Consider the following 57,671-nt stretch of genomic DNA (forward strand, 5'->3'; position numbering starts at 1 on the left):
AAGGTTAAGGCTGTAGTGACCAGTAGCTTCAAGTCCCACTTTAATTTTATCTTTAGATACATTAGGGATGGCTTCTAATAAAGTATTGAATCCATTGAGAGTATTAGGGATGGTGAAAACATCCTTGATGACTTCACCGTCAGAATTAACGATAAAGCAGTCGTGCTTATCTTTGGCAACATCAATGCCAATATAAATCATAAAATCACATCCTTTTTAAAAAGTTGGCTGTGGTTCCACATGGTTCTATGTTATGTATCCTTGCCCTAGATCAAACGTCAAAGCGTTATCTAACTTATCAACAAAAAAACATAGATATGTGGTTGGAGCCTCAAAGAAACAGTCAAGCTGTAGGTGATGAAACCAATCCACAACACTATGTTAATTATATCGTATAAGAAAGGATAATGACCGTAACTTGACTACGAGTTCATTATACAAGGTGATTGATATGGATTTTAGACAACTGGAGGCATTTATAAATGTCGCCAAATATAAAAATTTTTCAAAAGCAGGTAAAGCCCTTTATCTTTCCCAACCCACCATCAGTTTGCACATTGCAAACCTAGAAAAGGAGCTTTCAGTCTCACTCTTTGATCGAACTTCAAAAGAGGTCAATCTCACACCTGTTGGCAAAGAATTTCTGACTTATGCTTTAGATATGATTAACACCAAAAATAAAGCCTTGCATCACTTGGTCAATGCGGAAAGTGCAATTCAAGGAAGCATTCAAATTTCCACTTCAACAACCCCCAGTATCGTCGTCCTACCTGCCGCTTTAAAAGCTTTTAGGCAAAGGCACCCTGATGTTCGATTCGTCATTGAGGAAAAAAGTTCCACATTAATCCTTGAAGATGTCTGTTCCCATACTTCTGATATTGGAATTGTAGGGATGAAAGTGGAAAATGACCGTTTTCATGCAACCCATCTCTATGATGATGAAATTGTTTTCATAAGCGCAAAAAACGCCCCACTTAAGGGCGTTGTAGACATACTCGAAGCGTCAAAATACAATATGATTGGACGTACTGAAAAATCAGGAACACGTTTGGATCTTGAACGCACAATGGTAGAGCAAGGTATGGATACTTCACTTCTTGACAACATACTTGAAGTGGACAACATGAATCTTATTTTTAAATTGGTTTCAGAAAACGTAGGCTTTTCCTATACCTCAAAAAGCATATATAACTGTTATAAGGACATCCTGCCAATTCAAACATTTGAAATCAAGGGGCTCAAACTCATTCGCGAGATTTATTTGCTCACAAGTAAAAAAAGAACCCAATCTCCTGCAGTGGATGATTTCGTCAATTTGTTGAAGGCAATGGAAATGCCTAACTGTTAGCCTTCCATAATCTTCATTAAAACTTTTCTTTTCCTTGGTCCTGCAAACTCGCACAAGAATATGGATTGAAACATTCCAAGTTCCAATCTGCCATCGTCAATGATAACTGTAAGTGAATTGCCAAAGAGAGCGGATTTCACATTTGCAGCGCTATTGCCTTCTATGTGTGTATATTTGCCTTCTTGAGGCACCAATTCATCCATCTCAACAAGGACATCATTTTTAACGCCAGCATCATAGTTTTTATTCAACGTTACAGCTGCCGTGGTATGTGGGACAGTGACAACTACAACGCCGTGCAATACACCACTTTGAGTCACAAAATCTTTAACCTGTTTTAGGACTTCAATCATTTCACTTTGTTTTGAAGTCTTAATTTCTATAGATTTAAACATAAGCCCACCTCCAATACTGTGATTACTTATCTCATATATACAGCATTGAGGGTGGGCTTAAACAATTTGTTTCGTGTTCTTATAACGGAATCTCTCCTGATTCTATCCTGCGAACAAGCGCTTCCACTTTATCTCGGATAAGATCTCGCGTATGACGATAGCCTTCAATCGGGCCACCAGAAGGATCATCCAGTCCCCAATCTTCCGTATGTTTATTAGGTACATAGGGACACACCACATTACAACCCATTGTAATCAATATATCCAGTTCTTCTGGAATATCACTTAACAGCTTGGGAAAATGCCCGCTCATATCAATGCCAGCCTCCTCCATTACTGCCACTGCTAAGGGCTTAACCTCAGGATAGGTTTCGGTTCCTGCTGAATAAGCCTCTAACACTTCCTGACCTATTGCTTTGGCCCAGCCTTCAGCCATTTGACTCCTACAAGAATTATGCACACACACAAATGCGACTTTCGCTTTCATAAAAACCTCCTATTTTAATCTATTCAAACCATCCTCGTGTTCTGTTTGCAACCTTTACAAGGGTTAGCATAACAGGAACTTCTACCAAAACCCCTACAACTGTTGCTAGGGCGGCCCCTGAATTTAGACCAAAAAGTGCTATCGCAACAGCAACTGCAAGTTCAAAGAAATTACTGGCACCAATTAAAGCCGCTGGCGCCGCAATCTCATGTTTTAATTTCCATGCTTTTGACCAAAAATCAACCAATTTGTTACACAAGTTACTGTTAACCCTTTTGGTTTTCGCGTTGCCCGCATGATACTTGAAAAATCCACCTTTAACATCATTGGGAAGATCATTAACCAAATGAGAATTGCAACGGGTATTGACACTCTCGCATACTCAAAAGTACTCAAAAATTCTGGAATTGCTGGCAGGTATTCTCCAATGAGCACACCAGCAACAATGCATAAAGCCACCCATAAAGTGAGATACCTTTCAAAGACACTCATTTCTTCTTTTACAGTTAAATCTTTTATTTTATCCATCGCTAGCTCCTTTAAAATTAAGTGATAATATTTTTAGGACACCCTCTTTATCCGTTGTAATATTCTGACATGTCAATGCTTCTTTTTGGTAAACTGAAAGTCGCCTCAGATCTTCTTGATAGACAGGTTCTTTCGTAAATTCACCCTCCAAATAAGCAATCAAGCCAGCATGTCTTTTTACAAAAGATTTTGAAATAGAATAATGTATCCACTGCGCCTCTTTATCAGAATCTAGGGCATGTATAGCCTTTAATTTAGATAAATGCCGCGACACATTAGACTGTGTCATCTCTAAAATCACTTCCAACTCACACACACACACAGATTGATGCATCATCACATGTAACAAACGCAACCGGTTTAAGTCGCCAAGTGTTTTAAACAAATCAACCATAAAGCCTCCTATATGAGTATATTCGAATTCACTCATATATAATACCTTTCTCTTTAATCTTGGTCAATACTTTCCCATAAACTTTTTATACTGATTTATAAACAATTTATAAAAGCTCTTGTTTACCAGCTTTGCTTCTTTTATACTTTGGGTGTTCATACGGAAATTATATTGAATTTAGGAGGCATAAAATGAGTTTTGAAAAAGTAAAAGCACTATTGGTGGATGAATTGGATTTGGATGAAAATGAAGTAACCCTAGAGAGTGGCCTTAAAGAGGATCTCGGTGCAGACTCTTTAGATATGGTCGATCTTATTATGTCAATTGAAGACACTTTTGAAATTAAAGTTGACGAAAGCGATGCATCAACCATTAAAACTGTAGGCGACATTGTCAAGTATATTGAAAATAAAGCATCATAATTATTCGAAAATCCAGGACTTCGGTCATGGATTTTCTTGCATCATAAGAGAAAATAAACTTTTTATAAACAGATGGAGGCACCCATGAAAACTCAACTGACAAATCTTTTGTCAATCGAATATCCCATCATTCAGGGCGGTATGGCCTGGATATCAGATGCAGAACTTGCTTCTGCGGTTTCAAATGCGGGTGGATTGGGGGTCATAGCGGGCGGCAATGCTGAAAAAGCTTTGATTAAAAATCAAATTGATCTCATGAAATCCAAAACAAATAAACCTTACGCCTTAAACATCATGCTCCTGAGTCCCCATGCAGAAGACCTCGTAGACCTGGCAATTGAAGAACGGGTTCCTGTGGTCATTACAGGCGCTGGTAGTCCCGGAAAGCACATGGAGAGATTTCTATCTGCAGGCATTAAAGTGATTCCCGTTGTACCGACAGTTGCACTTGCCAAACGTATGGTTCAACTGGGTGCATCTGCGATAATTGCAGAAGGCACAGAAGCTGGCGGGCATGTGGGTGAACTCACGACTATGACACTTGTGCCACAAGTCGCAGACGCTGTCTCAGTACCTGTTATTGCTGCAGGTGGTATTGCAGATGGTAGAGGTGCTGCAGCCGCTTTTTTACTCGGTGCAGAAGGCATACAAGTTGGTACCCGTTTTTTGGTGGCAAAGGAGTGCAACATACACCCTGCCTACAAGGAAATGATTTTAAAAGCCAAAGACACTTCAACTGTTGTAACTGGCAGGAGTACTGGTCATCCTGTCAGAATTCTCAAAAACAAACTCTACCGTCACTATATGGCGCTTGAAAAAAATGGCGCTTCCCCAGAGGAAATTGAGGCATTGGGGGCAGGCGCCCTGCGAAAAGCGGCTGTTTTGGGCGATATGGCCTGGGGATCGGTTATGGCAGGTCAAATTGCGGGTCTGGTACAAACTGAAGCCTCAGCGAAAGAAATTATCGAAGACATATTCACACACATGACCACTGTAATGAGGAGGAAACTATGAAAATAGGTTATATTTTTGCTGGACAAGGTTCTCAAAAACCTGGAATGGGTAAAGATTTTTACGATTCTTTCGATGCATCAAAATCCATTTACGATCGTGCAAATCTTGCTTTAGGTATAGACTTAAAGCGAATTTGTTTCGAAGGCACATTGGAAGCGCTTTCCATGACTGAAGTGACCCAGCCAGCTATACTTACAACTTCCATTGCCATGCTTAGAGCATTTGAATCTTTGACATCCGTTAACCCAGTTGCTGCTTCTGGTTTGTCCCTTGGCGAATACAGCGCTCATGTGGCATCAGGCTCTCTATCCTTTGAAGAAGCCGTTAAACTGGTTCGCAAAAGGGGCCTCTTTATGCAAGAAGCTGTTCCTGCAGGAATTGGTGGCCTTACTGCCATAACAGGATTAAACCCCATACATTATGAAGACTTAATCACAGAGGCATCTAAACACGGAAAAGTTGAAATCTCAAATATCAATTCTCCAAAGCAAATTGTTATTGGTGGTATGCATGCTGGCCTTAAACACGCAGGCGAAGTTGCACTTAAGTTAGGCGCAAAGCGCGTGACCCCACTTTCTGTAAGCGCCCCATTTCATACATCCATGTTAAAAAATGCCGAATTAAAATTGGAGACAGCGCTTAAAGACATTCACTTTGACGAAATGAAACTCCCTGTCGTTACAAATATCAATGGTCGACTTATCACATCCGAGCACTTGATTCCAGAATATCTTTCCAAGCAAGTTACTTCAACAGTTGAATGGGTTAAATGTATTGAATCCATGAAGGCTCTAGGGATTGATACCTTAATTGAATTTGGTCCCGGTTCTGCGCTTGGTGGATTTGTCGCAAAAATAGACCGATCCATTAAAGTGCTCTCCATTGACTCTATAGAATCACTCTATAAAGCAATTGAAATAATTGAAGATAATAAACCTATGGTAAAAGCCATATAGAATAGGAGCCATATATGAAAACCGCTATCGTTACAGGGGCAACACGGGGCATTGGAAAAGTCATTGCCCGCCACTTATCTGACGCAGGTTACAATCTTGTCCTTAATTACAGGACGCCCTCAGATTCACTCACTCAATTCGCTGAAACTTTAAAAACAAAAGTTCTTTTTGTTCAAGGCGATGTGAGTGACTACAACGCTGCTGAAGACCTTGTGAAAAAAGCAATTGATACATTTGGTCAAGTCGATCTTCTTGTGAACAATGCTGGCATCACCAAAGACAATCTCATCATTAGAATGTCCGAAGCTGAATTTGATTCAGTTATACAAACCAATCTCAAAGGCTCTTTTAACTGCTTAAGACACGTCGCACGTAATATGATGAAACAACGGTCAGGAAGAATCATCAACATTTCATCCGTTGTAGGACTAAAAGGCAATATTGGTCAAGCAAATTACGCAGCTTCTAAAGCAGGTGTAATTGGACTTACCAAAACCGCCGCTCGAGAGCTTGCACCTCGGGGTGTAACCGTAAACGCTATTGCACCTGGATTTATCAAAACTGATATGACAGACGCACTGAGTGAGAATGCAAAAAAAGCAGCTCTGTCACAGATTCCTCTCGGATCTTTTGGCTCAGCTGAAGATGTATCAAACTTAGTTTTATTTTTAGCATCGGATCAATCCGCCTATATTACTGGGCAGATTATTCAAGTTGATGGCGGAATGGCCATATAAAACAAACCAATGGAGGTTCAAAATATGACTAAACGAATTGTTGTAACTGGAATCGGGCTTGTTACACCTATTGGAACAGGTGTTAAACCCTTTTGGGAAAATATAAAATCAGGCACTTGTGGTATGTCCCTGATTGAGTCTTTTGACACCACGAATTATAAAGTTAAAGTTGCCGGCGAAATTAAAGATTTCGATCCCACACAATGGATCGGGAAAAAAGAAGCCAAACGAATGGATCGATTCACCCAATTTTCAATTGCCGCTTCTAGACTTGCTGTTGAGGATGCTTCTCTAGAAATTACCCAGGACAACGCAGACCGTATCGGCGTTTATATGGGATGTGGTATCGGTGGACTTGATACCATACAAGATTCCTCTCATAAAATGTTTTCAAAAGGCGCTGACAGAATTTCTCCATTTTTTATCCCAATGTCAATTTCCAATATGGCTGCTGGTAATGTCTCTATAGATTTGGGCATAAAAGGCTCCTGCTTAACGTATAATACAGCTTGTGCGTCTAGTGCAAGTGCCATTGGAGAGGCCCTTAAAGATTTAAGGTGTGGCATTCATGATGTCATGTTGGCCGGTGGTACTGAAGCCTCAATTACACCACTGGGAATTGGTGGGTTTCAGGCCATGACTGCACTTTGTGAGTCGTCCGATCCAATGCGTGCCTCAATTCCATTTGACAAAGATAGAAGTGGTTTCGTTATGGCGGAAGGTGCTGCAATGCTAGTGCTTGAGACTTTAGATCACGCTTTATCAAGAGGTGCTAAGATCTATGCTGAACTTTTGGGCTATGGTGCCACAAGTGATGCGCACCATATTACAACTCCAGCACCTGGTGGTGAAGGCGGTTCACGTGCTATGAAGGCAGCATTAAGAGATGCAGGCTTAACACCTGAGGATATTGGATACATTAACGCGCACGGTACCAGTACACCCTATAACGATATTTTTGAAACAGCCGCGATTAAATCAGCATTTGGTCCGTATGCTTACAAAGTTCCAGTTTCCTCAACAAAATCCATGACCGGACATCTTCTTGGCGCAGCCGGAGGCGTTGAGTCAGCGGTCTGTGCTTTGGCATTACAAAACGGGTTCATACCCGCAACAATCAACTTCAACGAAGCAGATCCTGAGTGTGATCTAGACTATGTTCCAAACCTTGGACGCGAAGCAAATATAAGTTACGCGCTCACAAACTCCCTAGGTTTCGGGGGGCACAATGCCACATTAATTTTCGGGAAATATCCCCTAGGAGATGCGCTATGATTGACAGCAACACCATCCAAAAAATCCTGCCACACAGATACCCTTTTGTTCTCGTAGACCGTATTACGGACATTGAGAACGAAACCACCATTGTAGGGATAAAAAATGTTACGATAAATGAACCTTTTTTCCAGGGCCACTTCCCTACAGAACATGTGATGCCAGGTGTCTTAATTATAGAAGCATTGGCCCAGACCGGCGCCATATTATTGCTCAAAAAAGAAGAAAATTCAGGGAAAATCGCGTATTTTGCAGGTGTTGACAAGTGTAAATTTAGACGAAAAGTTATCCCAGGAGATTCCCTTCAATTAAGAGTAGAACTTATCAAACACAGACATAATTTTGGTGTTGCCAAGGGGTATGCCAAGGTCAATGATGAGATTGTCTGTGAAGCAGAATTATCATTCTATATCAATTCTTAATCTTCCTTAATCTATTGGCCTCACATCTGTGAGTGCCCTTTTTTTATTTTTGTGATATACTCATTTGATAAAGACAAGTAGGAGAACTAAAATGGATACCATTAAAACCTATCAGAAAATCGTCATTAAAATCGGGTCTTCTTCTCTAACACATGACAGCGGATTAATTGATCTATGGAAAATGGAACAACTTGTTAAGCAAATTGCCAACCTTTACAACTCAGGTCGCGATATTATCATCGTGTCTTCAGGTGCAATTGCTGCAGGGATGGGAAAATTAAAATTTGCCAACAGACCGCTTGAAATCTCAGAAAAACAAGCTGCCGCTGCGATAGGTCAAAGCGTTCTAATGCACATGTACGACAAATTCTTTTCAGAATTTGGCCTTACTGTCGCTCAAATCTTACTTACAAAAGATGATATGGCTTCAGACAAGAGACGGTCACATTGTATCCATGCGTTGGATCGTCTTATTGAACATCGCATTATTCCCATCGTCAATGAGAATGATGTGGTTGCTGTTGATGAAATTAAAGTTGGAGACAACGACACGCTTTCAGCTGAAGTTTGCGTCATGGCTGATTTTGATTTGCTTGTTATTCTATCCGACATTGATGGTGTCTACACCAAAGACCCAAATCGTCATCCTGATGCCAGATTGATCCCTTCTATTGGCTCCCTTCAAGCGCTTAATGAGATTACTGCCAGTGATACCAGTTCAACAGTTGGGACTGGGGGGATGATTACAAAATTTAATGCCGCAAAAATTCTACACACCTTCAATAAGGACATGCTTATTGTAAATGCAAGTACAAAAAATATTCTAAACCAGTGTTTTGATGGCGTTGCAACAGGGACTGTTTTTAAATTTTCTAGTCATAAAGAGGGGTAAAGCTATGAATCAGTATATAGATATAAATGAATTGGGCCGCAATGCAAAATCTGCTTCAAGAAAATTAAGCATCCTTTCAGAAACTGAAAAAAACGCCTTATTAAGTGCTATACATAATGCACTCCTTGAAAACAAGCATAAAATACTTGAGGCCAATGAACGCGACCTAGATCGAGCCAAGTCAATTGGCTTAAGCGCCGCGCTTCTTGAGCGATTGGAACTTAATACACTTAAGTTTAACGACATGCTAAGTGGTTTAAAACAAGTTATTGAACTCAAAGATCCCATCGGTGCCTCTGATGGGTCTTGGATCAATACAGATGGCCTAGAAATCTCATCCAAACGCGTTCCCCTTGGTGTAATTGGTATTATTTATGAATCAAGACCAAATGTGACTATTGATGCCACGGCTCTGTGCCTTAAAACTGGTAATGCAGTCATTTTAAAAGGCGGATCAGATGCACTTGAAACCAATATGGCTATGATGAAAGCCATCCGATCGGCCATATCCTTTACAAATATACCTGAAGGATGTGTCCAACTTGTGGAATCAACAGATAGGGCACTGGTAAAAGATTTGCTGGAGGCTACAGAGTATATTGACTGCATTATTCCAAGAGGGGGCGCGGGTCTAATCCAATTTGTTGTCCACAACTCTAAGGTGCCCGTCATTGAAACAGGGGCTGGTAACTGTCACATCTATGTAGATGCAGAGTATTCCGTGGAATCTGCCATTGACATTATTGAAAACGCAAAAATTCAACGCCCAGGTGCCTGTAATGCAGTAGAAACGGTTCTGATACACAAGCAGATCGCACCTAAACTTGTCCCTGCCTTAGTTCAGCGGTTAAGAAATCAAAAGGTAACCTTGGCCCTCTGTAAAGAGGCGATGCCTCTTATTGACCCACCTCAATCTGGCGTTCATCTTGCCACTGAACGCGATTGGTGCACTGAATATTTAGACTATAAACTGGCTGTAAAATTGGTTGATTCAATGGATGCCGCTATATCTCATATTGACACTTATTCTACAGGACATTCAGAATCAATCCTTACGCATTCGTATGAGAATTCTCGTCGTTTCACGCATGAAGTGGATAGTGCTGCTGTATATGTAAATGCGTCCACGCGTTTTACAGATGGCTATGTGTTCGGATTTGGCGCTGAAATCGGAATAAGCACACAAAAATTGCACGCGCGTGGCCCAATGGGCTTACATGCACTCACAACTACAAAATTTATCATATTGGGCAAAAATCATACCCGTCAATAATCAAGAATGTGTTGCATTTATATACATGACATTTTATAATGAATATAGGAGCGTGATAATCATGAAGAACAACAACAAAAAAATCAAGAACATTATCAAGCAGGTCATGATTTTTAATGATTTTTATGAGGAAGTCATTCAAAGTAGTCTCATTAAAAATCAAAATCAAGCCGTCAGTAAATTGGAGTTCAGATTATTGCACACAGTTTATCGTCATAAGAAATTGATGATTTCTGAAATTGCAGATTTGCTAAACATTTCATTGCCAAACTGCAGCCGATATGTAAAAACTGCCATTGAAGATGGCTATATTAAAAAGCAAATCGACTCAGATGACAAACGCGTTTATTATGTGACATTAACAGATAAAGGGGTTAACATTGTAGAATCCACCTTGTCTGGGTTTACAGATGAAATGAGCCAGCAGTTTAACGGTTTGGATTTGACAAGCCTTGATAGACTGAATCAAAGTTTTTGTGACTTAAACTCTGCAATTCAAGACACCATTAAGCCGACACATTCAAAAAGACACTAAGCTGATCGTGACCCCTGTTCCTTTTGGAACAGGGTTTTTTTATTGACTTTTCTAGCGGAAAGTCTTAAAATAGACCTATCATATGAATAGATGTTCATGTGTTCAATCTTTAAAATAAAGGAGTACCTTATGGATTCTCATAACTTTTGCAACTGTACAGTCATTCATGAAGAAATTGTAACTGCTGTTAAAGAACACCTCTTACCTGATGATACAGCGAAAAGTACTGCTGCCTTGTTCAGAGTACTTGGTGACCCAACACGCGTTCGAATTCTTCAACTCCTATCTCTAAAAGAAATGTGCGTGTGTGATATTTCTGCCGCTTTAGACATGTCACAGTCCTCCATCTCTCACCAATTAAACACACTTAGAACAAACAGATTGGTTCGAAATCGTAAAGCTGGAAAAGTGGTTTATTACGCTCTGGATGATCAGCATGTCTTAAACATTTTAAATCAAGGCATTGACCATATTTCACATAAAGGAGACCCATCATGGTAAAAACACATTTAAAACTTGACGGTTTGGGGTGTGCAAACTGTGCTGCAAAAATTGAAAACAGATCAAAAGATATCGAAGGTGTTGAAAACCTTGTTTTGGATTTTGCCAGATCAAAAATCACCTTTACAAGTATGCCCAGTTCTTCAGAAACTGTTATAAAACAAATTGAAGATATCGTTCATGATTTAGAACCCGATGTAAGAGTGGAAAAAATCACTCTAAACACATCTAAAGTTAATGGCTATAGGCACAACAAGAAGGAACTTATACGTCTAGTAACTTCACTTGGATTATTAATCATGGCATTCATTGTGCCTTGGTCTATCCTGAAAATTCTTCTGTTTATGACAGCTTATTTATTGTCTGGATACAAGGTACTCGCCAAATCTTTGCGCAATATTAGAAACAGAGATATTTTTGACGAGAACTTTTTAATGGCTTTAGCAACATTTGGTGCCATTGCAATTGGGGAATATCCAGAAGCTGTAGCCGTCATGATTTTTTACGAAATTGGCGAATACTTCCAAGATTTAGCCATTAATCGATCAAAATCGACCATCAGCTCACTTCTAGATATTAGGCCAGATACTGCAACTGTAAAAAGAGATGGTATTTGGCAAACAGTATCTCCTGAAATGGTTTTGATTGGGGAAACAATTTTAGTTAAACCCGGTGAACGTATCCCTCTTGATGGCATTATTAGAAAAGGATCTGCCGACATAGACACTTCTGCACTTACAGGCGAATCCCTTCCTGTTCACGTGTCAAAAGATGCTAACGTTCTGAGCGGTTCCGTCGTAAAAAATGCCATACTTGAAATCCAAACAACTACCTTGTTTCGAGAATCAACTGTCGCTAAAATTCTAGATTTAGTTGAGAATGCAACGCAACACAAAGCACCTACTGAAAATTTTATCACAAAATTTGCCCGTTACTATACACCCATTGTCGTATTTTTAGCAATTGGACTTGCCCTTATCCCACCTTTTCTTTTACAGATAGGTACGTTCAGCACTTGGCTTTATCGTAGCCTTATATTTTTGGTGATTTCTTGCCCATGTGCACTTGTGGTTTCAGTCCCATTAGGCTTTTTTAGTGGCCTTGGAAATGCATCCAGTCATGGCATTCTTGTTAAAGGAAGCAATTATCTAGAGGCTTTAAATGGGGTGGACACTGTTGTTTTCGATAAAACAGGAACCCTTACTGAAGGGCGCTTTGAAGTGGCCTCTGTAATGCCTGCCCCAACCATCAGTAAAGAAACCCTACTTGAATATGCTGTTTCAGCAGAACAGGGGTCTAATCATCCCATTGCAAAATCCATCGTCGCATATGGTAAAGCCTATCTTAGTCACACAGATCATGTAAGTTATCATGAAATCAGTGGCAAGGGCGTTCTTTTAAATCTAAACAGTGAGACTGTCCTTGCGGGCAATCGCATCCTTCTTAAGGAACATGGTATTGATGTGCCACACATTGAATCCCCATATACGGTTGTATATGTTGCTAAAAACAAAACTTATCTCGGTGCAATTGATATCCGTGATGCCCTAAAACCAGATGCGGGTTACACCATTCAAGCGCTTAATAAACTCGGTAAAAAAACAATCCTATTGACCGGAGATCGAGATATAACTGCGCAAGCTGTCAGTTCAACACTTAATATCAATGAAACCCACAGCCAGTTGCTTCCAGAAGAAAAATATACGATTGTCCAAAATCTTATCAGCCAAGGCCATAAGGTTGCTTTTTTAGGTGATGGCATCAATGATGCCCCTGTATTAGCCGGAGCCACTGTTGGCATATCCATGGGGTCCATCGGTAGTGATGCTGCAATCGAGGCTTCTGATATCGTTTTCATGACAGACGAGCCTTCCAAAATTGTGCATGCGATGCAGATTGCCGCAAAAACCAAATTTATCGTCAAACAAAACATTGTATTTGCTTTGTCCACAAAAATAATTATTATGGGGTTGGGAATCGTTGGCCTTAGTTCTATGTGGATGGCAATTTTTGCAGATGTTGGCGTTGCATTACTCGCTGTATTAAACGCCGTTAGAATCTTGCACTACGTCCCAAAACTAGAACGTTAACAATCGTTTTAAAAAGAGCAATGCTTAGACATTGTTCTTTTTTTTATTAATATTTTAAACCATTGTCATAGGATTAATGTGAAAAAAAATATATATAAAAATCAGATAAAGACTAGTATTTCCAAATTTTTGTGCTATAATTGTACATGTGTAAAAAATAGTATTGGTATACTTTAAGGTTAATATTTTAAGTATATTCAAGGGCATATTTTTGATTCTTTTTTATGAGGAGGCGCCTAGTGAAAGGGTACAAAAAAATAAAGTTACATGGGTTCAACAACCTAACAAAAACATTGAGTTTTAATATTTATGACATTTGCTATACAAGATCGGCTGAGGATCGACAAAAATATATTGAATACATTGATGAGCAATATAATTCTGAAAGACTTACTAAAATTCTTGAGGATGTCACTCGGATGATTGGGGCTCATGTTTTAAATGTTGCCAAACAAGACTACGACCCACAAGGTGCCAGCGTAACAATTCTCATATCAGAAGAAGAAGTACCAGATGCAGCAGTGGATCCATCCTGCAACAAAGGACTCTTGGTCAACGTGCCACAGCATGTGGTCGGCCACTTAGATAAAAGTCATTTAACCGTTCACACGTATCCAGAATACCACCCTGATAATGGCATCAGCACATTTAGAGTGGATATTGACGTGTCAACTTGTGGTCAAATATCCCCCCTAAAAGCTCTGAATTATCTAATTGACAGTTTTGACTCAGACATCATCACTGCTGATTACAGGGTTAGAGGGTTTACAAGAGCTGCATCAGGACAAAAATTGTTTATCGACCACAATATCAATTCCATTCAAAACTATATTGCCAAACGCACACTTAATAAATATCAGTTGATTGATGTCAACGTTTATCAAGAAAATATTTTTCATACGAAAATGCTCTTAAAAGATTTCGATCTGGACAATTATCTTTTTGCTGTTTCTAAAGAAGATTTAACACCCAAAGAACAACGTGAAATTATATCAAAACTCAAAAAAGAAATGGGTGAAATATTTTACGGCAGAAATATGAGTCGAATTTAACAGACTGGAGGCAGAAATGCTCGATCAAAATAAAACACCGGTATTCACTGCCATGAAGGCATACCGGGAACGAAATGTTATTCCTTTTGACGTCCCTGGCCACAAACATGGCAGGGGGCTTTCTGAATATAAAGCTTACTTTGGCGATGCCATGCTTGAATTGGATGTAAATTCAATGAAGCCTCTTGATTTCCTAGGAAATCCCACCTCGGTTATTCAAGAAGCGGAGACTTTACTCGCCGAAGCTTTTGGTGCAGATCGAGGTTACTTCATAGTCAACGGGACCTCTTTTGCAGTTCAAACCATGATTATGGCAACCGTAACCACTGGAGATAAAATCATTTTACCTAGAAATGTCCATAAGTCTGCGATTAACGCTCTAATTCTCAGTGGCGCCCACCCTGTTTTTATGGAACCCGAATTGGATTCTGAAATGGGGGTTTCCCACAATATAACTTTGGATTCTCTTAAAAAAGCCTATACAGCACACCCAGATTCAAAAGCAGTTCTTATAATCAATCCAACGTATTATGGTGCCGTAAGCGACTTAAAAACCATTGTTGATTTTTGTCACACACACAATATGTTCGCTCTCGTTGACGAGGCCCACGGAACGCACTTTCATTTTAATGAAAAGTTTCCACTAAGCGGCATGCAAGCAGGCGCCGACATGTCCGCTGTCAGCCTTCATAAAACTGGCGGTTCATTGACTCAAAGCTCAGCACTTTTACTTAAAGAAACGCGTCTAGATGGAAACTACGTTCGTAAGGTTATTAATTTAATGCAAACCACATCTCCATCTTATCTTTTGATTGGGTCCTTGGATGTGGCACGCAAGCAACTTGCGCTACACGGCCATGATATGCTAAATCATATCCTCTCCGTTGCAGATTATGCTCGAAACGCCATCAATGCTATTCCTGGTTGCTATGCAATCGGAAAAGAATCCATTGGCAGACCTGGTATATTTCACTTTGACCCAACAAAACTTAGTGTAACAACGCGTAATATGGGGCTAAATGGTATGGAACTGTATGACCTCTTAAGGGATTCGTACAACATTCAAATGGAAACAGGTGATGTTTACAATTCACTTGCCATTTTAAGCCTTGGCGATGATTTTGACCACGTCGATGCACTAATCGCTGCTTTAAAAGATATTTCACAAAAACATCAAAATTCTCGTATAGATTATCCTAAAATTGATTTGCATTTTCCTGAAGTGGTATTAACCCCAAGAGAGGCTTTTTACGCAGAAAAGGAAACCATCCCACTTGATGAAACACTCGGCCGAATCAGCGCTGAGTCTTTAATGAGTTATCCACCAGGGATTCCTGTAATCAGTTATGGGGAACGTATAAACGCGTCCGTTATTGAACAGATTAAACTTTTTAAGACATCACACGGTATTTTAACCGGCATGGAAGACCCTAAAGCCAATACAATCAAAGTTGTTAAATAACAAAGGAGGTTCTCATGGAACTATGGTACACCGAAAAACACACAGATACAGTTGATTTTTCAATTAAAGTTAAAAAGCATTTTTATTCAGAACAAAGTCCTTTTCAACACATAGATTTTTTTGAATCCGAAGAATTCGGAACGTTTTTCACCTTAGATGGGCTTATGATGGTTAATGAAAAAGATGAGTTTGTCTATCATGATATGATTACACACGTTGCAATGGCAACAAATCCAGATATAAAAAGAGTCCTAGTAATCGGTGGTGGTGATGGTGGCACTGTTCGTGAACTCACAAGATACCCACACATTGAAGAAATCCACATGGTTGAAATTGATGAAATGGTGGTCCGTGCCTGTCAGTCCTATCTCCCAATTACGGCTTCAAAACTCGACGATCCAAGAGTCACCTTATTTTTTGAAGATGGGTTGAAGTTCATTCATGGCAAAGAAAACGTATATGATTTGATTCTCGTAGATTCAACAGATCCGATTGGGCCTGGCGAAGGTCTGTTTTCTGAAGCCTTTTACACCGATTGTTACACAGCACTTTCCGAAAACGGAATTTTAATCAATCAACATGAAAGTCCATATTACCCATCCTACGCACATGAAATGAAACGGTCTCATACTAAAATAAAAAAGATATTCCCAATTTCTAAGGTTTATCAATTCCATATGCCGACTTATCCATCTGGACATTGGCTGTTTGGCTTTGCATCCAAAAAACTAGACCCTGTGACAGACCACAAACCAGAAAAATGGGAATCATTTGGTCTTGATACACGCTATTACAACAGCGACCTTCACAAAGCCTGTTTTGCACTTCCAACTTTTGTGAAGCGTTTACTGGAGGAATAAAATGAACATGACTTCCAACATTCACACTTTTATTGGCTGTGATGCAAGTTTTAAAGAGGCAGATCTGGTTATTTTCGGAGCGCCTTTTGACGCGACAACTTCATTTAGACCTGGAACCCGATTTGCAGCAGATTATATTCGAATGGACTCCTACGGACTGGAAACTTATAGTCCTTATATGGATTTAGATTTAGACGATTATAAACTTACAGATATCGGCAACCTAGATCTCCCGTTTGGAAATGCAGAAAAAATGGTTCAAATGGTTGAAGAAACCGGTTCAAACATTCTCCAAGCGGGTAAGAAATCCTTTTTAATTGGTGGCGAGCACCTTGTTTCTTTAGGGCAAATAAAAGCCGCATTCAAGGCTTATCCCAACATGATACTGTTGCATTTTGATGCACATGCAGATTTAAGGTCAGATTACATGGGCGAATCCCTTTCTCATGCTTCTGTAATCAGGCGGGCATGGGATTTTCTTGGCGACTCGCGTATCTTTCAATTTTGTATCAGATCAGGTGAACGCAGTGAATTTGAATGGGCAAAAGCACACACGCATCTGGAAAAATTCAATTTTGACAGTCTTGAGTCGACCCTGTCCAAAATTGGAAACGCACTTCCAGTTTATGTTACCATTGATTTGGATGTGTTTGACCCTTCCATATTCCCGGGAACTGGAACTCCAGAGCCTGGTGGCATTTTTTTTAATGACATGATCAAAATTCTAAACCTCTTAAAGCCACTTAATATTGTGGCAGCAGATGTTGTCGAGCTCTCTCCCCACTATGATTCATCGGGCATTAGCACAGCTCTTGCCTGCAAAGTGATTCGGGAACTCATGCTAACAATGCTGGATTCATAGGGTAAATATAAAGCCCCTGTCTTCTCAACGTATCAAGTTGCATACGTTAGAAAACAGGGGTTTTTCATGCTTTTTCTATTGCATCAAAATCTACTTTTCGAACAATTTTAAAACCAACGATTGCCACAAAGTAAACTAGGGCTGCAAGACCAACAGATATCAATAAATTTAACCGCATAGGTAAAAAGAGTGTCAATCTGGAAAACAGAAGTTTGGCAAAAATCATCATAATACTATTCGCAAACAAAGTTAAGCCAACTTTTTGATAAAACAATTTTCCTGGTTTCGAGAGTTTAAATACATATGCGGTATTCAGAAGAGCTGCAACCCCATAAGCAAGTAAAGTCGAGTAAGCCGCGCCATCAATATTTACAGCTGGAATCCCAATTAAAACATAGGCTGTAACCACTTTAACAACCGCGCCTACAAAGAGATTTTGAACAGGTTTATTATACGCATTCATTCCTTGCAAAATACTTGTTGTTGCTAAATACAGGGATAAAAAAACAATAGACCCACCCAAAATTGTGAGTACGCTCGCTGCATCTGTTGCAACACTTTCCTTTGATGGATAGAAAAATAAGAGAATCTCTTTTGAAAATCCTGCAATTCCAATTCCTATTGGCAATCCTAAAACAATTGACAACAGTATGCCAAGTTCAATTTGTCGTTTCAACTTGTCACTTTTTTGTGTGAAGCTCGTTGTAATCATTGGCAATAAAATCACTTGTAGGGCTGAAAAGACAACTTGAGAAATGTTAATAATAGGGGCAGAATAAAAAGAGACATACGAGAAAAGAATTGCTGCCGTATCAACAAACCCCACATTTTGTAGTCGCCATACCACTAAAGTCCCATCGATCATGGCCAAAAGCGGCATTATGGATGCACCTAAAGCCAAAGGCACAACCAATTTGGCAATTTTAGCCCCAATTGCTTTCATTGGCAAGTGTTTAGGTGGCTTTTCTGGATATTGTTTTTTAAACTTATAAGACAGATACCCCCAACTGAGCAAACCTCCAAATGCAGTCCCTGAAGTCCCTGCAGCTGCAAGCAAACTGTCATTAAATGCCAGTCCAGCAAATAAGGCCACCACGCCTATACCAAGCGTGACACGCCCTATCTGTTCAATCAATTGTGAAATCGCATAAAACTGTAATTTTTGCTCACCTTGAAAAAAGCCCCTAAAGCTCGCGTTCATGGCCACAAAATACGCTGCAATTCCAAGCACAAAAAACGAATATGTACTTTCAGGATACCCTAAAGCCGATGAAACAATACCAGCAAACAAGAACATTAATAGTGCTGTTATAAGACCTAGGCCTGTCATCAACCGCCGCGTAACATAAAAAGTATTCAATTTTCCAGCTGTATCGTTTTCCGCAATTGCTTCGGCGGTGAGTTTGGCTGTTACAGCAGGGATTGCCCCTGATGTGACGATTATAAGCATGTTATACCATGGATAGGCTAAGGAATAATAAGAAATGGCCTCTTCTGTCATAAATATAGCCAGTGGCACACGATACAATGCGCCAATTAACTTTATAACAAGGCCAATTATACCAAGCATACCCAAATTTCTAATAAACTTGTTTTTCATAAATAATCCTTCACACAAGCTCTACGGCTTGCAAAGATACAACTTTTTTACCATCATAAACCGATTGTTTTCCAACTTCTTTGAAGCCAAAAGTTTCGTGAAATTTCAGTGAAACAGGATTTGGTGGATTGATGTCAATTTCTGCTGTGAGTCTTGGAAATCCATGTGATTTAGCATAATCAAACAAGTGGTCATAAAGCATACGCCCAATCCCTTCCCCATGTTTTTCAACCGAAACCACCACTCGATCCACATACAAAAAAGAATCATATTTTTCTAAGAACCAACGGTAATTCACACTGTCATAAGATTTTCCCTCTCTAACAACAATCGCAAAAGCTTCAACTTGTCCATCAACTTCCACCACTACAGTTTGCTCAGACTGATCAACGAGCATTTCTAATCTTTTATGATCAAGAGGCGAAAGAAAATGAACAGATTCTTCATTAAGCGCTAAGAGCCTGTTCATATCATTTTTTGTTGCAGGTCTAATTATTTTATCCATAATTTTATCTCCAATTTCTTTGATAAAATTATTATATCATATCGTAAATGTTTTACCACCAAACTTCATAAAGCCAATAACTAAAGCAAAGAAGGCGTTGGGCTTTTCATACATAGAAGCATGTCCACAGTCTTTAATGACCACAAGTTCTGAATTTTTAATGGCTTTTGACAGACTTTCCTGCCTGTCTATTGGTGTAATCAAGTCACCATCTGCACCAATTATCAAAGTTGGAACACTGATTTGATTTAACACTTCCCGTGCATCATGGGTTTCAGCACTGACAACCAACCTCATAAACCCGTCATACCAGGGTTTTTTAAAGAGATTTGAAAACATAACTTCTCGGGCATCCAACCATTCTTTATGCGCCTCATAAAATGCCCGCGAATAAATTGTCGGAATTGTTGCTTTAAAAAATTTCCCGCCATCACACGTTTCAGCAGCATGGACCCAATTGTCCCCAATTGCCTTAAGTTGTAGGTCTGTATAGTCTGTGGTATTGGCTAAAATCAACTGTTTTAAGCACTCAGAATTTTCGGCTGCAAATTGCATCGCAATCTCCCCACCATAAGAAATTCCCAGTAGTGTGAAGTTTTTAAGCGCCAAAAACGCAACGACATCTTTTACAGCTTCCACTTGAAGGGTTTGATCATAAGGCCCATCTAAATAGGTCGACTTTCCTTGATCATAAAAATCCATCAGTACTACTTTAGTATGTTCCTTCAATGTTTCAACAAAAGGTCCCCAGCTGCTGCTACTCATCATAATGCCATTTAAGATCAAGAGCGTTTCCGCGCCATCTCCATGAATTTCGTAATAAATTTTACCGCGAACCGTTTCAAGATACGCCATTCTAAAACTCCTTTATTATAGAAACGACTTGGTCAAACGAATCCACCATCGGATTATGACCCGAATTTTCAAGTATAATCAACTTAGAATTGTCTTTTAGTGCTTCATTAATGCCTTGAGCCATTGCCATAGGTACAACCACATCCTTGTCTCCCTGCACAATCGTCACTGGACATTTTACCTTATGGATGTCTCCACTTCCTTGAACGTAGCCATTATGTGTGTCTGACATATTAAATCGGGTTAATGCGTAATCAATGTCTACTAAGTTTCTTTGAAGCAACATTTCGTCAATATAACGGTTATAATCTTCTGGATCTGGTGTATTACCCGCGGTGTAGATTGCTGCATTCCATAAGTTTTTATAGAACTCAGAATCGCCACGTTTTATGGCATCCAGTACCGGCGCTACTTGAATTGGATCTGATTCAATCTCTTCTTTGGTCATGGCAAGCTCTGTCAAAATCGGTTGTCCTGATGCATCTTTTTTGAAAATTGGATAACCTGTAATCCCAACGCTCTCAAGAAGTACAACCCGTCTTGTTAATTCTGGATTATCCGCGGCAAATTGGAGGGCAATCCCGCCACCAGTTGACCAACCAACCAGTTCAAGATCTTTTAGTCTTAATTTATCAACAAAAATCTCAAGGTCTTCACTTAATGCCTCTAACCCGTCAAATCGTTCATGGTAAGATGAGTGCCCAAAACCTCTTAAATCAACTGCATAGATTTTAAATGTATCGTATAGCGCATCCATTAAAAAATCAAAATGTAAGGACGAAGACATGTTTCCATGAATCAGTAGCAAATTACGACTTCCGGTACCACCCTCTCGATAGGCAAGCACTTCGTCATTAATGTTAATTTTTTTAAATTCAAATTCTCTCACCGTTAACCTCCTTTTAAAAATACAAAAGTCGTGGGATAACCCCCACGACTTCGTTAATTCCACATTAATTGAGGATTGAGTCAATACTTTGAAGCGGCTTTTCTTCAACCCACTCACCAGCAGGATTGTCATGATTGATTTTGGAAAGATTCATTTCCTGTGTTCCAGCACGCAATCCGTTACCAAAGTCAATTTGACCACCAAATGGGTTGTTGATTGGGGATTCTTCAAGGGCATCCATGTAAGTATCCCATGTAATCACACCGTCTACACGTTTAAGACCTTCAACAAAGAAATGTGCTGCAATCCAACCTGTCATAGCGTAAACATTGGTTTCATAGCCCACTGTATACTCAGCAAATTCAGCAAGTGCATTGGCTCTTTCACCTTCAAAAGAAACCCAGCCATTTCCATAAACATCAAACTTACCATTAATTTCATTTACAACGCCTTCAGCAATTACTGGAGATACGTTTACGTAAGTTGTAATAACATCTTTATTAACACTTTGAGCGGCAAGCTCTTTTATAATTGTAGGAATTGTCGCTTGAATTGCAGCCCCAATTACAAAATCTACTTCAGCATCCTTGATTGTCGTTACTGCTGATGATACGTCTGTTGCCCCAGCAGCCACTTGCTGAATTACCAACTCAACATCAAGCTGCTCTGCCATTGTTTCTGCACCCCAGAGCATATCTTTTCCAGCATCATCGTTGGTGTAGATAACACCAATTTTACTTGCACCAAAGTCACCAACAGCACGGGCAACCATGATTTGTCCTTCAGTTCTATAAATCGGTTGAACCGGGAATATATTTCGTTCTCTACCCTCTGCCTTATCATTATACAACTGTCCAATACCAGTTGCAAAGTATACTGCAGGAATTCCATACTCTTTAAGGTCTTCTAATGTTGCTGCAACAACTGGTGTTCCAAAATGACCAACAATTGCAAATACTTTCTCATCTTCAACAAAGCTCGAAAGTGCTGCTTTACCTTTAACAGGATCAAACTCATCGTCTACATGTGTAAATACGATATCTCTACCTTGAATGCCACCTTCACCATTAATCTTTTTGAAGTAAGCTTCAATACCAGCATTGAATGGGACACCAACAGGTGCAAAAGCGCCTGATGTGGCTGCTGAATTGGCAACAATAATCTGTGTATCTGTAATACCTTGAGCCCATTCAAGAGCGTCTTGAGGGGCCTCTGTGCCTTCTGATTCTCCACCTGCTGTACTGTTATCTGCCGGTTCATTAGAACATGCTGCCATTGAAAAAACCATAACAAATACCATTAAAAGCGATAAAATTCGTTTCATAAATATCCTCCTCTTATTTTACTCCATAATAATCTATATTCAATCGATCCAACGTCGATTAAATACCTTTAGTGTGCCCCTAGATAGGCTTCAATTAGGTGTGGATCATTTTTTAATTTTGACGCTTCGCCATGCATTTTTACCTGTCCAAGTTCAAGTACATAGGCATAATCAGCAATTTTAAGGGTTTGCGCTGCATTTTGTTCAACGATAATAACCGTTGTCCCTTCTTGCTTAATCTCTTTAACAATGTCCATAATATCTTGTACAATGAGAGGTGCAAGGCCTAAAGAGGGTTCATCCAAAAGTAATATTTTAGGGCTTCCCATCAATGCTCTTGCAATGGCAAGCATTTGTTGTTCTCCCCCTGAAAGGGTGGATGCCGATTGATTCTTGCGTTCCTTAAGGACTGGAAAATACCCATAGACCCTATTAAAATTAGACTCAATTTGAGCTTTATCTTTAATGGTGAATGCCCCAATCTTTAAATTTTCTTCCACAGTAAAGTCCCTAAAAACTTGTCTGCCTTCTGGAGATTGTCCGATTCCCATTGCCGATATTTTTTCCGCTTCAGTTTTTGTAATATCTTGATCTCCAAGGACAATCGACCCACCTGATGACTCTACCAAACCAGAGATTGTTCTCAGTGTAGACGTTTTTCCAGCACCGTTTGCGCCCAGAATTGCTACAATTTCGCCTTCATTGACTTCCATATTAATGCCTTTTAATGCTTCAACTGCACCATACCTTACAACCAGATTCTCTATTTTAAGGAGTGTCTTATTCTTCCGCATTTTCAGTCACCTCAATTCCAAGATATGCCACCTGCACATCCTTGTTTTCCTTGATTTCTTTTGGTGTGCCTTTAGCAAGAAACTTACCAAATGAAATGGCACAGATGCGATCGCACACATCCATAACAAGTCTCATATCATGTTCCACCAACAAGATTGCACAATTAAGTTCTTTACTGATGCGGCGAATTCTTTTTGAAAGTTCCATGGTTTCTGTATCATTTAAGCCAGCTGCGGGTTCATCTAAAATAATCAATTTTGGATCCGATATCAGAGATCTGGCAAATTCAACTTTTTTTAAGATACCATATGGCTGTCCGCCAACCAGTTGGTCTGCCCGGTCTTCTATGCCCAGTGTTTCCAGAATCTCATAAGCCTTCTGCCGCATCCTGCGTTCTTCTTTAACGGCTCTAGGCAATCTAAACGCTTGATCAAAAATTGTCGCATTAAAATCTGTATGGGCACCGATTAAGACATTGTCAATTATACTTAACTCTCGAATCAACTCGACATTTTGAAAAGTTCTAACCAGACCCAGTTCAATAATTTCATGTACACCATGTTCCAATAAATTTTGAACTTTACCTTTTCGATCCTTAAAATAAATATTTCCAGAATCCGGTCTATAAAATTGTGTAATACAGTTAAAGGCTGTTGTTTTCCCAGCACCATTTGGCCCAATTAAACCAAAGACTTCATTTTCTTTGATTTCAAACGACAAATCGTCCACGGCTTTGAGGCCGCCAAAGGCGATGGATAAATTTTCAATTTTCAGAACGAGCCCATCCATATTGGGTTGATGATCTATATGCATTTCTAAGCTCCTTTTTTGAATAGTTTATTGAACAATCGCTTGATATCGTATCTCGCATATACCAATCCATGTGGATAAAATATAATGACCAGAATAATCAACACGCCATTCAAGACATAAGATAACTGATTGAAGTAAGGCAATTGCTTAAGAAATATATCCGGAACAGCAAAAACAATCAAGGCCCCAATTAGCGTTCCGTAGATGGATCGAAGGCCACCAATAATAATCATAGCCAGAAAATCCAATGACAATTTTAATGACCAAATGCTTGGATAAGAGTACTTGATAAAGTGGACATATAGGACACCTGCAACACTTGCATATACAGTTGCAAGTGCAAAGGCAATTAACCGGTGATTCAGCAAATTAACACCCATTGCTTGAGATGCTGCTTCACTACCTCTCATGGCGTTTAAGGCTCTTCCCAGTCTGCCGTTCACTAAGTTGTATGTCAAAATCATAATTAAAACAAGGACCACGACAATTAAGTAGTACATCCCTGTACGGTCCAGTTCAAAGGTCCCTAACAGGGTTGGATACTGTGCGTTTTTCCCACTAAATCCATTGGTAAAAAAATCAAATTCTTCAAATGTCTTTCTTAAAACTTCTGAAACCGCAAGCGTTGCAATTGCAAGATAGATTCCCTCAATTTTTAAAGAGACAAGTCCAACCAAAACACCAATTAGTGTTGGAATTAAAACAGCTAATAAAAAAGCCACTTCAAAAGGCAAGTTCATGTCCATGGTCACATAGGCTGAAACATACGCCGCAAGCCCCATAAAACCAGAAGTACCAAGTGAAATCAATCCCGAAAAACCCAGAAGAATATTTAATCCTAGTGCTGCAATCGCAAATATAAAGGCACCGCCTAGTGTTGTGATATAACTGACTTTAAAGATTCCAGTCTCTGCCAAAACAGGCACAAACAGCAACAAAACGCCAAGTAGAATGAAATGTGCATATGGATTTTTAATAATTTTTTTTATCGTATTCATTTTGTCACCTAAACTTTCTTAATGATTTTCTTTCCAATTAAGCCATGAGGCCTAAATACCAGGAATACCAAAATGAGAATGTATAGAATCTGGCCACCCCAAACAGAGGATCCGTAATAAAGAAGCAAGTTTCGACCAATTCCAATTATATAGGCACCCAGTACAGGTCCATAAAAGGTCTGAAAACCACCTAAAACAACTGCAATTAGCGCATTAATTTGAATCTCATCCATCAGATTAAGCGTTACAGACGTCATAGGTGCCGCCATTACCCCTGAAAGAACACCGAGTACACCAGCAACTGCCCATGCACCGAGGGTAACTGTCTTCGTTGGCACACCCATCAACTTCGCTGTATGCTCATTAGATGCTGTAGCCCTAACCGCAAGACCCACTTTTGTTTTTTGTAAAATGTAGAATAGGGTCACCATGACAGCAATTCCAAACACAATATTGAAAAGGCCATTATATGAAATGTCGGCGCCCAAAAGTGTTAAGTTTCCATCTTCTATTAGTCTTGGCAACCTCAAGGGATCAACCCCAAACAGTAAGGGGGTAATTCCAAGGACAATCATAATCATGCCCAATGTGATAATTTGCTTTGCCACTGGCGACACCTTTTTGGTGTGTCTGATAATGACGATGTCAATTAAAAAACCAACTAAAATAGCACTTATAATCCCACCAAATATTGCAAGCCACAAAGGCAAGCCCATGGTTCTAAATAAATAGGTCACCACAAACGTATTGAACATGGCCACAACGCCTTGGGAGAAGTTTGTGATAAACGACGTTCTAAAAACAATAATAATCCCAAGGGCTGCCAATGCGTAAATACTGCCTGTTTCCAGACTCCTAAACACAACTTGTAAGAAAGTACTCACTCAATTCACCTCATTCTGCTAATTTCTAAAACATGTTTGCAAGTTGATCTAGCGAATCAGCGCTTTGCTCCAATTTTTGAATGGATGCTACAATGGCCTTTAATTCACTAGATTGTTTTTCAAAAATACTATTATTCGCATTAATTTTGTTTTCAATATCCGCAATAGATGCATTCATCTGCTCCAATGTGGACTTAATTAAATCTGCTGATTCTTTACTGGATTGTGACAATTTTCGTATTTCTTCTGCGACAACAGCAAATCCACGTCCTTGTTCACCCGACCGGGCTGCCTCAATAGAAGCATTTAAACCAAGCAAATTCGTTTGATTGGCTATGGTGCCAATGAATTTTAAAACGTTATCTGTTTTATCAGCACTGGCGCGCGCCTCTGCAGCATCCTGCTCAATTTCAAGATTGACACTTGCAACAGATTCGATCCCTTTAGAGACATGTGTTATTGTATAAAGAACATCACCCAATGTTTTTGACAATGAATTGCTATGTTCTTTAATTGCATTTTGCTTTTCCAAACTGATGCCAAAGCCAATTGCGCCAACAACATTTCCCGTATCATCCCGAATTGGATAGCCAATAGCCCTATACGGAAAACCAAAAACCTCTTTTGGAATTACTTTTTTAACAATTTTCCCAGTATGAATGCTGTCATAAGCTGCCGATCCCTTTTTAAGTAAAGCTTGCTCTTCTGACTGAACGACGCCAACATCTCCATTGTAAAATTTAAGGCATCTTTCCGTATTGTTTATTCCAATCATCATTTGATCTTCAAAAAGGACATTTAGAATTGGAATAATCAAATCGAAGGCTTTCATGATTTCGTTTTCTGAAATTGACTGAATCATAAGGTCTCCATTTATTTTTTATCGTGTCTTATACTAAAGCAAGTCCCATGCCAAAGGTAAAATTTTTATGTACAAATTGAAAACAGCCTTTTCACAAATCCAATGTGTCACAAATAAAAACAAGTTGTCCAAAGTGTGTACAAAATCATGTACACTTTTTGAACAACTTGTCTGTTGTGTTCACTTTATTTGCATTTAGGCCCGATTGCCTCAACAAGTGCCATAACATCCAGTTCCCTCTCAAGCCAAATGCTTTCTGCTGCAACTGCCTGAATCAATAACATATTAAACCCATTGATACGGGGTATGTTTAACGTCTCCGCAAGCTGTAGGAGTTTTGTTTTTTCAGGGACATAAACCATATCAAAAACGCCTTTCTGCTTTTTTAACAAAGCTTCACTTATGGGCATTTGATCTTTATACTGAACCGAGCCAATTGGTGTGGCATTGATTAAAAGATCTGTGCGTGGGCATAGTGCTTCAAGTCTCTCATAAGAAAGTGTCTGTGTGCCTAGTATACCTCCTTTTTCACGCGTTACTGTGAAAATTGTCCTGACTTTCAAATCTTTCAAAACTGCCACCGCCATTTTGGCAGCCCCACCTGTGCCTAAGACGATTGCAGATTCAATAGGCCAATCAAAAGCTCTTTCAAGTGAAACTCTAAACCCTATATAATCTGTATTGTAACCCACAAGTCCTTTAGTTTCAACACGCACCGTATTCACGGCTCCAATTTTCCAAGCGTCCTCTGTCACTTCATCTAAAAAAGGCATTATTTTCTCTTTAAATGGAATGGTTACATTAAATCCCTTATACTGGTGTTTAATCTCATCGATATCCGCTTTGCTTAAGTCAGTTTTAGAAAAGTTAATCAAATCATATTCCGCTTGGATGCCTAAGACTTCAAAAACAGCCTTGTGTATTTTAGGAGACAAACTGTAGCCAATGTTTTTACCAAGCACGCCAAATTTAACATTTTCTGGTCTTGCCATAAATCCCCCGATCCACAAGATACAGGTCATAAAAAACAAGTGCAACCATTGCACGCACCACAGCTGGTGCACGCATAACTATAGCTGGATCATGCCTGCCCTCTATAACCAATTCTGTTGTTTCACCAGATTTAAAATCCAGTGTTTCTTGAGTTTTCCCAATTGAAGCAGTGGGTTTAAAAACACATCTAAAAACAACGGGCATCCCATTTGAAACGCCGCCACTTATGCCCCCATTATGATTAGACTGCGTCTTAATCTCACCATCTGCATCTTTTATAAACCGGTCATTCGCTTCCGATCCCTTCATGTGGGCCAAATCAAACCCTGATCCAAATTCAATGCCTTTAACACCTGGAATCGAAAACATCGCTTTGGAAAGTTCACTTTCAATTGAGTTAAAGAAAGGGTCACCAAAACCAGCTGGGACACCTGTTATCATACATTCCACAAGACCACCTACGGAATCTTTCTCTGCACTGGCATCTTGAACTTCTTTTATCATAGACGCTTCACAACTTTCTTGCATCTGATACTTGGATTGGTCTATGGCTAAAACTTCTGCTTCTGTCAAATTCAAAAATGACTTCCCTGAAATACCCCCAACAGCTTGTATTTGTACCCATATAGAAATGCCCATTTCATCCAAAAGCTGTTCCGCTAGAGCACCGGCAAACACTATTGGTGCGGTTAACCTTGCTGAAAAATGTCCACCACCTCTAGGGTCATTGAAGCCATAATATTTTTTATGCCCTGAATAATCTGCATGACTTGGCCTAAAAACGGTCTCAAATTTCGTATAATCCTGAGATCTTGTGTTGGTATTTTCAAAGCAAACCGTTAGCGGTGTCCCACTTGTATGCGCCTTATAGAGTCCACTTAAAATTTGATAGGTATCCGGCTCAATCCGTCCTGTTGTTAACCCGCCTGAGGTTGCTTTTCTCTGATTTAAACGCTGATTAATCCGGTCTGTATCCATTTTTTTGCCTGAAGGCAAACCATCAATAACACAGCCAACAGCAGGACCATGCGACTCTCCAAATATTGAAATTCTAAACAGTTTCCCCAATGTGTTGGACATTTACCTCACCCCCCAAAACACGATAATGTTCCCAAAAATTCGGATAGGATTTATCCACCGATTGACTTCCGTGAATCACAACTTCAGTTTCACATCTTGTGGCCGCTATTGCCAGTGCCATTGCCACACGATGATCGTTCCAAGACCAAACGTGACCGCCTTTTAGTGCCAATTGACCGGAAATCACAAGTCCATCTGGTGTCTCTTCAATACTTGCACCCATTTTATCAAGTTCCACCGCCATGGCATGCAATCTGTCCGACTCTTTTAAGCGTACCCGTTTGCCACCAACAAAAGTCGTTTTCCCTGGTGTAACCGCTGCAACAACAGATAGTATAGGCAATAAATCAGGACAGTTAGACAAGTCAATCGTACGTTCTTTACAAGCAAAAGATTTAAGGACCGTGTCTATCACCCGGTCGCCTTGTCGGCTTTTTTCATTCAAGCCCTCCACTTTTACATTAGAACCAAGAGCGTTTGCCCCTATCCAAAAAGCAGCTTGTGAGTAATCACTCTCAACATAAAAGTCCTGCCCCTCGTAGTGTTGGTTTCCTGGAATTCTATAAGTTAATTCAGAGTCTTGAAAAATTTTAACATTATAGTGATCCAAAACTTCCAAAGTCAAATCCACATATCCTTTTGATTCCAAAGGTGTTGTCAGCTTAATTATGGACGTACCATCCAAAAGAGGAAGTGCCATCAATAACCCTGTTACAAATTGAGAACTTATATTGCCTGGGATCTCATACAATCCAGGTTTTAAGTTGCCTTCAACTGTGACTGGTAAGCCACCATCTGCTGTGGTATATGCAACTTCCATTTCATCGAACACTTTATAGTAAGGTGTTAAAGGCCGATCACTTAACCTGCCTTCACCGGTAAAGGTCACACCACCCTTTGCCAAAAAACAAAATGGCATGAGAAATCGAAGTGTTGATCCCGATTCTCTACACTGAATAAGTGCATTTTCTACGTCACCTGATTTTTTATGAATTCTGTAATAGCCATCTTTTGAGAGTACAATTTCGGATCCAAGTGCTTTCATACCTTCTAATGTCGCCATCATATCATTTGACATAACAATGGGGCCAACCAAAGTGGGCGTTTCCGATAACCCCGCAGCTATTATTGCCCTATGGGCTATGCTTTTGCTTGGAATGCCAGGAATATGGCCGCTTAATTTTCTCGGGGCAACCGTTGCAATTTTTATTTTCAAATCACAGCCAAGGTTATCTATGAACACTGTGAAATCCACAGGGATAATCTGTAACTGGCCTAACTTTTCAAGTTGAATGGTATGAATATGCGTGGCCTTTCTTTTTTTGTCTTTAGCCACATGCCAGGCAACACCACAGATATGGTCAGGCACTCTCAGATCAACCGGCAGATTAAACTTGTTAAACAAAGCCATACACGTTTCATAAGCCGAATCTGACAGGCGTCCCAGTTGGTTTGCCTGCTTCAATTGATAGGCCATTCCAATCGCCACAGCTTCTCCATGTGTGTACGTTTTAAACCCATAATAGGCTTCAATTGCATGCCCAAGTGTGTGTCCAAAATTCAGCTTTTGACGATTGCCAGAATCCCTAAAATCATCTTCGACGACTTTCTCTTTAATGGCAATGGATTTTATAATTAAGGCCTCTATGTGTTCACGATTGTTTTTCATCTCATCAAAAGGCCAGTCCATAGCTTGAATCTGCTGAATCATCTCAGGGTCAAATCCAATTGCATATTTTATAATCTCTGCCATACCAGAAGCAAATTCGCGCTTAGGAAGGGTTTCCAAAAAACCAACATCTAACCAAATATCAGTAGGGTTATAAAAGCTTCCTATAGCATTTTTAGCGTTCCCCATATTAATGCCTGTTTTTCCACCTACACTACTGTCCACCATAGCAAGAAGCGTCGTAGGAATATTAATATAAGGAACACCTCTCATATAAGTAGAAGCTGCAAATCCAGTCAAGTCTCCTACAACACCACCACCAAGTGCAATCAAGTAATCGCCTCGAGTCATTCCTTTTTCCTGCATGTAGGCAATCAAACGTTCATATGTCTCTATACTTTTAGACACTTCGCCAGGCGCAATTACAAATCTATCCATGCCGGGAAATCGCTTCCCATAATAAGCCTCAACGTTTGCATCTGTCACAATCAAATGTCTTCCAGGCCCCAAACGCTTTATTAAGTTTTCTTGAGTCACTTCAATCGTCATAAAGCCCTCCCTTAATCCATTATACAACAACATCCGCATAAAACACATAGATGTGTTCAATGCGGATGTTTTATGCGGATGTCTTATGCGCTTATGATTTCACTTAAATCCAGCATGGATTCAATCCATTTTGCAACAGCGTTTTCATCATTGTCGCCTGCAATATCGTGTCCTGGTAACAAACTTTTTAATTTCGGATGCGCATTGGCCATCACATAGCCTTTCCCAACAACTTGAAGCATTTCATAGTCATTTAAACCATCTCCAAACGCAACTACTTCACTGGGTTTTAGCCCCATTTTGTTTAAAAGTTTTACAATTGCAGTGCCCTTATTCACGTGCTTAGGCATTATTTCCAAACATTCATTCATTGAAAAAGTCACTTCTACAAAATCGCCATATCGATCTTGAATTTCTTGTGCAATTGGGACCAATCTTTCATTGTAAAATGATGTGAAAAATACTTTGTTAATTGGCTGATCCAAATACGACTCAAATTGGCAAAGCGTATACTTAAAATCATCTGGTGTATAGTAACTGGAAAATACTTCATCTGGTTTTTCCATCAACCACAAATTCCCTTGATAAAGATTTTGAAAAACACCATCTTGTACGGGCAATGCCAGTATTTTTTCAACGATCTCCCGAGGGATTGTTTCTTGCTCAATTAGCTCACCCTCTTCATTGGCAATTGTTGCCCCATTTGAAGAAATAACATGTGCCTTTACATCAAGCTGTTTCTTTATATTCATAGCATCACAATGATGACGCCCAGTTGCAATCCAAAAGTGTACATCTGATTGATCCAAGGCTCGGATTACTTTTTTTGTGTAATCACTCAGTTGATGGTCTTTTCCCAGTAATGTGCCATCAAGATCAGATATAATGAGTTTAACGTCTCGATTCATGTCCTACCTCCATTTGCTACAGTATAACGGAATCTATGCCATTTTACAATTCGTCTAACGTTATATTTTTGTAAACAAAACACCCCTGAATCAGACGATTCAGGGGCGAGAAAATCAATTAGCCAAGAAATTCGACAATATCTTCTTCTACAGTATTAATACCACTAATTCCAAATGTGTTCACTAGAACATTTGCAACATTTGGTGACAAGAAGGCCGGAAGTGTTGGTCCAAGTTTGATGTTCTTAACACCAAGGTATAAAAGGGCCAAAAGAACGATAACAGCTTTTTGCTCGTACCAAGCAATATTATAAGAAATTGGAAGTTCATTAATGTCGTTTAATTCAAAGACTTCCTTAAGTTTAAGTGCAATTACTGCAAGTGAATAGGAGTCATTACATTGACCTGCATCCAAAACTCTTGGAATGCCACCAATATCCCCTAAAGGTAATTTGTTATATCGATATTTTGCACAACCCGCAGTTAAAATAACTGTATCTTTTGGAATTGTATTTGCAAAATCTGTGTAATAGTCTCTAGATTTCATTCGACCATCACACCCTGCCATTACAAAGAACTGCTTAATTGCACCTGATTTTACAGCGTCTACTACTTTATCTGCTAAAGCCATCACTTGATTGTGTGCAAATCCACCAACAATCGTGCCCGTTTCAATTTCGGTTGGTGCAGGCAATCTTTTAGCATGCTCAATAATCTCACTGAAGTCTTTTGCCTTTCCGTCTACACGGTTAGGGATATGCTTGAAGCCATCAAATCCGGCTGAACCTGTTGTATAAATCCTGTCTTTATAACTCGCTGCAGGTGGTACAATACAGTTTGTTGTGAAAAGTACAGGTCCATTGAAACTCTCAAACTCTTCTTTTTGTTTCCACCAAGCATTTCCATAGTTTCCTACAAAATGATCATATTTCTTAAACGCTGGATAATAATTGGCTGGAAGCATTTCACTATGCGTATAAACATCCACACCTGTGCCTTCTGTTTGTGCCAGAAGTTCTTCCATATCTTTCAAATCATGACCTGAAATCAAAATCGCAGGCTTGTTTCTAACGCCAATATTAACTTCAGTAATTTCAGGGTTTCCATAACTGGAAGTATTGGCTTTATCCAGTAATGCCATTACATTGACCCCATACTTACCTGTTTCAAGTGTTAATGCCACCAACTCATCTGCTGACAAAGTATCATCTAATGTCGCAAGTAAGGCTCTTTCAATAAAATCATATATTTCAGAATCTATAAATCCTAGGTTCGCAGCATGCTCTGCATAAGCCGCCATACCTTTGAGACCGTAAGTTATAAGTTCTCTTAAGCTTCTTACATCTTCATTTTCAGTGGCCAAAACGCCCACCATGCCAGAATCTGCTTTTGTCTGATACGCGCTCTCTGGCGTTGTCCATACAGCGGAATCATGATAAACTTTTGAATCAAGTTTTCCGGCTGTTTCCAAATCTTTTTTCACCGCATCTCGCATTTGAATTGCACCGGTAATTTTTGCAGCAATTGCATTGTGGTCAAAATTTGCATTGGTAATGGTTGCAAACAAACCATCTAAAATAACAGCATCTGCTTCTGGCTTATTAATGCCTGCTTTACGTGCCTGTTGGTTGAACTCAGAAAGTCCTTTCAATGTGTAAATTAACAAATCCTGAAGATTGGCAACGTCGTCTGTCTTTCCACAGACACCAATTTTAGTACAGCCTTTTCCGCCAGCTGCCTCTTGACACTGATAACAAAACATACTCATAATGGAATACCCCTTTCATTTCTGCATTTAATTTGTTTATTTCCAAAGAAAGCATACAAAAAATAAAAGAAGATTTCCGTAACATACGTTACATTTAATCCAATTGATTAATCATAGAGGCTGAATAAGCTGCACCAAATCCATTGTCTATATTTACAACTGTAACCCCACTGGCACAACTGTTTAGCATGGTTAAAAGGGCACTAATCCCATTAAATGAAGTTCCATAGCCAACACTTGTAGGCACTGCAATAACAGGTTTATCCACCAGTCCACCAACGACACTTGCAAGAGCCCCTTCCATTCCAGCCACAACAACAACCACTTTTGCACCCCGAATAAGATCCATCTTTGAAAAAAGTCTATGAATTCCCGCAACCCCTACATCTACAATTTTTTCTACCCGATTGCCTAAAATTCGTGCCGTTTCAAATGCCTCCTCTACAACTGGTAAATCAGATGTGCCTGCTGCCACAATAGCAATGTAACTTTCTGTTTCTTTCTTTTTTTTATTTTGAACAACGATGGTTTTACCAAGCGGATTATAAACTGCACTTGGAACGCGTTTGATAACAGCTTCATACATGTGGTAAGAGGCTCGAGTTGCAAGCACATTTACTTTTTTGCTGTTTAAATGTTCAACGATGTCCGTAACTTGATCAACCGTCTTACCTTCACAATAAACCACTTCCGGATAGCCAACCCGAAGTTCTCTGTGATTGTCTATCATGGCAAATCCTAAATCGGAAAACGGAAGCATCTGAAGTTGTTTTAATGCATCTGCAACTTCTACATCTCCCTTTTTGATGCCATTTAACAGATTTTCAATTTCCATTTGATTCATTAGGGGCTCCCTTCATCAAATCACTGTTAAAACTTCCCATAACATACCCTTGAAGGTCCAGCGTAACGTGCTTAAATCCAAATGCCTTAAAATTTTCAACAATCCTGCCGATACTGTCATTTTGGATTAAATCCGTAATTCTATCTGGGTCAATTTCAATCCGTGCTAAATCGCCATGCTTTCTAACTCTAACTGCCTTATAACCCAAATTGTGAAAAAATTTTTCCCCTTTTTCAATCATTTCAAGGGCATTAAGTTCTACCGGCATATCATAGGGCAAACGCGTTAATAGACAGGCGTAAGCTGGTTTATTCCATGTCTTAAGACCAAGCGCTTTAGACCATTCTCTAATCTCTGTTTTTGTGATACCACTTTCAAGAAGTGGGCTTTTGACACCGAGCTCAGTGAGCGCACGCATTCCGGGCCTATAATCTTTTGTATCGTCTGCATTTGACCCATCTGCGAGATTTTTTATGCCCATATTTTTTGCAGAGGCCATCAACTGATTAAAAAGAATTTTCTTACACAAATAGCATCTGTCCGAAGGATTGTTCATAAGCGAAGGATGAAGTGGCAGTTGAATCCGTGTATAAGAAATCCCAATAAACGTCGCCAACTCTTCAGATTCCTGAATTTCCCATTTTGCCATATAGGGGGTTTCAACAGTCAGTGCAACTGCCTTTTCCCCAAGAATATTGCTGGCAACATAGGCCAAAAATACACTGTCCACACCACCTGAAAAGGCAATTGCAAGCCCATCATATTGTGCCAATTGAACACATAATCGATCTACTTTTAATACTTTTTTTCTTAGCACTTCTAAAGTCATTTTAGTCCCTTTCGATTGATTATTTCAGTTTCCAAAATCTGATACACTTCTTTTAATGGCATTCCTGTTTGCACTGCAATTTTACGACACATTTCATATTCGAGCTTCCAATTCACTAGAGTGCCCTTATGATAAGCAAACTTTACCGTCACAGGACCCAAATCTGTCTCAACGGTTTCATAAACACGATCCAATTTATGCTTTACTACAGGATACTTTCTTGTGCCAATCGCTGTGGTCTCCTTAAAAATAATGGTCTCAACCAAATCAATCTCATCTGACTTTGCCAAAATTGAGAGTTTAACCGCAGGGCGTCCTTTTTTCATAACAATCGGTGTCTTAAAAACATCTAGCGCACCCGCTTCGAAAAGTTTTTCTTCTACATAGCCATACATTTCAGCCGACATATCGTCTATATTTGTTTCAATCAGCCATTGGTCAGATTTTTTTTTTGCCCGAAATTTCCACAATCATAAGCCGTAAAAGATTGGGAATTTCGAGATCTCGCATACCAAGTCCATATCCAATTTTTTCAATCGTAAATTCCTTTGCGTCTGTGAACTCTGTAACTAGGCTTTTTAGAATAGCTGCACCAGTCGGTGTGGTCATTTCCATTCCACCAACATTAGAACGCACTGGGATACCTGTTAGAATTTCTGCTGTTGCAGGAGCAGGTATTGGCATAAGACCATGGTCACATTTTACAAAACCACTGCCCAGTTCCACTGTAGAAGCCATTACCTTTTCAATGCCCAGCGTATGGTAACAAATAGCGCTTCCAACAATATCCACAATTGAATCTATTGCCCCGACTTCATGAAAATGAACTGTGTCCGGCGTTCTATTGTGAATTTTTGCTTCTGCTGTTGCAATAAAATCAAATATTTTTAAGCTTGTTTGCTTAACCGAATCCGACAATCTACTGGCTGCAATGATTTTTTTAATTTCTGCATAGTCTCTTTTGCCAACATGACTGTGGCCATGGTCATGGTCGTGTGTATGGTCATGGTCGTGTGTATGGTCATGGTCGTGTGTATGCGTGTGTGCGTTTAAATCAATTACTGTAATTTTTGTTCCAAAAATCCCGTGCTTATCTGCTTTTTTCATTTCGAGACGGTATTCTTCACCAAGTCCCAATTTAGCAAGTTCTTCTAACAGCAGATCATATGAAACACCCAAATCTACAAAAGCGCCCAGTGTCATATCACCACTAATACCCGCAAAACAATCCAAATAAAGTGCCTTCATTTTTATACCCCTTTCATCACTATAAAGGTATTATACCCAAAACTTACGTGAATCGAAATAAAAGTTTAGTATTTCACAGACTCAAGGGTTAGTCCACAAGCTGGTGCCGTAAATCCTAAAACGGAGCGGTCTTGAACCGATTCGGGATCAACCGCCTCTCGTTTGTGCTGACCTACCTCAATTAAAGTACCCGTCAGTATGCGGACCATATTATGCAAAAACCCATCTCCGGTGTATCTTATAACGAGTTCTGTTTCTGTTTCTTCAAAATCAATCTGGTATAAGGTCCTTACTGTCGACTTTTTTGTTCGATCTGAAGAAAAAGGCTTGAAGTCATGCGTTCCAACCAACACCTTTGCTGCTGTTTCCATCGCATTTACATCAAGTTTTCCCTCCTGACTGGCATAAACCCATCTGCGCTCAAAAACCGGTCTATACTCCGCAGTCCATATGCGATAAGCATACGTCTTAGTTTTTGCGGAAAAACGGGCATGAAATCTTTCGTCTACTTTTTCAGCATTAAGAACAGATACATCTTCTGGTAAAAATCGATTCAGTTGATTTTTAAGATCATCTAGGCGCCAGTTAAAATTGGTCTTAAAATTACAGACTTGATTCAAAGCATGAACACCAGCATCAGTCCTCCCAGATCCATTGATTTCAATTGCCTCATGGCACAATCTTGATAAAGTTTCCTCGAGCTTTCCTTGAATGGTATCAGGATTGTTTTTTAGCCTTTGCCAACCTTTGTAACGGGTGCCCTCATACGACAATGTTAATTTGTAATTCACGTGTTTGCCTCCTATAAAAAAAACCAGAGAAAATTCTCTGGACTAAAATGCATCATGCTCTATAACCAATACTTGGTCTCCCAAACGCGCATCAATTTCATTTAAAACTTCAAGTGTTGACTGCGTTGAAGAATATGGAATTTCCAAAACTTCTATTTTATATCCCAAACCCAAATACTTTGCAATGCTTTCCTGATACCATTTTAAATAAACCCCAAATCGGCTGTTTTGATCAAATTGCCTGCCATAACTCCCAATATTCAATAAATCGGATGGCTCATCAATCGTCCGAATACTTCGCGCCTTAATAACAGATTCTACTTCTGGTGTAATTTCTTTATATGCCACCAAAACGACAGAAAATTTATGACTCATAGAATACCTCCTCATCTTTTAATAGCATTATATCAAATTGACAAACTCTAAACAATCCGTTAAATAAAAATCTCCCATTCCATTTAAGCGTTCAAAAAGATATACTATAATTGTCACAATATTCAAAAAAATAGTGCGTGTTTCTAACTACTTTTACGAAAGGATGGTTCTAAATGTCGGATATTTTTGCACAGGAAAACGCTTTAGAAAAGCGTGCTGAACTGGATGCCTTTATCGACAGCCAAACCAGCAAAGAAGATGCGATAATTTCTGTCCTACATAAAGCGCAATCGCTCTTTGGGTATCTCCCAAGTGATCTACAGCTTTATGTGGCACGAAAACTTGGTGTTCCCGCTGCGCGTGTTTATGGGGTAGTCAGTTTTTATTCTTATTTTTCACAGAAAAAAAGAGGGGATTTCACCATTAACATTTGCATGGGGACAGCTTGTTTTGTCAAAGGCGTTGACAAAGTGATGGATGAATTTTCAAATCAGTTGGGGGTAAAAAATGGCGAAACAACTGAAGATGGCTTATTCACATTAAAAGATGTGCGTTGCATTGGCGCTTGTGGCTTAGCGCCTGTTGTCATGGTTAACGAAAAAGTTTATGGTCATGTTAAACCAGAAGACGTTTCCAAAATAATTACGGCCTGTAAAGTACAAAAAGGAGTGTGAAGGAAATGCCAGTAAAATCATTGGAGGAACTGAAAAAAATCAGAGAAGCACATATCAAGAAGGTTAAACTTAGAGCTTCAGGCGAAAGTGCTGATCAGACAATTGAAATTTTGGTTGGTATGGCGACTTGTGGTATTGCTGCAGGCAGTCGAGATGTTTTAAACGCATTTATTGACTTAATCGACGAAAAATCCCTTACAGACATCAAAGTAATCCAAGTTGGATGTATGGGCTACTGTCACAGCGAGCCCACCGTTCAAGTAAACATCCCCGGAAAAGAACCCATCATTTATGGAAATGTCAAAGGAGATGTTGTCGAAATAATCCTCGATGAACACATTCAAAACGGAAATATTCTAGACAATTATGTCTTGATTAAAACATTTAACAGTGCCTTATAAGGAGGTGGGGGTATGGCTAAACAAAGGACACACATCATGGTTTGTGGCGGAACAGGATGTGTTTCATCTCAAAGTTTGGAAATTGTGGACAAATTTAAGGAAGTATTGATTGAAAAAGACTATCAAGATGAAATTGCAGTTATCAAGACTGGATGCTTTGGATTTTGCGGTCAAGGACCTATTGTAAAAATACATCCCGATAATGTTTTCTATGTAAAAGTCACCCTTGATGATGTTAGAGAAATTGTAGAAGAACACATTATCAAAGGCAGAACTGTAGGACGCTTACTCTACAAAGAACCTGAAACCAAAAAGACACTCCCCAAACATGATGACATGGGGTTTTATAAAAAACAATATCGAATTGCACTACGCAATTGTGGCTTAATCAATCCAGAAGACATCAACGAGTACATAGCATTTAGTGGCTACGAAGCACTTGGAAAAGCAGTCACCGAATTAAGTCCAGATCAAGTGATTGATCTTGTTAAAACCAGTGGTTTAAGAGGCCGTGGTGGTGGTGGTTTTTCCACGGGTTTAAAATGGGAACTCACCCGAAAACCACCCGCTGATGAAAAGTATGTTATTTGCAATGCAGACGAGGGCGATCCAGGCGCTTTTATGGACCGATCGATTCTCGAAGGAGATCCACACTCTGTGATTGAGGCCATGGCCATTGCAGGGTATGCCATAGGCGCTTCAAATGGCATTGTCTATATCCGTGCCGAGTACCCACTTGCAATTAAACGTCTTGAAATTGCACTAAGCCAGGCTAGAGACTACGGACTTCTTGGAAAAGATATTTTTGAGAGCGGTTTCAATTTTGATATCGAAATAAAATTAGGTGCCGGCGCTTTTGTGTGTGGCGAAGAAACAGCGCTCATTCATTCAGTTGAAGGGAATCGTGGGGAACCCACTAAAAAACCGCCTTATCCTTCCGTAGAAGGATACCAAAAAAAGCCAACTTCAGTAAACAATGTCGAAACTTTTGCCAATGTGCCACCTATTGTTCTCAAAGGTGCTGAGTGGTTTCAATCCATTGGAACAGAAAAGTCCAAAGGCACTAAAGTCTTTGCGCTTGCTGGAAAAGTAAACAATGTCGGTCTTGTGGAAGTGCCTATGGGAACAACACTTCGTGAAATTATTTATGACATTGGCGGTGGTATCATAGATGGAAAAGCGTTTAAAGCTGTTCAAACAGGCGGTCCATCTGGTGGTGTTATTACAGCCTTAGATTTAGACACACCAATTGATTATGAAAGCCTTAAAGCGATTGGTTCCATGATGGGATCTGGTGGAATGATTGTTATGGATGAAGACGATTGCATGGTGAATATTGCCAAGTTCTATCTCGACTTTACACAAGATGAATCCTGTGGGAAATGTACCCCTTGTCGGCTTGGAACTAAACGCATGTACGAAATCCTAGAAAAAATAACGGAAGGCAAAGGCACCATGGAAGACATCGACAAATTGAGAAGTTTAGGCCAAACAATTAAAGACAGTGCCCTTTGTGGCCTCGGTCAAACAGCACCCAACCCAGTTTTAAGTACACTTGAGTATTTTTATGATGAATATTTGTCACATATTGTCGACAAAAAATGTCCTGCTGGCGCTTGCAAAGCACTCTCTAAGTATAAAATTGACCCGGAAAAATGTATCGGTTGTACCGCTTGTGCTAGGGTTTGTCCGGTAAATTGCATTGAAGGCAAGCCGAAAGAAGTCCACATCATCGATGAATCTTTATGTATCGCTTGTGGTGCTTGCTATACTGCCTGTCGATTTGATGCAGTTATTAAACCGTAGAAAGGGGGAACTTATATGAAAATGCTTCACATTACAATAAACGGCCAATCCATTCAGGTTCCTGAAGGAACAACCATACTTGACGCTTCAAAAGTCGTTAATCTTGACATTCCAACGCTCTGTCATTTAAAACTCGATGATTTCGGAATCGTGAATCAAACGGCATCCTGTAGAGTGTGTATGGTTGAAGTGGAAGGCCGGCCTGCGCTTGTCCCTTCTTGCTCCGAACTTTGCACAGAAGGAATGGTCATTAGAACCGACTCCATGCGTGCCATTAATGCAAGACGAACCGCTGTGGAACTTTTGCTATCCAATCATCCTTTTGACTGTCTTACTTGTGCTAAAAATTTAGAGTGTGACCTTCAAGCATTGGCTCAAAAACTTGGAATCAGAGAAATTCAATATACTGGCGAAAAGATGAATTATCCAATGGACACGTCATCATACGCTTTAATCAAAGATCCAAACAAATGCATCATGTGCAGGCGTTGTGAAACCATGTGCAACGAGGTACAGACCTGTGGCATTTTATCCGCTGTTAATCGTGGATTTGATGTGTTTGTAGGCCCTGCCTTCAATCTCGATATGGCAGATACTTCCTGTACTTTTTGTGGCCAATGTGTGGCCGTTTGTCCTACGGCCGCTTTAACAGAAGTCAACAACACATCAAAAGTCTGGAATGCACTCAATGATCCGACCAAACACGTTGTGGTTCAAGTGGCACCTGCAGTACGCGTCGCCATTGGCGAACTCTTTGACATGCCACCAGGCACCATATCAACTGGGAAATTGGTAAGTGCTTTAAAAGCCTTGAATTTCGATTCTGTGTTTGACACAGATTTTGGCGCTGATTTAACCATTATGGAAGAAGCAACTGAGCTCATTGACCGCATCCAAAATGGCGGGACTTTACCAATGCTCACAAGCTGCTGCCCTGCTTGGGTAAAATTCTTTGAACACCAATTTCCGGATTTACTGGATATTCCATCCACTTGTAAATCGCCACAAATTATGCTGGGTTCCATGATTAAATCCTACTATGCAGAAAAAGCAGATCTAGATCCTGCAAATATCGTGTCCGTCAGCGTTATGCCATGCCTTGCAAAAAAAGCAGAAGCTGCCAGACCAGAACTTACTAAAGATGCACACAGCGATGTGGACATTGTAATCACCACACGCGAACTTGGTCAGATGTTAAAAATTGCAGGAATTGATTTTGAAGGTTTATCCAACTCTGAGTTTGATCAACTTCTTGGTGAAAGTACAGGTGCTTCTGTGATTTTTGGAACAACTGGTGGGGTTATAGAAGCTGCTGTACGTACAGCATACGAATGGTTGACTCATGAAACACTTGAAAAAGTTGAATTTAAGCAACTCCGTGGCATGGAAGGCATCCGTTCAGCCACTGTAAAAGTTGGCGATATGAATTTAAGAATTGGAATCGCACATGGTCTTGGAAATGCGAGAAAACTTTTGAACGATATAAGAGATGGTGTTTCCAAGTTTGATGTAATCGAAATTATGGCCTGTCCCGGTGGCTGTATCGGCGGTGGCGGACAACCCTATCACCACGGCGATATGGAAATTATCAAACTCAGACAGCAAGCCATTTATCAAGAAGACCACAACAAAAAACTTCGAAAATCCCATGAAAATCCATATATCTTAAAACTTTATAAAGACTATTTAGGGAAACCAAATTCTGAAAAAGCACATAAATTATTGCACACGCACTACACACCAAAAGAACGCATTTAGTAAAAAACTCGGTGGATTGGAAGTTTAATTCCAAATCTACCGAGTCTTTTTAACGCTTTTTTTCTTGTTTTAGAGATACAAGTATGCCCAGTAGGCCAAAGGTTAACATTAACCAAAAAAACAAGCTTGTTGATAAGACAGAGGTGTAAAGTTCGCGAATATCTGCGTTTACACTGACACCAACCACAGCTAACACACCTAAAACCACAACCCCTATAAACTGAATTCTGTGAATCCTATACGCTGCCCGGTTCCGAAGACCACTTAACACAATCGCTAAGATTCCCAAAATTGGAATCAACCATAAGACATATCCCAGATAAATCAGTTTTGATGCAAGTGGAAACCCATAAGCATTTCCAAATGACGATACCAAAGGGGCGGCATATTGAATGCCTCTAACAAGTTCAAACCCTGAATACCCACTATTTTCTGATTCTGCAAACATATCAAACCCTTCTTGCATCACCACCCAAGGCATAAAAAACAAAATAATAATTCCTAAGCTTAAAGCCATCAAAACGGTTTGCCTATATTTCATACACGCCTCCTTTTTTATCTTATTATACCATTAAAAAACAGGTTTTAAATCCTATCATTATCTGATACCATGAAAGTAATAACACAAGGAGGCCCACACATGATTTCAAACGAACAGTTGATTCATCAGTTAAAATCCTATGAGGAAACACTTTGGATTAACCTGAATAAAAACGTCCATAAAACGTCAGAGATTAAAGTCCCCACCCTTCAAGATATACAAAATGCGGATAACCTACTTCGAAAATTCAGTTCTTTCTTTGAATCGGCTTTTCCCGAAACACAGCCAATTAAGGGGTTGATTGAATCCCCTCTCATGCATATTCCCGCTTTTCAGAATGGTGTTATCCCCCTTCTTGGTGGCCGGGTTGTTGGCAATTGGTACCTCAAAGCAGATCATCTCCTCCCAATTTCAGGGTCTATAAAAGCACGTGGTGGCGTCTATGAGATTTTAAAATATGCAGAAAGATTGGCACTCGAAGCTGGCCTTATAACCCTTTCAGACGACTACTTTGCCTTCCACACCGATGCTTTTAAAAATTTTTTCAGTAAGCATACACTTGTTGTAGGCTCAACTGGGAATCTAGGCCTTAGTATTGGAACGATTGGACGGGCCTTGGGCTTCAATGTAAGCGTACATATGTCAAAAGATGCAAAAACATGGAAAATCGAAAAACTTAAATCCATGGGTGTCCAAGTTATTCTTCATGACGCTAAATACTCTGAAGCTGTGGCAAGGGCAAGACATGAAGCCTCCCATGAGAAAAACACTTACTTTGTAGATGACGAAAACTCACGGGATTTGTTTACAGGTTATGCAGTTGCGGCATTACGCCTAGAAGATCAGCTGAAACAGAAAAAAATACCTGTTGATGCTGACCACCCTTTGTTTGTATACCTACCCTGTGGTGTTGGTGGCGCGCCAGGTGGCATTGCCCATGGCCTTAAAGAAGTCTTTGGTAAGGATGTCTATATTTTTCTAGCCGAACCCACCCATGCCCCGTGTATGCTTCTTGGAATGGCTACAGAGAAGTATTCAGAAATCGATGTTGCCGACATAGGTATCGACTTACAAACAGATGCAGATGGCCTCGCAGTAGGCAAGGCCTCAAGCTTTGCAGGTCAAGCCATGGCACCAATAATTGATGGCATTTATACCATTTCAGATGACCGCCTGTTCTTTACACTCTATGTGCTTCACGAAACAGAATCCATCGACCTCGAACCTTCAGCACTTGCAGGATTACTCGGTCCTATGCGCCTTTTTTATAATGAAAACGCCTTTCAAATTTTGGTGCAGAATCAATTGCTTGATAAAATGGAAAATGCAACACACATCTCATGGGCAACCGGTGGCAGCATGGTTCCTACAGACATCATGTTTGAAGACATCAAACGTGGTGCCCTAAAATCAATGACTTTTTAATCAATAAAACGCTCCCACTTTCGGGAGCGTTTTTGGCGTCTATCTTCTTTTTAAAAACCCTTTTCGCTTTAAGGTTGCTTCATATAAAATCACCGTTGCCGCTATGCCAACATTTAAAGAATCACAATCTCCAAACATGGGAATTTTAACGGCTTGATAGGGCTGATTGTACCATTCTCTTGAAATCCCATGTCGTTCTGATCCCATTACAATTGCAACATTTCCTGAATACTCTGGCTCATAATAGGGTGCTGCCCCATCCGTATCTGTTAGAACAATTTGATAGTTTCGCTTCATCAACCATTCTGAAACGTCATCATAGGTGGCTTCTACAATCGGCACCTTGAAACAGGACCCCTGAGAGCTCCTTATAAATTTTGGGTGCGTCAACCTAGTTTTTCGATTGGTGATTATAATTGCATCCACATCTGTCCCATCAGCGGACCGTGTAATGGTTCCCACATTTCCAGGTATTTCAAGTCCATCCATCACCACAATCAAACTATTCGGCCCTAACGCCAATTGATTTAAAGACCGTTTGGGAAATTCACACACACTAATCATGCCTGCTGGATTGCCACTTTCTGATATCTGCTGCATCGTTTTTTTTGAAATCAAGTAAACTTGAGGTGCCATTTCAATCAAAGCAATCATCATTTGGTAGGCTTCCGGAGTAACGATTTCTTCAACAGATAAGAGCAAATACTCAACCGTCAAACTGTAGTCTGTGACAAACTGATTTGCCCAAATCCCTTCAACTGGAATCAACTGTCTAGGATTGCCCTTTTTGTTGTTATTAATCTGATCCACCTGTTTTACATATGGAGATTTAGCCCCAGCATATCGTATTTTTAGGGGGTACGTGTCTTTTAAAAATTGTTCTTTTCCTTCAATCTCCATCTTGATAAACATATAGACTCCTATACTTTGACTTTAATTTTAACGTGCTCATCCTCCAACACGGCCTTTAAGGTATTTCCTTTTGCCAACATCTTGCGGATGTACAATTCTGCAATTTCATCTTCAATATACTTTTGAATGGTTCGTCTTAATGGACGTGCGCCGTACTTTTCATCAAAGCCACGCTCAAGAATTAACTGTTTGACCTCATCTGAAATTTCAAGTGACATCTGCTTATCTTTAACTTCAGCGTTCACTTCATCAAGCTGCAATTCTATAATTTGTTTTAATTCTGCTTTGCTAAGTGACTTAAACACAACAATATCATCAATTCGATTTAAGAATTCCGGTTTGAAGGTTTCCCTTAACATTTCCCTAATCTTAAGTTCCTGATGCTCTCCAGTTCCAGCACCAAATCCGATACCAGAAGACTTTAAATTCGTACCAACATTTGACGTCATTATAATTACTGTATTTTCAAAAAACACAGTTCTGCCTTGACCATCTGTAAGCCGTCCATCTTCAAGAATTTGGAGCATCACGTTAAAGACATCCCCATGTGCCTTTTCTATCTCGTCTAACAAAATGACAGAATATGGCTTGCGACGTACTTTTTCAGTAAGCTGACCGCCTTGCTCATAACCAACATAGCCTGGAGGCGCACCAATCAATTTAGAAACCGTATGTTTTTCCATGTATTCTGACATGTCCATACGAATCATAGCTTCTTCAGTTCCAAAAAGTTCTTCGGCAAGTGTTTTGGCAAGTTCGGTTTTCCCAACACCTGTCGGTCCTACAAACACAAAAGATGCCGGCTTACGCTTGCGCCTAAATCCAGACCGACTCCTACGAATGGCTTTTGCTATGGCTTCAATTGCATGATTTTGACCAATGACCCGCTGATGCAATCTAGACTCCAAATTAAGGAGTTTCTCCGCCTCTTCTTCCGTAATTTTTTGGACAGGTATCTTTGTCCACGCCTCTATAACATAAGCAATATCTTCAACAGATAACTCACGATGGGCCCATTCAGATTCAAGTTTTTCGATTTTTTCAGAAGTTCGAATACTCGCCATACGCAATTCAGCTGACCGTTCATAATCATCAGCAGAGACAGCTTCAGACCGCTCGGCTTCAATCCGCTCCAGTTCCTCTTTTAGGGCACTGATTTCCACAAGACCTTGATTCATAAGATTCGCCCTTGACCCGGCTTCATCAATAACATCAATTGCTTTATCCGGCAAAAATCGATCTGTAATATACCGTTCAGACATTCTTACTGCCGATGTTATGACGTCATCAGATATTGCAACTTTATGATAGATTTCATAATAGTCTCGAATGCCTTTAAGAATCTCAATACTTTCTTCAACAGTTGGTTCATCCACAAGAACTGGCTGAAATCTTCTTTCAAGCGCAGCATCTTTTTCAATGTGCTTTCGATATTCTTCTAATGTTGTTGCACCAATAACTTGAACTTCTCCACGCGCCAAGGCAGGTTTCAAAATGTTGGCAGCATTCATAACACCGCCATGAACTTCTCCTGCGCCCATAATATTATGAACCTCATCTATGACAAGGATCACATTGCCATGCTTCGATGCTTCAGAAATAATGGATTTCATTCGGCCTTCAAACTGACCTCTAAATTGAGTGCCAGCTACAATTGAGGTCATATCCAACAAATAGATTTCAGTCTCAAGTAACTTTTCTGGAACGGCTTTTTCGACAACTCTCACAGCCAATCCTTCAGCTATAGCTGTTTTGCCCACACCCGGTTCACCTAGAAGAATCGGATTGTTTTTCCCGCGTCGATTTAAAATCTGAACAACACGGTCAATTTCACGCTGCCTTCCAATAATCCGATCAATCTCACCGTTTTTTGCTTTTTCAATCAGATTAGTACCGTATTTTTCCAGTGTTTTAAGCTTCATTCGCTTTCCTTTTTTATTCGATTTATGGTGCTTTGCTTCTTCTCCATCTGCATAAGACTCATAGAAATCTTCCTCAAAAGCATCCATTTCCTCTTCAAAGTACTGGCCTTCATCTTGATCCTCATCAGCTTCAGCATCAAATTGCATCATCTGCATCAATGGATTGTCTTCATCATTTGACACATGATCAAACAAGTGGTTCATCTGCTTGGATAAATTATCCATTTCTTCAGGGCTTAGATTAATTTGATTCATTATTTCATCCATTACTGGGTAACCTTTTTTTTGAGCGCATTCCAGACATAAGTCTACGTATTCAGTTTTTCCGTTTTCAATTTTTGCCGTACGCATAATAGCGACATTTTTTTTACATTCAGAACATTTTTTCATCATCATCACTCTTTCTTTATATAGACTTTTAATATTATACCCCATTTCGAGCCACAAAATAACCGCTATTCCATTAAATTTTTATGAACAGGGGGTGACCTATTGCTCAATTTCCTATAAAATTAACTTAAAAGATAAAGAGGAGGAAAACGTATGGATTCAAGAATCGAAAAAACGCTGGCTCAGCTTGAAAAAAATAGAATCACAGGTCATTTTGTCGAAACACCTGAAGCCCTTCACAGGTTAATTGCATCTCTCGTTCCAGAAGGTGCCACCGTTTCAGTTGGGGGCTCTATGACCTTGTTTGAAACTGGAACCATTGATTTTCTAAGAAATGGAACTTATGAATTCTGGGACAGATATGCTGAAGGGTTAACGCCTGAAGACACAAAGGCCCTTTACCGAAAATCATTCTCGGCAGATGCCTACTTTTCAAGTGTAAATGCTATTACCGAAGATGGGTGGCTCTATAATATTGATGGTCTCGGAAACCGAGTAGCTTCCATAATTTATGGACCTGATAAAGTCTTTTTGATTGCTGGAACAAATAAAATTGTCAAAGACATGGAAGCGGCTGAAATCAGACTCCGTCATAAAGCTGCCCCAGCAAATGCAGTCAGATTAAACCGAAATACACCCTGTGCAAAAACAGGCGTTTGCATGGACTGTAAGCACAAAGACCGCATCTGTAGTGCTTATGTGAAAATCGGTTGGCAGTTTGATCCAAACAGAATTCACGTCATTTTAATCAACGGGAACTTTGGCTATTAAAAAAACCGACCGCCTTAAGGTTAGATATCCGTCTAACTTTTTGGGGGTCGGTTTATTTGTTTGACTGTCTTATGCGTGCTACTTAATCTGATCAGAGCGCATAACTTGTTCCACGACAATTTTATCGCCTTCAGAATATAAAATCATAGCCATCGGGCCTGTTACCAAAAGACAAGCTTCATCCGAATCTGTAGAAATTCGGTCTAAATTTTCTGCAATTGCCTTAAATATAGTCTCTTCAGAAAACGGAAGTGTTTCAAGGTCCTGTTCAATTTGAACTTTCAAAGTTTGATCTGACATATACCCTCCTTTATATCGACTCATGCTCATATTTTACAACATTTACTGGACATTGACCAGTCTTGCTTTTCGAAACAAGAAAAAACCCAAGACCAAATAGGCACATGTTGCGAGAACGCTCCATACAATTTGATTCTGAATCAAAAAATAATGAATTGCCCACAATCCGCCAATAATCGCCATAAAAACAAAGGTTTCTCCAATTTTTTTATTCCCACCAGGGACCATCTCTTTGGAAAACGGCAGGTTCATTTTTCCCATATTCAGTTTTATACCCATTAAAAACAAGGCAGCAGCTTCAATTACAATAACACCCGGCAATGCCGGCCACCCCATAAGAACAAGCATCAAAAACCCCATTACAGCCATAATTGGCAATTCGTATTTAATTAAGTAGGCTTTTGACGCCCCAGTTAAAATCAAATTTTTATTGTCAATTGGAAAACTGTCATAAATAAAAGCCGCTTCATGCGTTTCACTAAATTGAACCAACTCAAAGTTAGTCGTCAAAAATAGAGTTGACAAATATAAAGTCATATACTGAAAACTGCCTTTAAGGCCAGCCAATCCCTCGGTCAATGACCCAGATGTTTCCAGTACAGAATACATCATAATCAAAGGAAATATCATTGCCATTGCTTGATTGGGATAGATCATACGCTTCAATTTACGATCTCTTTTTAAATTCGAGTCTGCAAACCACATAAACGCGCGTTCCGTTTGATTAAAAGCCAAAAGGCCATAAAGTCGTGTTTTGAATTTCGACCGCCTTTGCGCACGTAACCCTTCTTCAATTTGGAGTTTGCCAAGGTAAAATTCGAATTTTGGTAAAATAAAACTTTTTAACAGAGCCCCAAGTCCAAAGGGAACAATGAGGGCCAAAACTGCAAACCATCCATAATTGCCACCTTCAACAATTACCTTAAAAAGCCCTGCAAACCACGCTGGTGCCAACAAATAAGTCCACCAGTCTACAGATACCGTCACTTCCAAGGCTGTGAACTCAAAAACACGTGCTAAAACCTGATAAATAACAATGGTGAAAATTGTCACGGCGATTTGAAAGACATTTAGTACATCTTTCAACTTTTCTCCACTAAAAAATGCCAGTAAAACTGTGTATAAAATTGTCGTGGCAAAAACCACAAGCAGTGACAAAGTTACCATCATAACTAAAAAAGCACCGAGTATTCGAATGCCATAAGCGCCAACACCAAAAACTATGGCCGCTGCATTTAAAGAAAAAAACATGGCAATCATGTAATAAATAATATGAATTATTTTTGCCGTATTCAACGTTTCACTGTTTACAGGCCGTGTCATGATAATCTGTTTGTCTCTTAAATCCAAAAGAACGTTTGAAAAATCTGTCACCATATACATTACCATAAAGAACAGATCCATTGATGCAATAATTGCCATCTTAAGGAACAAATCAAATGGCATTGTCATAATCATCCCCATAAAAAAACCAAGGAAAGCAAGCATGAGTAAGTTTGACTTGAAGCCAGTTAATTTTTTTGAATTGCCACCCTCGTTTGGCAAATTAGTCTTTCGGTCATCCAAAGTTAATTTAAGATTCAAGATGTGAACCATTTGATCAAAATCTACAGCTGACTTCCTAAAAAAAGGCTTCATGGGTTTTATAATTTTAAGGAGTAGAAAATTTGATTTCAAACAGTCACCTCCTCATCCATTAACGTCCGAACAAATGACTCTGCAATTTGAGCATGGGTATCAAATCCTGTTAATTGATTAAAAATTTCTTGGAGAGAATGGTCTTTTCTATTTTGACTCAAAGTCTCAAAATTGCCATCAGCAACAACAACCCCATCATTTAGAACAATTATACGGTCGCTTATTTTTTCAACCACTTCCATAATATGTGACGAGTAAAAAATCGTCTTCCCTTTTTCAGCCAATTTTCGTAAAATTTCTTTAAAGACCATTACACTATTGGCATCTAAACCACTAATCGGTTCATCAAAGAACAAAATATCTGGGTTATGAATTAAACTTGAAATAATCAGCAATTTTTGCTTCATACCCTTTGAATAAGAGGAGATTCGATTATAATAAGCCGTCTTAATGCCAAACAGATCAAAAAGAGCTTCTGCTTTTTGAGTTAGAGTTTCTGGATCCATTTGATACAATTCTCCAATAAACTGCAAGTACTCTGCACCCGATAAACTGTCATATAAAGTGGCCACTTCAGGAACATAACCAATATGGCGTTTATAGGCCACGGACTCTTCCTTAATGTCTTTCCCTAAAATTTTAACCGCACCTTCGTACGTGTCAATCATTCCAAGCATAATTTTTACTGTCGTGCTCTTTCCAGCACCATTTGGGCCAATATAACCAATAATTTGTCCCGGAAAAATATTCAAATCAATGCCTTTAAGGACATAGTCACCGGCTGTGTCATACCTCATTTTTAAATCTTTTATTTCTATAACGGATTCCATATTTTCCTCCATTCTAAGTGCGACTTCCACTAATCTTGAGTCTAGCTCTTGTTTTGCTTGCGTTTTTGTGGTACATTCATTCCAATCATTAAACGAATAGGAGAATTCATTTATGAATATTGCTGCATTTTTAGACATTGATGGAACACTTTATCGAAATTCCCTCATGATCGAACATTTTAAAAAACTTGTTAAGTATGAAGTCATCGATCCAGGCGTGTGGCATCTCGGTGTTAAAGATTCATTCACAGAATGGCGCAAACGCGTTGGTGAATACGAAGATTATATGCTTGAACTTGTAAATCTGTACTATGACGCCCTAAAGGGACGCAAAGCCTCCGATCTTGAATTCATATCCAATCAAGTGATTGCTCTACATGGGGATATTGTCTATAAATATACCCGGAGCCAAATCTTATGGCACAAAAGTCAGGGACACAAGGTCTTTTTTATATCAGGCAGTCCAGATTTTCTGGTTTCTAAAATGGCTTCAAAATATGAAATTGATGGCTACAGAGGGACTGGCTATCTTGTAGACGCCCATGGCTGCTTTACTGGAGAGGTATCCCCTATGTGGGACTCCGTCAACAAAAATAAAGCCATTGATGGCTTTGTCAAGGCTTTTGACATTGACCTCGATAAAAGCTACGCATATGGCGATACCAACGGGGATTTTTCTATGTTATGTCGCGTGGGCAATCCCGTTGCAATCAACCCTGCAAAAGAGCTCTTAATGCATATCAAAAATAGTGAAACACTCTCTAAAAAAGCCACTATTATCGTCGAACGAAAAGATGTTATCTATCAGCTCCCGACTTCTGTTTCCTTGATTGATGAAAGCGCCCTATTTGTATAGGGCGTCTATTTTTTTAAAGGGTGTATTTCTCTTTTTTCAAGTGCTTCAAAAGAGGCAATTGATCCCGTATGGTTTGTTCGGCTTCCAGATCAATCTGTCCAACCAAATACCCTTCATCCTCATTCAACTCCCCAATAACATCACCCCATGGATTCACCACCATAGAGTGCCCATATGAGATATAGCCTAGATCATAGTCTCTTGCCGGTGCACATCCCACTGTGTAAACTTGATTGTCCACAGCCCGGCTTCTTAAAAGCAGTTCCCAATGGGCCGGCCCCGTGGTCATGTTAAAAGCTGCTGGGAAAATTAGCACACCTGCCCCTTTGGAAACCATATAGCGTGACAGTTCGGGAAACCGGATATCATAACAAATTGCAACCCCAATCTTACCAAATTCAGTCTCTACAATTGTGGGTGTTTCCCCAGCCGAAAGCGCATCTGACTCTCTAAAATACTGGCCATTGACAATGTCAATATCCAGCATATGGATTTTTCTGTGTTTCCCAATACACTTTCCTTTTGGGTCAAAGATATAAGACGTATTGTAGAGTCGGTCTTCTTCGCGTTCAGGGATTGAGCCACCAATTAAGTATACCTTATTGCGTTCAGCTGCTTCACTGAGTTTTTGCCAGGTGTATCCACCCTCTTCTTCTGCATAATCGCTAAACAAATGTGTCTCATAGGGGCAATTAAACATTTCTGGGAGCACCACCACCTCTGCGCCTTTCTCCGATACACGTGCAACATTTAAAACTGCACGGTCTACAGACGCCTCTTTTGTTTCCATTACTTTCATTTGAATCAAAGCCAATCTGAATTCCTTATGCATAGGATCACCTCTTTAAAATATGTTTCACAATCGCTTGAATATCTTCTGTTACAGCATCTGGCAAACGTTCTTTTTCCCAATGGTCAGTCCCTGCATATTTCAAGTGACTTTTAAGGGGCATCTTAAGATTTCGCATCAGTAGGCCAATTGTCGCTTCATTGCCTATAAATTGATTCTCGTAGGCATTTGCCCCACCAAAAGAAATTAAATAGCCACCCTTCAACGCTTGATTTATACATTTGGGATAAGGTGTCTTAAAGGCAAATTCACTCATGAATATCATTTGACACCGATCAACTAAAGTCTTCAGTCTGCTGCCAATACCATTGAAATACACTGGCGATACAACTACCATGTGATTTATATCCTTTAACAGCTTATATATTTCATCCATATCATCTGTAAAAACACACTGGCCTTTATTTTTAGAGCAGTAGCCACAATCTATGCAATGGTCTATTTTTAACCCATTAACATCTACAACCACTGTCCTTATGGCGTGTTCATTCAGGAGAGCCTCCAAATAAGCCACCGTTTTTCCACTGTATCCTGCTTGACGATGACTCCCCATCACAATAAGTACGGTTTCTTCCATAATCAATTCTCCATATCTACTTCTTGGGCAATACGTTCACAAATTTCTGGAGCCCCACAGATGACATTGTATTTTCCACCTGTTTCAACGCTATGAAATGAGCCGCCACTTTCCAGAACCATTAACATGCCAGCACCCAAATCCCATTTGCCTAGTCTCAACTCCCAATAGGCATCTAAAATTCCGCCAGCCACTAAACATAAATCGTAGGCTGCAGCACCTAACCTCCGGATTCCTTTTACTTTAGAAATCATACGTTGTACATTTTCACTGTTGTTATTTCGCGCGGTTGCACGGTCATAGGGAAATCCTGTTCCCAGCACACATGTTGACAATGAAACAGCCTGTGAACACACCATAGGTTTGTCATTGTGAAAAGCGCCTTTGTTGCGCTCAGCTACAAAAAGTTCATCCACCATCGGCACATAAACGACTCCAAACTCTGGCGTTTCATCTTGCCATCTGGCTATGGATACTGCAAATATAGGATGGCCTACCGAAAAATTTGTAGTCCCATCCAAAGGGTCAATAATCCAAGTGTATTTGGCGCCATTTTTCATTTGAAGCCCTTGTTCTTCAGACAATATATGATCTTCTGGAAACCATTCTTTAAGCTTGTTTACAATCAATTGATCACAATACATATCCACTTCAGTTACAAGGTCTACTGATGAACTTTTGGTCATCACCTGTAACGACAAATTTCTAAATTTCGATTTTTGATAACTGCCAATTTCTTTTGCTAAGTCAATCACCTTTTTATACTTTACATCTATTGAATTCACTTTTTCCCCTCTCAAATGCGTTATAATTGATCTCCTTTTATGATACACCGTTTTAACCTGGAAGTGAAGGGTATGAATATCGTGAACTTTAAAAATGGAGGTAATTGAAATGAATACACAGGTAACTTTTGGCGGATCGCCAGTGACGCTTGAAGGAAACACCATAAAAGTAGGTGATCAAGCGCCTAATTTCAAAGCTGTGAATAAGGACTTATCCCCTTTTGACTTTTCCAGTTTGGGCAAGAAAATTAAAATTATAAGTGTTGTGCCCTCAGTGGACACAAGAATTTGTGAATTTCAAACCATACGGTTTAACGAAGAAGCTACAAAACGCCCCGATGTTGTGGTGCTTACCATAAGTGTAGATCTACCTTTTGCACAAAAAAGATTTTGCGTTGCCAATTCAATTGAAAACGCCATCGTGGTATCAGATTACAAAGATTTGGATTTTGGACAAAAATACGGTTTTATTATGAAAGAGCACCGATTGCTAGCACGTGGCATCCTCATCATTGATGCAGAAGATACTGTCCGCTACGTAGAATATGTCCCAGAAGTGGGCTCTCATCCGGATTATGATGCAGCACTTCAATTTTTAGAAACCTTATAGGCAAAAAAACTTCCAACCCAGTCTAAACCAGTAGACGAAGTTGGAAGTTTTTTTATGGGCGAAACAAGAACAGTGGTACCAAAACTGGGACAATCATAGTCAATATAAGACCCGTTGAAAACGACAAAATCGCAGTTTCAGCATTTGTATTTTTAGATACAATTGGAAGCGTGGTATCCATAGCCGTTGCGCCAGATGGTGCAATCGCCTCTACAAACCCTATATATTTAGCCACAAGTGGAATTGCTGCAATGGCAATAATTTCACGAATTACATTGGTTAAAAAAGCCAGCACGGACAGTTCGGATGAATAAGGGGCGATAATAATAGATGAAAGTGTGTACCATCCAAGGCCTGCCCCTATAGCGCCTGACTCATTCACCGGATCTGAAAGCAAAAATCCAGCCAAAATAGCGCCAATCAAACTCCCAGCAACAACGCCTAAAGGGACAATAAAAAACATGGCCCCTGATTTTTTTATATCTTTTAAAACATTTTTATTTTTTCCGATATCCATACCAACAAAAAAGAGCAATAAACTTAAACCTATGGACAGCATATGGTCTGTAACACCATAATAAGATTCAGGCACAAAAAGTCCCACCACTGTTCCAATAATCACTGCAAGTATTATTTTTAATGTCATGCTTTTTTCCCACCTCTCATTCGCATCCATCCCTTTCTAAACATGTAAACAAAGATGATACTGCCTGCAACTGTAAAAACAGCGTATAAAGTTGCATGCATCCCTATTTCAGCAAATGCACCTATAACCGCATCATCCATTCCAATCCTTAGTCCCATTGTAAACAAAAGTGCAAACAAACAAATCATTTGGACCACATCCAAACGGTGGTAAAGTTTTTTGGGGACAAGACCTTTATAACTTAAAAAGCCACCTGCCAGCAGCAGAATCAAATACAACAAAATACTGCTCATCTTTTAGTCTCCTTTATTTTGATGGTCGTGTTATTGGCAATCGTTTAATATAATTAAAAGTTCCTTTTTCCGCATTAAACAAAACTTGAACCGGTATAATCTCCACACCAGAGTCAAGCGCTTCATAAAATGTTCGGGAAAATTCAGGGTCCGTTTCCCAGTTAGGCTCAAATACATCTGCTTCACTTAAAACTATTATAAGCGCAGCAGCGCGTTCACCAGATGCTTTAATGGCCATCAAGCTTCTTAAATGCCGAGTTCCACGCACAGTGGGTGCATCCGGAAACTTTGCTACCCCCGCTACAGAGAGTGAACAGCCCTTAACTTCTACCCAAATTGGCCTACCCGCTTCACCTATTAGTTTATAATCCAATCGAGAGTCTCCGTTTGTCACTTCAGCCCGTAGAGATTGAATTTTTCCAAATGGGCTAATTTCCGGATTTTGAATTAAAGCTTCTGAGATATACCGATGATACCCCGAGTGTACCAACACATATTCAGTACCCTTTCGAGCCGCAACCATATCCCATTCTGTTTTCCGTTTAGGTCCCGCTGCGTATCTGATTAGGCAGACATTACCTTTGTATAAAAGTTCTTTTAGCCGGCCAGGGTCGTGTACATGAACCAGTTCTTCACACCCATCCACGGATACTTTTGCCAAATATCGATTTGGTCTTTCAACAAATAAACCTTTTTTTAAATCAGCCACTTGATAAAGTATCATCTTGACCTCCTAGTGCTTCTACCCTTTTAATATAACTTTCCATATCGTATTTGCGTTTCAAACCTTTATCGTTCATGTAACGAATTTTACCAAAAATAGGTCTTTCAGAAAAAGGTCTGTCATGCTTACCAAAGCACCAAGCAATTCCTGCATACCCATTTGGATCACGGCCATCCAACAGATATTTGTCATTGAGATAAATCATGAGGTCAAATGCGGCTTCATAAGACGGGGTCCACTCAATGATTTTTTTCCCCCAATACATCCGCATGGTATTGTGCATAAAGCCAGATTTGACCATTTCTTTTTGGGCAGCATTCCAATAAGGGTCATGGGTCTGCGCCGACTCAATCTCTGAAGGCGAATAGACATAAGGTCTCACATCTTTTCCGTGTGACTTCAATTGCTGAATCGCCCAGTCCGGTAGAACTTGAAATAAATCTTTTTTATAGTTTGGATTGTATCTAACATAATTATAAGCCAGTTCCCGTCTAACAAAAAGTTGTTCTACAAAAGCACCTGAAGGCACATTGGCTTTCCTAACCGCTTCTAAAATTGTAATAGGCGAAATCATACCAAAGTGCAAATAGGCACTAAGTTTTGAGGTTGCATCTAATCCTGGATTATTGGACGCCTCGCCATAGGATGTTAAGTGCGTTTCAACAAATGCCTTTAAAAGTATATTTGCCTGGTCCTCTCCCCCAATAACAGTGACAGGGCCATTGAGAATTTCCAAATGCCCATAATGGGTTTTTAAAATCTCATTTACAGCCCAATCCTCACGAAAAATTTCATGATGCGTGTTAGGGATTGGACGCGCAACTGGAGTTGTTTGAAAAGGAATTGCAAAGGCATCCAACTTACGATTGAGGGCATTT

General features: G+C 39.7%; 60 protein-coding genes and 2 pseudogenes (1 of these 62 running past the window's edge). 24 read left to right on the forward strand and 38 right to left on the reverse strand.

The window, feature by feature from the left end; genetic code table 11:
* The coding region (locus JOC49_RS07650; protein WP_204664011.1) for an IS110 family transposase at positions 1-201 on the reverse strand (201 nt) is incomplete at its 3' end.
* 250 nt (positions 202-451) lie between these two features.
* Here JOC49_RS07650 and JOC49_RS07655 point away from each other — a divergent pair.
* Positions 452-1,348 carry a selenium metabolism-associated LysR family transcriptional regulator gene (locus JOC49_RS07655; RefSeq protein WP_204664013.1) on the forward strand — a complete coding sequence of 299 codons (897 nt, stop codon included), beginning with the start codon at positions 452-454 and terminating at the stop codon, positions 1,346-1,348.
* Here the strand turns inward: JOC49_RS07655 and JOC49_RS07660 are convergent.
* From JOC49_RS07660 to JOC49_RS07675, 4 genes and pseudogenes are all read right to left on the reverse strand, one after another.
* On the reverse strand, positions 1,345-1,743 hold the full coding sequence (locus JOC49_RS07660) for a secondary thiamine-phosphate synthase enzyme YjbQ (protein WP_204664015.1): 399 nt from the start codon (positions 1,741-1,743) through the stop codon (positions 1,345-1,347). The two genes, JOC49_RS07655 and JOC49_RS07660, sit on opposite strands and share 4 nt — an antisense overlap.
* Before the next feature lie 79 nt (positions 1,744-1,822).
* On the reverse strand, positions 1,823-2,230 hold the full coding sequence (locus JOC49_RS07665) for an arsenate reductase ArsC (protein ID WP_204664017.1): 408 nt from the start codon (positions 2,228-2,230) through the stop codon (positions 1,823-1,825).
* A 19-nt stretch (positions 2,231-2,249) separates the two neighbouring features.
* Positions 2,250-2,758, reverse strand: a pseudogene (locus tag JOC49_RS07670) (arsenic resistance protein).
* Positions 2,751-3,152, reverse strand: a complete 402-nt coding sequence (locus tag JOC49_RS07675) for an ArsR/SmtB family transcription factor (protein WP_204664019.1) — start codon at positions 3,150-3,152, stop codon at positions 2,751-2,753. The pseudogene JOC49_RS07670 and the gene JOC49_RS07675 overlap by 8 nt, the downstream one beginning before the upstream one ends.
* 191 nt (positions 3,153-3,343) lie before the next feature.
* On the opposite strand from JOC49_RS07675, the gene acpP reads away from it, so the two are divergent.
* The 15 genes from acpP (at position 3,344) to speB (ending at position 17,505) form a co-directional block, all read left to right on the forward strand.
* On the forward strand, positions 3,344-3,574 hold the full coding sequence (gene acpP / locus JOC49_RS07680; RefSeq protein WP_204664021.1) for an acyl carrier protein: 231 nt from the start codon (positions 3,344-3,346) through the stop codon (positions 3,572-3,574).
* 84 nt (positions 3,575-3,658) lie between these two features.
* Complete coding sequence (fabK, locus tag JOC49_RS07685; RefSeq protein ID WP_423875362.1) at positions 3,659-4,588, forward strand: enoyl-[acyl-carrier-protein] reductase FabK; 930 nt, start codon at positions 3,659-3,661, stop codon at positions 4,586-4,588.
* Positions 4,585-5,544: an ACP S-malonyltransferase gene (gene fabD, locus JOC49_RS07690; RefSeq protein WP_204664025.1), complete on the forward strand. Its 960-nt coding sequence runs from the start codon at positions 4,585-4,587 to the stop codon at positions 5,542-5,544. The genes fabK and fabD overlap by 4 nt, the downstream gene beginning before the upstream one ends.
* A gap of 14 nt (positions 5,545-5,558) precedes the next feature.
* Positions 5,559-6,281: a 3-oxoacyl-[acyl-carrier-protein] reductase gene (gene fabG, locus JOC49_RS07695; protein WP_204664027.1), complete on the forward strand. Its 723-nt coding sequence runs from the start codon at positions 5,559-5,561 to the stop codon at positions 6,279-6,281.
* 24 nt (positions 6,282-6,305) lie between these two features.
* Positions 6,306-7,556 (forward strand): beta-ketoacyl-ACP synthase II, encoded by a 1,251-nt coding sequence (gene fabF, locus JOC49_RS07700; RefSeq protein ID WP_204664029.1) that lies wholly within the window; start codon positions 6,306-6,308, stop codon positions 7,554-7,556.
* Positions 7,553-7,978: a 3-hydroxyacyl-ACP dehydratase FabZ gene (gene fabZ / locus JOC49_RS07705; protein WP_204664030.1), complete on the forward strand. Its 426-nt coding sequence runs from the start codon at positions 7,553-7,555 to the stop codon at positions 7,976-7,978. The genes fabF and fabZ overlap by 4 nt, the downstream gene beginning before the upstream one ends.
* A 91-nt stretch (positions 7,979-8,069) precedes the next feature.
* Complete coding sequence (gene proB, locus JOC49_RS07710; RefSeq protein ID WP_204664031.1) at positions 8,070-8,870, forward strand: glutamate 5-kinase; 801 nt, start codon at positions 8,070-8,072, stop codon at positions 8,868-8,870.
* Between the two features lie 4 nt (positions 8,871-8,874).
* Positions 8,875-10,143: a glutamate-5-semialdehyde dehydrogenase gene (locus JOC49_RS07715; protein WP_204664032.1), complete on the forward strand. Its 1,269-nt coding sequence runs from the start codon at positions 8,875-8,877 to the stop codon at positions 10,141-10,143.
* Between the two features lie 61 nt (positions 10,144-10,204).
* Complete coding sequence (locus tag JOC49_RS07720) at positions 10,205-10,678, forward strand: MarR family winged helix-turn-helix transcriptional regulator (RefSeq protein WP_204664033.1); 474 nt, start codon at positions 10,205-10,207, stop codon at positions 10,676-10,678.
* Between the two features lie 129 nt (positions 10,679-10,807).
* Entirely contained in the window at positions 10,808-11,179 is a 372-nt protein-coding gene (locus JOC49_RS07725; protein ID WP_204664034.1) for an ArsR/SmtB family transcription factor, read from the forward strand.
* Positions 11,173-13,269: a heavy metal translocating P-type ATPase gene (locus tag JOC49_RS07730; protein WP_204664035.1), complete on the forward strand. Its 2,097-nt coding sequence runs from the start codon at positions 11,173-11,175 to the stop codon at positions 13,267-13,269. Before JOC49_RS07725 ends, JOC49_RS07730 begins: the two co-directional genes overlap by 7 nt.
* A gap of 224 nt (positions 13,270-13,493) precedes the next feature.
* Positions 13,494-14,321: an adenosylmethionine decarboxylase gene (speD, locus tag JOC49_RS07735; protein ID WP_204664037.1), complete on the forward strand. Its 828-nt coding sequence runs from the start codon at positions 13,494-13,496 to the stop codon at positions 14,319-14,321.
* Between the two features lie 16 nt (positions 14,322-14,337).
* Positions 14,338-15,783: an aminotransferase class I/II-fold pyridoxal phosphate-dependent enzyme gene (locus JOC49_RS07740; protein WP_204664039.1), complete on the forward strand. Its 1,446-nt coding sequence runs from the start codon at positions 14,338-14,340 to the stop codon at positions 15,781-15,783.
* Between the two features lie 14 nt (positions 15,784-15,797).
* On the forward strand, positions 15,798-16,643 hold the full coding sequence (gene speE / locus JOC49_RS07745; protein WP_204664041.1) for a polyamine aminopropyltransferase: 846 nt from the start codon (positions 15,798-15,800) through the stop codon (positions 16,641-16,643).
* 1 nt (position 16,644) lies between these two features.
* The gene (speB, locus tag JOC49_RS07750) at positions 16,645-17,505 is read left to right on the forward strand and encodes an agmatinase (RefSeq protein ID WP_204664043.1); all 861 of its coding nucleotides are present in this window, start codon (positions 16,645-16,647) and stop codon (positions 17,503-17,505) included.
* Between the two features lie 64 nt (positions 17,506-17,569).
* Here speB and JOC49_RS07755 read toward each other — a convergent pair whose 3' ends face one another.
* From JOC49_RS07755 to JOC49_RS07850, 20 genes and pseudogenes are all read right to left on the reverse strand, one after another.
* Positions 17,570-19,105, reverse strand: a complete 1,536-nt coding sequence (locus JOC49_RS07755; protein ID WP_204664045.1) for a putative polysaccharide biosynthesis protein — start codon at positions 19,103-19,105, stop codon at positions 17,570-17,572.
* Positions 19,106-19,115: 10 nt separating this feature from the next.
* The gene (locus JOC49_RS07760; protein WP_204664047.1) at positions 19,116-19,610 is read right to left on the reverse strand and encodes a GNAT family N-acetyltransferase; all 495 of its coding nucleotides are present in this window, start codon (positions 19,608-19,610) and stop codon (positions 19,116-19,118) included.
* Positions 19,611-19,646: 36 nt separating this feature from the next.
* A complete protein-coding gene (locus JOC49_RS07765) occupies positions 19,647-20,465 on the reverse strand; it encodes an alpha/beta fold hydrolase (protein WP_204664048.1) in 819 nt (272 codons plus the stop codon).
* A 1-nt stretch (position 20,466) separates the two neighbouring features.
* The gene (phaZ, locus tag JOC49_RS07770) at positions 20,467-21,354 is read right to left on the reverse strand and encodes an intracellular short-chain-length polyhydroxyalkanoate depolymerase (protein WP_341534666.1); all 888 of its coding nucleotides are present in this window, start codon (positions 21,352-21,354) and stop codon (positions 20,467-20,469) included.
* A gap of 64 nt (positions 21,355-21,418) precedes the next feature.
* Positions 21,419-22,678: an ABC transporter substrate-binding protein gene (locus JOC49_RS07775; RefSeq protein ID WP_204664052.1), complete on the reverse strand. Its 1,260-nt coding sequence runs from the start codon at positions 22,676-22,678 to the stop codon at positions 21,419-21,421.
* A gap of 68 nt (positions 22,679-22,746) precedes the next feature.
* On the reverse strand, positions 22,747-23,472 hold the full coding sequence (locus tag JOC49_RS07780; protein WP_204664054.1) for an ABC transporter ATP-binding protein: 726 nt from the start codon (positions 23,470-23,472) through the stop codon (positions 22,747-22,749).
* Positions 23,459-24,286 (reverse strand): ABC transporter ATP-binding protein, encoded by an 828-nt coding sequence (locus JOC49_RS07785; protein ID WP_243423640.1) that lies wholly within the window; start codon positions 24,284-24,286, stop codon positions 23,459-23,461. The genes JOC49_RS07780 and JOC49_RS07785 overlap by 14 nt, the downstream gene beginning before the upstream one ends.
* Positions 24,287-24,288: 2 nt before the next feature.
* A complete protein-coding gene (locus JOC49_RS07790; RefSeq protein ID WP_204664057.1) occupies positions 24,289-25,284 on the reverse strand; it encodes a branched-chain amino acid ABC transporter permease in 996 nt (331 codons plus the stop codon).
* Positions 25,285-25,292: 8 nt separating this feature from the next.
* On the reverse strand, positions 25,293-26,168 hold the full coding sequence (locus tag JOC49_RS07795) for a branched-chain amino acid ABC transporter permease (RefSeq protein ID WP_204664059.1): 876 nt from the start codon (positions 26,166-26,168) through the stop codon (positions 25,293-25,295).
* Positions 26,169-26,193: 25 nt separating this feature from the next.
* Complete coding sequence (locus JOC49_RS13375; RefSeq protein ID WP_204664062.1) at positions 26,194-27,030, reverse strand: methyl-accepting chemotaxis protein; 837 nt, start codon at positions 27,028-27,030, stop codon at positions 26,194-26,196.
* Positions 27,031-27,215: 185 nt separating this feature from the next.
* Positions 27,216-28,022: a shikimate dehydrogenase family protein gene (locus JOC49_RS07805; protein ID WP_204664064.1), complete on the reverse strand. Its 807-nt coding sequence runs from the start codon at positions 28,020-28,022 to the stop codon at positions 27,216-27,218.
* A complete protein-coding gene (gene aroC, locus JOC49_RS07810) occupies positions 28,000-29,103 on the reverse strand; it encodes a chorismate synthase (RefSeq protein ID WP_204664066.1) in 1,104 nt (367 codons plus the stop codon). Before aroC ends, JOC49_RS07805 begins: the two co-directional genes overlap by 23 nt.
* Entirely contained in the window at positions 29,075-31,321 is a 2,247-nt protein-coding gene (gene aroB / locus JOC49_RS07815) for a 3-dehydroquinate synthase (RefSeq protein ID WP_204664068.1), read from the reverse strand. Before aroB ends, aroC begins: the two co-directional genes overlap by 29 nt.
* 83 nt (positions 31,322-31,404) lie before the next feature.
* A complete protein-coding gene (locus JOC49_RS07820) occupies positions 31,405-32,229 on the reverse strand; it encodes a Cof-type HAD-IIB family hydrolase (RefSeq protein WP_204664070.1) in 825 nt (274 codons plus the stop codon).
* 118 nt (positions 32,230-32,347) lie between these two features.
* Positions 32,348-33,997, reverse strand: a complete 1,650-nt coding sequence (gene hcp, locus JOC49_RS07825) for a hydroxylamine reductase (protein WP_204664072.1) — start codon at positions 33,995-33,997, stop codon at positions 32,348-32,350.
* Between the two features lie 94 nt (positions 33,998-34,091).
* Positions 34,092-34,841 carry a nickel pincer cofactor biosynthesis protein LarB gene (gene larB / locus JOC49_RS07830; RefSeq protein WP_204664074.1) on the reverse strand — a complete coding sequence of 250 codons (750 nt, stop codon included), beginning with the start codon at positions 34,839-34,841 and terminating at the stop codon, positions 34,092-34,094.
* Positions 34,822-35,670, reverse strand: a complete 849-nt coding sequence (gene larE, locus JOC49_RS07835) for an ATP-dependent sacrificial sulfur transferase LarE (protein ID WP_204664076.1) — start codon at positions 35,668-35,670, stop codon at positions 34,822-34,824. Before larE ends, larB begins: the two co-directional genes overlap by 20 nt.
* A pseudogene (gene larC, locus JOC49_RS07840) lies at positions 35,667-36,918 on the reverse strand (nickel pincer cofactor biosynthesis protein LarC). The gene larE and the pseudogene larC overlap by 4 nt, the downstream one beginning before the upstream one ends.
* A gap of 65 nt (positions 36,919-36,983) precedes the next feature.
* Positions 36,984-37,709: a tRNA pseudouridine(38-40) synthase TruA gene (truA, locus tag JOC49_RS07845; RefSeq protein ID WP_204664078.1), complete on the reverse strand. Its 726-nt coding sequence runs from the start codon at positions 37,707-37,709 to the stop codon at positions 36,984-36,986.
* 42 nt (positions 37,710-37,751) lie between these two features.
* The gene (locus tag JOC49_RS07850) at positions 37,752-38,084 is read right to left on the reverse strand and encodes a hypothetical protein (RefSeq protein WP_204664080.1); all 333 of its coding nucleotides are present in this window, start codon (positions 38,082-38,084) and stop codon (positions 37,752-37,754) included.
* Between the two features lie 173 nt (positions 38,085-38,257).
* Between JOC49_RS07850 and JOC49_RS07855 the strand changes: the two genes are divergently transcribed.
* From JOC49_RS07855 to JOC49_RS07870, 4 genes are read left to right on the forward strand one after another with little or no spacing between them, the layout of a single operon-like run.
* Positions 38,258-38,758 carry an NADH-quinone oxidoreductase subunit NuoE family protein gene (locus JOC49_RS07855; RefSeq protein ID WP_204664082.1) on the forward strand — a complete coding sequence of 167 codons (501 nt, stop codon included), beginning with the start codon at positions 38,258-38,260 and terminating at the stop codon, positions 38,756-38,758.
* Between the two features lie 5 nt (positions 38,759-38,763).
* Complete coding sequence (locus JOC49_RS07860; protein ID WP_204664084.1) at positions 38,764-39,159, forward strand: (2Fe-2S) ferredoxin domain-containing protein; 396 nt, start codon at positions 38,764-38,766, stop codon at positions 39,157-39,159.
* A 12-nt stretch (positions 39,160-39,171) separates the two neighbouring features.
* Positions 39,172-40,965: an NADH-ubiquinone oxidoreductase-F iron-sulfur binding region domain-containing protein gene (locus tag JOC49_RS07865; protein WP_204664086.1), complete on the forward strand. Its 1,794-nt coding sequence runs from the start codon at positions 39,172-39,174 to the stop codon at positions 40,963-40,965.
* A gap of 15 nt (positions 40,966-40,980) precedes the next feature.
* Positions 40,981-42,723 (forward strand): NADH-dependent [FeFe] hydrogenase, group A6, encoded by a 1,743-nt coding sequence (locus tag JOC49_RS07870; RefSeq protein WP_204664088.1) that lies wholly within the window; start codon positions 40,981-40,983, stop codon positions 42,721-42,723.
* A gap of 49 nt (positions 42,724-42,772) precedes the next feature.
* On the opposite strand, the gene JOC49_RS07875 is transcribed toward JOC49_RS07870, so the two are convergent.
* Positions 42,773-43,264, reverse strand: coding sequence for a hypothetical protein (locus tag JOC49_RS07875; RefSeq protein WP_204664090.1), 492 nt, complete (start codon positions 43,262-43,264; stop codon positions 42,773-42,775).
* Between the two features lie 99 nt (positions 43,265-43,363).
* Between JOC49_RS07875 and JOC49_RS07880 the strand changes: the two genes are divergently transcribed.
* A complete protein-coding gene (locus tag JOC49_RS07880) occupies positions 43,364-44,689 on the forward strand; it encodes a D-serine ammonia-lyase (RefSeq protein WP_204664092.1) in 1,326 nt (441 codons plus the stop codon).
* 39 nt (positions 44,690-44,728) lie between these two features.
* Here JOC49_RS07880 and JOC49_RS07885 read toward each other — a convergent pair whose 3' ends face one another.
* Together JOC49_RS07885 and JOC49_RS07890 are read right to left on the reverse strand one after the other, a co-directional pair.
* Positions 44,729-45,601: a TrmH family RNA methyltransferase gene (locus tag JOC49_RS07885; RefSeq protein ID WP_204664094.1), complete on the reverse strand. Its 873-nt coding sequence runs from the start codon at positions 45,599-45,601 to the stop codon at positions 44,729-44,731.
* A gap of 8 nt (positions 45,602-45,609) precedes the next feature.
* Positions 45,610-47,913 carry an ATP-dependent Clp protease ATP-binding subunit gene (locus JOC49_RS07890; protein ID WP_204664135.1) on the reverse strand — a complete coding sequence of 768 codons (2,304 nt, stop codon included), beginning with the start codon at positions 47,911-47,913 and terminating at the stop codon, positions 45,610-45,612.
* 153 nt (positions 47,914-48,066) lie between these two features.
* Here JOC49_RS07890 and JOC49_RS07895 point away from each other — a divergent pair, with 153 nt between their 5' ends.
* The gene (locus JOC49_RS07895; RefSeq protein ID WP_204664096.1) at positions 48,067-48,684 is read left to right on the forward strand and encodes a lactate utilization protein; all 618 of its coding nucleotides are present in this window, start codon (positions 48,067-48,069) and stop codon (positions 48,682-48,684) included.
* Between the two features lie 78 nt (positions 48,685-48,762).
* On the opposite strand, the gene JOC49_RS07900 is transcribed toward JOC49_RS07895, so the two are convergent.
* From JOC49_RS07900 to JOC49_RS07910, 3 genes are read right to left on the reverse strand one after another with little or no spacing between them, the layout of a single operon-like run.
* Positions 48,763-48,984 carry a hypothetical protein gene (locus JOC49_RS07900; protein WP_204664098.1) on the reverse strand — a complete coding sequence of 74 codons (222 nt, stop codon included), beginning with the start codon at positions 48,982-48,984 and terminating at the stop codon, positions 48,763-48,765.
* Between the two features lie 42 nt (positions 48,985-49,026).
* A complete protein-coding gene (locus JOC49_RS07905) occupies positions 49,027-50,661 on the reverse strand; it encodes a hypothetical protein (protein ID WP_204664099.1) in 1,635 nt (544 codons plus the stop codon).
* Complete coding sequence (locus tag JOC49_RS07910; RefSeq protein WP_204664137.1) at positions 50,658-51,464, reverse strand: ABC transporter ATP-binding protein; 807 nt, start codon at positions 51,462-51,464, stop codon at positions 50,658-50,660. The genes JOC49_RS07905 and JOC49_RS07910 overlap by 4 nt, the downstream gene beginning before the upstream one ends.
* Positions 51,465-51,564: 100 nt before the next feature.
* On the opposite strand from JOC49_RS07910, the gene JOC49_RS07915 reads away from it, so the two are divergent.
* On the forward strand, positions 51,565-52,308 hold the full coding sequence (locus tag JOC49_RS07915) for an HAD-IB family hydrolase (protein WP_204664101.1): 744 nt from the start codon (positions 51,565-51,567) through the stop codon (positions 52,306-52,308).
* Positions 52,309-52,321: 13 nt separating this feature from the next.
* Here the strand turns inward: JOC49_RS07915 and JOC49_RS07920 are convergent, their stop codons facing one another.
* The 3 genes from JOC49_RS07920 to JOC49_RS07930 are packed head-to-tail and all read right to left on the reverse strand — an operon-like array spanning position 52,322 to position 54,520.
* Positions 52,322-53,140 (reverse strand): carbon-nitrogen hydrolase family protein, encoded by an 819-nt coding sequence (locus JOC49_RS07920; RefSeq protein WP_204664103.1) that lies wholly within the window; start codon positions 53,138-53,140, stop codon positions 52,322-52,324.
* 4 nt (positions 53,141-53,144) lie between these two features.
* A complete protein-coding gene (locus tag JOC49_RS07925) occupies positions 53,145-53,735 on the reverse strand; it encodes a flavodoxin family protein (protein ID WP_204664105.1) in 591 nt (196 codons plus the stop codon).
* A 2-nt stretch (positions 53,736-53,737) separates the two neighbouring features.
* Positions 53,738-54,520: an inositol monophosphatase family protein gene (locus JOC49_RS07930; RefSeq protein WP_204664107.1), complete on the reverse strand. Its 783-nt coding sequence runs from the start codon at positions 54,518-54,520 to the stop codon at positions 53,738-53,740.
* Positions 54,521-54,629: 109 nt separating this feature from the next.
* Between JOC49_RS07930 and tpx the strand changes: the two genes are divergently transcribed.
* Positions 54,630-55,130 carry a thiol peroxidase gene (gene tpx / locus JOC49_RS07935; RefSeq protein WP_204664109.1) on the forward strand — a complete coding sequence of 167 codons (501 nt, stop codon included), beginning with the start codon at positions 54,630-54,632 and terminating at the stop codon, positions 55,128-55,130.
* A gap of 52 nt (positions 55,131-55,182) precedes the next feature.
* Here tpx and JOC49_RS07940 read toward each other — a convergent pair whose 3' ends face one another.
* The 4 genes in view from JOC49_RS07940 to JOC49_RS07955 are tightly spaced (at most 13 nt apart) and all read right to left on the reverse strand, a layout consistent with a single transcriptional unit that may run on beyond the window.
* Entirely contained in the window at positions 55,183-55,776 is a 594-nt protein-coding gene (locus JOC49_RS07940; RefSeq protein WP_204664111.1) for a LysO family transporter, read from the reverse strand.
* Positions 55,773-56,069: a LysO family transporter gene (locus JOC49_RS07945; RefSeq protein WP_204664113.1), complete on the reverse strand. Its 297-nt coding sequence runs from the start codon at positions 56,067-56,069 to the stop codon at positions 55,773-55,775. Before JOC49_RS07945 ends, JOC49_RS07940 begins: the two co-directional genes overlap by 4 nt.
* Before the next feature lie 13 nt (positions 56,070-56,082).
* On the reverse strand, positions 56,083-56,793 hold the full coding sequence (gene sfsA, locus JOC49_RS07950; RefSeq protein ID WP_204664115.1) for a DNA/RNA nuclease SfsA: 711 nt from the start codon (positions 56,791-56,793) through the stop codon (positions 56,083-56,085).
* A protein-coding gene (locus JOC49_RS07955) for a deoxyribodipyrimidine photo-lyase (protein WP_204664117.1) crosses the window boundary here: on the reverse strand, positions 56,771-57,671 show its 3' portion. The gene runs 485 nt beyond the window's last position; the window shows 901 of its 1,386 coding nt (coding positions 486-1,386); its start codon lies off the right edge, out of view — the gene reads right to left on this strand; the stop codon is at positions 56,771-56,773. The genes sfsA and JOC49_RS07955 overlap by 23 nt, the downstream gene beginning before the upstream one ends.

It is taken from the genome of Fusibacter tunisiensis, assembly GCF_016908355.1.
Lineage (GTDB): Bacteria > Bacillota > Clostridia > Peptostreptococcales > Acidaminobacteraceae > Fusibacter_D > Fusibacter_D tunisiensis.

Bases quoted from the DNA above. Each gene is read 5' to 3' on its own strand.
- JOC49_RS07885 (WP_204664094.1), bottom strand. From the start codon at position 45,601: ATGTTTATCAAGATGGAGATTGAAGGAAAAGAACAATTTTTAAAAGAC.
- JOC49_RS07760 (WP_204664047.1), bottom strand. From the start codon at position 19,610: ATGGATAAAATAATTAGACCTGCAACAAAAAATGATATGAACAGGCTC.
- JOC49_RS07775 (WP_204664052.1), bottom strand. From the start codon at position 22,678: ATGAAACGAATTTTATCGCTTTTAATGGTATTTGTTATGGTTTTTTCA.
- JOC49_RS07765 (WP_204664048.1), bottom strand. From the start codon at position 20,465: ATGGCGTATCTTGAAACGGTTCGCGGTAAAATTTATTACGAAATTCAT.
- hcp (WP_204664072.1), bottom strand. From the start codon at position 33,997: ATGAGTATGTTTTGTTATCAGTGTCAAGAGGCAGCTGGCGGAAAAGGC.
- fabG (WP_204664027.1), top strand. From the start codon at position 5,559: ATGAAAACCGCTATCGTTACAGGGGCAACACGGGGCATTGGAAAAGTC.
- fabF (WP_204664029.1), top strand. From the start codon at position 6,306: ATGACTAAACGAATTGTTGTAACTGGAATCGGGCTTGTTACACCTATT.
- JOC49_RS07720 (WP_204664033.1), top strand. From the start codon at position 10,205: ATGAAGAACAACAACAAAAAAATCAAGAACATTATCAAGCAGGTCATG.
- JOC49_RS07860 (WP_204664084.1), top strand. From the start codon at position 38,764: ATGCCAGTAAAATCATTGGAGGAACTGAAAAAAATCAGAGAAGCACAT.
- JOC49_RS07945 (WP_204664113.1), bottom strand. From the start codon at position 56,069: ATGAGCAGTATTTTGTTGTATTTGATTCTGCTGCTGGCAGGTGGCTTT.
- larE (WP_204664076.1), bottom strand. From the start codon at position 35,670: ATGACTTTAGAAGTGCTAAGAAAAAAAGTATTAAAAGTAGATCGATTA.
- aroC (WP_204664066.1), bottom strand. From the start codon at position 29,103: ATGTCCAACACATTGGGGAAACTGTTTAGAATTTCAATATTTGGAGAG.
- speD (WP_204664037.1), top strand. From the start codon at position 13,494: ATGAGGAGGCGCCTAGTGAAAGGGTACAAAAAAATAAAGTTACATGGG.
- JOC49_RS07940 (WP_204664111.1), bottom strand. From the start codon at position 55,776: ATGACATTAAAAATAATACTTGCAGTGATTATTGGAACAGTGGTGGGA.
- JOC49_RS07725 (WP_204664034.1), top strand. From the start codon at position 10,808: ATGGATTCTCATAACTTTTGCAACTGTACAGTCATTCATGAAGAAATT.
- JOC49_RS07780 (WP_204664054.1), bottom strand. From the start codon at position 23,472: ATGCGGAAGAATAAGACACTCCTTAAAATAGAGAATCTGGTTGTAAGG.
- JOC49_RS07790 (WP_204664057.1), bottom strand. From the start codon at position 25,284: ATGAATACGATAAAAAAAATTATTAAAAATCCATATGCACATTTCATT.
- JOC49_RS07660 (WP_204664015.1), bottom strand. From the start codon at position 1,743: ATGTTTAAATCTATAGAAATTAAGACTTCAAAACAAAGTGAAATGATT.
- tpx (WP_204664109.1), top strand. From the start codon at position 54,630: ATGAATACACAGGTAACTTTTGGCGGATCGCCAGTGACGCTTGAAGGA.
- fabZ (WP_204664030.1), top strand. From the start codon at position 7,553: ATGATTGACAGCAACACCATCCAAAAAATCCTGCCACACAGATACCCT.
- JOC49_RS07820 (WP_204664070.1), bottom strand. From the start codon at position 32,229: ATGAATCGAGACGTTAAACTCATTATATCTGATCTTGATGGCACATTA.
- sfsA (WP_204664115.1), bottom strand. From the start codon at position 56,793: ATGATACTTTATCAAGTGGCTGATTTAAAAAAAGGTTTATTTGTTGAA.
- fabD (WP_204664025.1), top strand. From the start codon at position 4,585: ATGAAAATAGGTTATATTTTTGCTGGACAAGGTTCTCAAAAACCTGGA.
- JOC49_RS07805 (WP_204664064.1), bottom strand. From the start codon at position 28,022: ATGGCAAGACCAGAAAATGTTAAATTTGGCGTGCTTGGTAAAAACATT.
- JOC49_RS07870 (WP_204664088.1), top strand. From the start codon at position 40,981: ATGAAAATGCTTCACATTACAATAAACGGCCAATCCATTCAGGTTCCT.
- speB (WP_204664043.1), top strand. From the start codon at position 16,645: ATGAACATGACTTCCAACATTCACACTTTTATTGGCTGTGATGCAAGT.
- JOC49_RS13375 (WP_204664062.1), bottom strand. From the start codon at position 27,030: ATGATTCAGTCAATTTCAGAAAACGAAATCATGAAAGCCTTCGATTTG.
- JOC49_RS07920 (WP_204664103.1), bottom strand. From the start codon at position 53,140: ATGCATAAGGAATTCAGATTGGCTTTGATTCAAATGAAAGTAATGGAA.
- proB (WP_204664031.1), top strand. From the start codon at position 8,070: ATGGATACCATTAAAACCTATCAGAAAATCGTCATTAAAATCGGGTCT.
- JOC49_RS07715 (WP_204664032.1), top strand. From the start codon at position 8,875: ATGAATCAGTATATAGATATAAATGAATTGGGCCGCAATGCAAAATCT.
- JOC49_RS07855 (WP_204664082.1), top strand. From the start codon at position 38,258: ATGTCGGATATTTTTGCACAGGAAAACGCTTTAGAAAAGCGTGCTGAA.
- JOC49_RS07785 (WP_243423640.1), bottom strand. From the start codon at position 24,286: ATGCATATAGATCATCAACCCAATATGGATGGGCTCGTTCTGAAAATT.
- JOC49_RS07850 (WP_204664080.1), bottom strand. From the start codon at position 38,084: ATGAGTCATAAATTTTCTGTCGTTTTGGTGGCATATAAAGAAATTACA.
- JOC49_RS07755 (WP_204664045.1), bottom strand. From the start codon at position 19,105: ATGAAAAACAAGTTTATTAGAAATTTGGGTATGCTTGGTATAATTGGC.
- acpP (WP_204664021.1), top strand. From the start codon at position 3,344: ATGAGTTTTGAAAAAGTAAAAGCACTATTGGTGGATGAATTGGATTTG.
- speE (WP_204664041.1), top strand. From the start codon at position 15,798: ATGGAACTATGGTACACCGAAAAACACACAGATACAGTTGATTTTTCA.
- aroB (WP_204664068.1), bottom strand. From the start codon at position 31,321: ATGACGATTGAAGTGACTCAAGAAAACTTAATAAAGCGTTTGGGGCCT.
- JOC49_RS07865 (WP_204664086.1), top strand. From the start codon at position 39,172: ATGGCTAAACAAAGGACACACATCATGGTTTGTGGCGGAACAGGATGT.
- larB (WP_204664074.1), bottom strand. From the start codon at position 34,841: ATGAATCAAATGGAAATTGAAAATCTGTTAAATGGCATCAAAAAGGGA.
- JOC49_RS07880 (WP_204664092.1), top strand. From the start codon at position 43,364: ATGATTTCAAACGAACAGTTGATTCATCAGTTAAAATCCTATGAGGAA.
- JOC49_RS07890 (WP_204664135.1), bottom strand. From the start codon at position 47,913: ATGAAAAAATGTTCTGAATGTAAAAAAAATGTCGCTATTATGCGTACG.
- JOC49_RS07875 (WP_204664090.1), bottom strand. From the start codon at position 43,264: ATGAAATATAGGCAAACCGTTTTGATGGCTTTAAGCTTAGGAATTATT.
- JOC49_RS07915 (WP_204664101.1), top strand. From the start codon at position 51,565: ATGAATATTGCTGCATTTTTAGACATTGATGGAACACTTTATCGAAAT.
- JOC49_RS07675 (WP_204664019.1), bottom strand. From the start codon at position 3,152: ATGGTTGATTTGTTTAAAACACTTGGCGACTTAAACCGGTTGCGTTTG.
- JOC49_RS07895 (WP_204664096.1), top strand. From the start codon at position 48,067: ATGGATTCAAGAATCGAAAAAACGCTGGCTCAGCTTGAAAAAAATAGA.
- JOC49_RS07665 (WP_204664017.1), bottom strand. From the start codon at position 2,230: ATGAAAGCGAAAGTCGCATTTGTGTGTGTGCATAATTCTTGTAGGAGT.
- JOC49_RS07740 (WP_204664039.1), top strand. From the start codon at position 14,338: ATGCTCGATCAAAATAAAACACCGGTATTCACTGCCATGAAGGCATAC.
- fabK (WP_423875362.1), top strand. From the start codon at position 3,659: ATGAAAACTCAACTGACAAATCTTTTGTCAATCGAATATCCCATCATT.
- JOC49_RS07910 (WP_204664137.1), bottom strand. From the start codon at position 51,464: ATGGAGGAAAATATGGAATCCGTTATAGAAATAAAAGATTTAAAAATG.
- JOC49_RS07900 (WP_204664098.1), bottom strand. From the start codon at position 48,984: ATGTCAGATCAAACTTTGAAAGTTCAAATTGAACAGGACCTTGAAACA.
- JOC49_RS07925 (WP_204664105.1), bottom strand. From the start codon at position 53,735: ATGGAAGAAACCGTACTTATTGTGATGGGGAGTCATCGTCAAGCAGGA.
- JOC49_RS07730 (WP_204664035.1), top strand. From the start codon at position 11,173: ATGGTAAAAACACATTTAAAACTTGACGGTTTGGGGTGTGCAAACTGT.
- JOC49_RS07655 (WP_204664013.1), top strand. From the start codon at position 452: ATGGATTTTAGACAACTGGAGGCATTTATAAATGTCGCCAAATATAAA.